Below are 56076 nucleotides of genomic sequence, written 5' to 3'. Positions count from 1 at the left end.
CGTAGTCGTTGGTCAGCTTCCAGGAGACCTCGTAGACGCCGTCGACGGACACGCACTCCGCGGAGCCGGTTGCCGCCGATGCGTGCGCACTCGCCGGCGAAGCGAACATGGTCGATAGCCCGACGGCCACGGTCGCGGCGGCCGTGCCGGTCGCAACCCTCCTGAACAGCGTGTTTCCCACGACGACTCCTGCCTCACGAAACTTGACGTCCGACAACATATGGCCAGGCGCGCGCGAGCGACAGCCGTTGCGGGGCAGGAATTTTGGCGCTGGTCCGATTTTGGTGTGATTCATCCTGGAAAATACTCTTGATCGACGACGATCGCCGTGACAGAAGGCGATCGGGCAGGTGGATTTGCGCGACCACCACCGCCTAGGCTGACCGGGCATGAGACGGGGATTGGCGCTGCTCACAGTGATCATGCTGGCCGGTTGCTCCGCCGGGGAGGCGCCCGCGCCACGGGCGACGGCCGAGGCGCCCCGCGCCGGCGACACCACCCAGACCGTCACCATCGGTGACAAGGAGCGCACGTTTCGGCTGCACGTGCCCGCGTCGTACGACCCGGGCCGCCCGATGCCGGCGGTCGTCGCGCTGCATCACAAGCCCGGCAGCGGCGCCACGATGCGTGAGCTGACCGGTCTGGACGCGAAGGCCGACGAGAAGGGGTTCATCGTCGCGTACCCGGAAGGCGTCGGCGGCCAGTTCAACGCGTTCGGCTGCTGCGGGGCGCAGGACGACGTCGGCTTCGTGAAGGCCGTCGCCGGGCTGCTCGTCGAGCGCTGGAAGGCGGACCCGGACCGGATCTTCCTCGCCGGGGTGTCCAACGGCGCCGACCTGAGCTTCCGCGCCGCGGTCGAGGCGCCAGGGGTGTTCGCCGCGATCGGCGCGGTCAGCGGCGGGTTCGCCGGCGGGCGCACCGAGGCGGAGGACTACCGGCCTCCGGCCCCGGTCTCGGTGGTGACCCTCGTCGGCGCCGACGACCCCCAGTCCACCGTCTTCACCACCGGCGTGGACACCTGGCGCAGCCGGATGGCGTGCACGCGGCAGGCCACCGCACCGGCCACGCCGGACCCGGCGGTACACCTGACGACCACGCGGTGCAAGGACGGCAGCGACGTGGACGCCTACGTCGTCGGCGGCGCGGGACACGTGTGGTTCGGCGCGACCGCCGGCGAGCTCAAGGACCCCGCCCCGAAGATCGCCGCGACCGACGTGCTGTGGGCGTTCTTCGCCGTACACCCGCGGCACGGCTAACGTCCCGGCATGAGAACCATGCTGGACTTCCTTTCCGGGCTGGCGGCGCCGCGGCGGGCGGAACTCGCCGCGGCGCACCTGCCCGGCGGGAAGGCAGCGCCGGCCGGCGACCTGGCCGCGCTCGCGGCGGTCCTGATGGAGCCGGGCACGGTCACCGGGACCGTCGCCGTGCTCAGCCTGCCGGAGCTGCAGGTGGCCGAGGCGCTGTCGCTGCGCGCGGCCGGGACCCGGCGGGCCGACCTGGCGCGGCTGCTGGGCGTGGCCGCCGGCGACGCCGACCTGGACATGATGCTGGGCCGGCTGGCGTGGCACGCCCTGGCCTGGCCCGACGGCGACTGGATCCGCACCGCGCCGATCCACCGGGTGATCGTCGGCGGCTACGGGTTCGGCCCGTCGGCCCGCATCGAGCTCTCGCAGCTGCCGCTGGACCGGTTGCAGCGCGTGGCGTACAACCTGGACGCGCCCGTCGGCCGGGACCGCGCGGCGCTGCTTGACGGGATCTGCGCCGCGCTCGCCGACGCGGCGACGGTCCGGGCGAAGTTCGCCGCCGCGCCCGAGGCCACCAGGGACCTGCTGCTGTCGCTCGCGGAGGGCGACCCGTTCTACTTCGACCCGCGGCAGATGGGGGCGCTGCGGGTCAACCGGCCGACGCCGCTGCGCTGGGCCGTCGACCACGGCCTGCTCATGTGGAACCCGGTGGGCATGACGGCGGCGGCCCTGCCCAGCGAGGTGGGGGTCGTGCTGCGGGACGGCTTCCGGGCCGACTTCGACCCCGCCCCTCCGCTGCAGGTGCCGGTCGAGGTCAGCGCCGAGATGGTCGAGCGCGACGGCGCCGCCGCGGTCCGGTCCGCGCTCGCGCACGTCACCGCGCTGCTGGAGGCGTGCGGCCGGGCGCCGGTGCCGATGCTGAAGGACGGCGGGGTCGGCGCCCGCGAGCTGCGCCGGCTCGGCAAGGCCATCGGCGGCGACGAGCCCGGCATGCGGCTGTGGCTCACGCTCGCCGGGGTCGCCGGGCTGATCGGCGTCACCGGCAACCGGATCGCGCCGTCGGCCCGCTACGACGACTGGCTGGAGCTCGACCCGCCCGCGCAGTACGGCGAGCTGCTCAGGGCCTGGCTGGCGATGGACGCCGTCCCGCTGGACCCGCGGGCGCCCGCGCTGCTGCGGACCGAGCGCGACGAGGCGGTGAGCGTGCTGCGCCGCAGCCTCGTGTCGATGCTCAACGGCCTGCCCGCCGGCTACGCGCTGCCGTCGCTGGAAGGGGTCAACGCGCTGCAGATGTACATGCGGCCGCTGCTGACCGGAGCGGACACCGAGGAGGCCCGGCCGACCACGGTCATGCTGTGGCGGGAGCTGGAGCTGCTGGGGCTCGGCGCCCTGCACGCGCCGACAGGGCTGTGCCGCGCCCTCGCCGCCGAGGCCGGCCTGGACGGCATCCCGCGGCGCGCGGCGCTGGACGCCGAGCTGGCGCGGCTGATCCCGGCCGCGCAGCGCACGGTGCTCCTGCAGAGCGACCTGACCGCGGTCGCGACCGGTGCCCCGGCGCCGGGACTCGCCGCGCTGCTCGACCTCGCCGCCGACCGGGAGTCCCGCGGCGGCGGCCACACGTGGCGCTTCAGCGAGGCGTCGGTGCGGCGGGCGTTCGACACCGGCTCGACCGCCGACGACCTCCTCGGGGCGCTGCGCGAGGCGGCGACCGGCGGGCGGGTCCCGCAGCCGCTGCAGTACCTGGTCACCGACCTCGCCCGGCGGCACGGACGGCTGCGGGTCCGGCCCGTCGCGTGCGTGCTGCGCAGTGAGGACCCGGCGCTGCTCGCCGAGCTGACGCGGGTGAAGAGCCTGGCGGGGCTCGGCCTCACCGAGCTCGCCCCGACCGTCTACGCCAGCGTCCTGCCCGTCGCCGACACCCTCGCCGCGCTGCGGGCCGCGGGATACGCGCCGGCGGGTGAGCGCCCGGACGGCACGATCGCCTTCGAACCGGTCACCAGACACCGGGTTCAGGACAGCTCCTGACCGCAACCGCCGATAACGTCCTGGGCGTGATCCTCACCAGGCGGCAGCTCAACCGCACCTACCTGCAGCGCCAGCTGCTGACCACCCCCGACGCCGAGCCCGACCCGAGGCCGGTCGACGAGGTCGTCGCGCACCTCGTCGCGGTGCAGGCGCAGGAGGTCGACGCGCCCTACGTCGGCCTGTGGACCAGGACCCGCCGGACGCGGCACGACGAGCTCACCGAGGCGCTGACCGACCGGCGGGTCGTGCGCGGCGGGCTGCTGCGGCGCACGCAGCACCTGACCACCGGCGCCGACTACCGCTGGCTGCGCCCGCTGCTGAAGGCCCGGCTGGGGACCGGCGGGCTGTCGCCGTTCGCCGCCGAGTTCGCCGGGCTGGACATCGCCGACATCGGCGCGGCCGGCCGGGACATCCTGCGGGACCAGGTGATGACCCGGCCGAAGCTGGCGAAGGCGCTCGGCGAGCGGTTCCCGGGCCGCAAGGGGATCGCCCTGGCGTGGGTCGTGCAGTTCCAGGAGAACCTGGTGCACCCGCCGCCGTCCGGGGTCTGGCGCCGCCGCGGGCACGTGGCCTGCGCGCTCGCCGAGGACTGGCTGGGCGGCCCGCTGGAGGAGCGGCCCCTCGTGTCGACGCTGCTGCGCCGGTACCTCGCCTCGTGCGGCCCGGCGAGCGTCGCGGACCTGCAGAACTGGTCAGGGCTCAAGCGGGTGCGCGACGAGGTCGAGGCGGAACGCCCCCGGCTGCGGGTCCATCACGACGAGCGCGGGCAGGAGCTCTTCGACCTGCCCGACCTGCCGGTCGCCGGCGGGGACGAGGAGCCGCCGGTGCGCTTCCTGCCCGAGTTCGACAACCTGGTGCTCAGCCACGAGGACCGGACCCGGATCATCAGCGACGAGGACCGCGCGAAGGTGTGCCCCGGCTACTCGATGGTGCACCCGACGTTCCTGGTCGACGGGTTCGTCGCGGGCATCTGGTCGGTGACCCCGGCGGCGCTGGCCGTGTCGCCCTTCCGCCGGCTGCCGGACGCGGCCGCCGCCTCGGTGCTGGCCGAGGCCGGCCGGCTGCGCGCGTTCCTTCAGATCGACGCCCCGGTGCGGCTCGACCAGGTCTGAAGGGCCAGCCGGGCGGCGCCGAGGGCGGGGTCGAGCGCGGTGCCGACCGTGCTGCCGCGCGCGTCCAGCGCCGCGAGGACCCCGCGCCGGACCGGCGTGGCACCGGTGAGGAGGCCGCCGGCCAGCACCACCGCGGCGTCCGGGGCGTCGAGGGCGTCGAGCGTGGCGAGCAGCCGCTCGACGCCGGCCGCGACGATCGAGGCCGCCGCCGGGTCGCCCGCCTCGGCGAACTCGCACACGACCGGCGCGAGGGCGGCGAACGAGCCGAACGGCAGGCGCTGCGCCCAGTGCACGAGGTCGTCGGCGGTCGCGGCGCCGGCGTGCAGCGCCACCCGCACGGCGAGCCCCGACGAGGACCAGTGGTGCGCGGCGTGCCGGACGGCCTGCAGGCCGAGCCAGAGCCCGGAGCCCTCGTCGCCGAGCAGCCACCCGAGCCCGTCGGCGGCGCGCACCACCTCGGTGCCTTCGATCAGCGCCGCGACCGCACCGGTGCCGGCGATGAGCACCGCGCCACGGAGCCCCCCGGCGGCCGAGGCGCGGCCGGGCTCACCGCCCCCGCCCGGGAAGCCCGGGAACTCGCCGCTGCCCGCGGAGAAGGCGGTGACGGCGTCGGCGACGACCTCGATCGGGCAGGTCAGGCCGAGGTCGGCCCACTGGGCGGCGAAGCCGGCGGCGACGCCGGGATCAGCGAGGATGCTGACCCCGGCGACTCCCACCACACCCGCGACGACCCCACCCGGGTCGTGCGGGCCGAGTGCCTGCCGGACCGCCGTCCCGATCGCAACCGCGGCCGCCGACCCGACAGCGGACGGGTTGCCGGGACCCGCGGACCCGCGCCCCAGGACCGTCCCGTCCGGCGAGGTGAGGACCGCTTTGGAGGCCGTCCCGCCGGCATCGACCCCGAGGATGAGCACCATGGTCACGATCGAACCATGGAAAATGGTTGTTGACTAGAAGTTGAAGTGGTCGTAATTTTCATCGCCAAGACGCAACGATGAAAAGGATGACCGGAGTGACGGGTGAAAGCGGCGGGCTGCTGGGACGGCTCCGCATCGAGGGGCCGACCATGCCGGAGGCCCTCGCGAAGATCGCCGAGATGATCCTCAGCGATCCCGAGACGGCGGCGCACGCCAGCATCGTCGACCTCGCGGAGCGGTCCGGCACCTCCACGGCGACCGTGACCCGGTTCAGCCGCACCCTCGGCTTCAAAGGTTACGCCAATCTGCGGGTCGCCATCGCGACCGAGACCGGCCGCGCCGAGCAGGCCCGGTGGGAGACCGACATCAGCGGCGACATCTCCCCCGACGACCCCCTGGACGGCGTCCTCGACGTGGTCACCGCGGCGGACACCCGGGCGATCCAGGCGACCGCAGCGGGCCTGGACGTCGCCGCCGTCGAGCGGGTCGCGGCCGCCATCGCGACCGCCGGCCGGGTCGAGATCTTCGGACTGGGCAGCAGCGGCACCGCCGGGCGGGAGATGGCGTTCCGGCTGGAGCGCATCCGCGTCCCCGTCTGGTACCGGTCGGACACCCACACCGCGCTGACCAACGCGGCGCTGCTCGGCCCCGGCGACGTGGCGATCGGCCTGTCGCACTCCGGCCGGACCCGCGAGGCGATCGAGACCCTCGCCGAGGCCGCCGACCACGGCGCGCTGACGGTGGCGGTGACGTCGTTCGGGCGGTCGCCGCTCGCCGAGGTCGCCGACGTGGTCTTCACGACGTCGGTCCACGAGACCACGTTCCGCGTCGCGGCCCTCTCCGCACTGCACTCGCAACTGCTGGTCCTGGACCTCATCTACGTGGCGGTCGCGCAGCGCACCTACGAACGGACCGCCGAGGCCCTGGAGCTCACGGTGCGCGCTGTGGACGCGCACCGGGTGCCCGACACGAACAGCAACCGCAAGCGACCACGGAGGGAAAAGCCGCTGTGACCAGCATCAGAAGTGGGGATTACGTCGAGGTGGTCCGCGCCGCCATCGACCGCGTCAGCAGCACCCAGGGCGACAAGATCGCGCACGCCGCCGATCTGATGACCGCCACGCTGCAGGCCGGCGGGGTGATCCAGGCCTTCGGCTGCGGGCACTCCGAGGCCCTCGCGATGGAGATCGCCGGCCGGGCCGGGGGGCTCGTGCCGACCAACAAGATCGCGCTGCGCGACATCGTCCTCTACGGCGGCGACCAGTCCGGGGTCCTCGCCGACCCGCAGCTGGAGCGCACGCCCAGCGTCGCGCACCGCCTCTACGACCTCGCCCCCGTCAAGCCCGACGACACGTTCGTCATCGCCTCCAACTCCGGCGTCAACGGCGCCGTGGTGGAGATGGCCCAGCTGGTCAAGCAGCGCGGCCACGCCCTCATCGCGATCACGTCGCTGGAGCACTCCTCCCGGGTCGACTCGCGGCACGAGAGCGGCATGAAGCTCAGCGACTTCGCCGACGTGGTCCTCGACAACGGGGCACCCTACGGCGACGCGTCGCTGCCTTTGCCGGGTGGCGGCGCCGTCGGCGCCGTCTCCTCGATCACCGCGGCCCTGCTGGCCCAGCAGATCGTCACCGAAGTGGTGGCGCGGCTGCTGGCACTCGGCGTCACGCCGCCGGTCTACCTGTCCGACAACGTCCCAGGCGGGCGGGAGCACAACGCAGCACTCGAAGCGCGGTACGCCGGGCGCATCCGGCGTACCGCTTAGGAGAGAAGGCCCAGTCATGAACCCATCACCCTTCGTCCAACCGTACCCGACAAGACGGACCGTCCTGCGCGCGGCAGCCGCGGCGAGCGTCACGCTTCCGCTGCTCAGTGCCTGTGTGACCAGCGGGAAGGACGCCGACGCCAAGGCCGAGACCGGCGCGAAGAGCGCCACCAACCCGCTCGGCGTGAAGGAGGACGCGCCCCTGGAGGTCGTCATCTTCAAGGGCGGCTACGGCGACGACTACGCCAAGAAGGCCGAGGGTCTCTACACCCAGAAGTTCCCGAAGGCGACGATCGACCACAAGGGCATCCAGAAGGTCGGCGAGGCGCTGCAGCCGCGGTTCGTCGCCAACACCCCGCCGGACGTGGTGGACAACACCGGCGCCGGGCGGCTGGACCTCGCCACCCTGGTCGGCGCGAAGCAGCTGGCGGACCTCAAGGACCTGCTGGAGGCGCCGTCGTTCGACGACCCGGCGGTCAAGGTCAAGGACACGCTGCTGCCCGGCGTCATCGAGGACGGCACCTTCGACGGCAGCACGCTGGTGCTCAACTTCACCTACACCGCGTGGGGTCTCTGGTACAGCAAGCCGCTGTTCGCCAGCAAGGGCTGGACGTACCCGAAGACCTGGGACGAGATGATCGCCCTCTGCGCCACGATCAAGGCCGCGGGCATCGCTCCCTGGACGTACCAGGGCAAGTACCCGGAGTACATGAACGACCCGCTGCTGAGCATGGCGGCGAAGACCGGCGGCACGGACCTGCTCAAGGCCGTGGACAACCTGCAGCCGGGCGCGTGGAAGTCCGACGCGTTCAAGGGCGCCGCCGAGGCGTTCGCGGAGCTCGCCGCGAAGGGCTACATCATGGCCGGCTCGGAGGCGCTGTCGCACACCGAGTCGCAGGCCGCCTGGTGCCAGGGCAAGGCCGCGTTCATCCCCTGCGGCTCCTGGCTGGAGGCCGAGCAGAAGGACGTCGCGCCCAAGGGCTTCGACATGGTGATGGGCGCCGTGCCGGCCCGCACCGGCTCCGACAAGTTCGGCGCCGGGGCGATCCAGGCCGCGAGCAGCGAGGCGTTCATCGTGCCGTCCAAGGCGAAGAACGTCGCCGGCGGCCTGGAGTACCTGCGGATCCTGTTCTCGAAGCAGTCGGCGAAGAGCTTCGCCGAGACCGCCGGCACGCTGCCCTCGGTCGTCGGCGCCACCGACGGGCTCACCCTGTCCAGCGGCCTCGAGTCCACCAGCGCCGCGGTCAAGGCGGCCGGCAAGGAAGCCTTCACCTTCCGCTTCCGCACCTGGTACGCGCCGCTCGCCAAGGCCGTCGACGACGCGACCGGCGAGCTGATCAACAAGCGGGCGACGCCGGCCGAGTGGGCCGACCGCATCCAGAAGGCCGCCGACGCGATCGCCAAGGACAGCTCCGTCAAGAAGTACACCCGCTGATGAAACACGGTCGGCTCCGGTTCCTCATCGGTGCGCTGGCGCCAGCGCTGGTGCTGCACGTCGTCTTCGTGCTGTCGCCGTACGGGCAGGCGTTCTACCTCTCGCTCACCGACTGGACCGGCGTGGCCGGCGAGGCGCACTTCGTCGGGGCGGGCAACTACGCCCGCCTCGGCGGCGACTCCCTGTTCCTGGACGCCGTGCGCAACAACGCGGTGATGCTCGTCTGCGTGCCGGTGGTGACCATCGCGCTGGGCCTGTTCCTGGCCAGCATGCTGCACCTCGGCGGGCGCAGCGGCCGGTCGTCCATCCGCGGGGCCGGCGCCTACCAGATCGTGTACTTCTTCCCGCAGCTGCTGTCGCTGGTCGTCATCGCGGTGCTGTGGCAGTTCGTCTACAACCCGACCAACGGCCTGCTCAACGGGGCGCTGCGGGGGCTGGGCCTGTCCGGTCTCGCCCGCAGCTGGCTCGGCGATCCGAAGCTGGCGCTGCCGGCCGTGATGGCGGTGCTGGTCTGGTCGTCGGTGGGCTTCTACATGGTGCTGTTCAGCGCGGCCATCGACAGCATCCCGAAGGAGCTCTTCGAGGCCGCGCTGCTCGACGGCGCGAGCGGCTGGGCGACGTTCCGGAAGGTGACGCTGCCGCTGGTCCGCGACACCGTGCAGGTCGCGTTCGTCTACCTGGGCATCGCGGCGCTGGACGGCTTCGCGGTCGTGCAGGTGATGACGGTCGGGCCCGGCGGCCCGGACGGCGCGACCGAGGTCATCGGGCTCTCGCTGTACCGCACCGCCTTCACCTACGGCAAGTTCGGCTACGCCTCGGCCATGGGCGTCGCGCTGTTCTTCGCCACGCTCACCCTCGCCGTCCTCGCGCTGCGCGCCGGGCGCAAAGAACGGCTGGAGCTGTCATGAGTGGTCCGGAGCGGAGCGGAGGCGACGTCGTGAGGCGTTTCCCGGTGCACCTGGCGATGCTGCTGTGGGGGGTCGTCACCGCGCTGCCGCTGCTGTGGGCGATCGTCAGCTCCTTCAAGAAGGACAACGACATCCTCAACGACCCCTGGTCGCTGCCCACGGATCCGCAGTGGGGCAACTGGGCCCGGGCCTGGAGCCAGGCGAACATCGGCCGGTACTTCTTCAACAGCCTGATCGTGGTGGGCGGGGGCCTGCTGCTGACGATGCTGCTCGGCTCGCTGGTCGCCTACGCCCTGGCACGGTACGAGTTCCGCGGCAACCGCTTCATCTACTACGTGTTCGTCGCGGCCATGTTCTTCCCGGTGTTCCTGGCCCTCGTGCCGCTGTTCTTCGTCGTGCAGCAGCTCGGCCTGCTCGGCACCTACCAGGGGCTGATCCTGGTCTACGCCGCCTACGCGGTGCCCTTCACGGTGTTCTTCCTGCACGCGTTCTTCAAGACGCTCCCCACGGAGGTGGCGGAGGCGGCGTTCCTGGACGGCTGCTCGCACGGCACGGTGTTCTTCCGCGTCATGCTGCCCATGGCCCGTCCCGGTCTCGTCGCCGTCGGCATCTTCAACTTCCTCGGGCTCTGGAACCAGTACCTGCTCCCGCTGGTCCTCAACCCCGACCCAGATCGGTATGTCCTGGCGCAGGGTTTGGCCGCCCTGTCGGTCAGTCAGGGGTATCGCAGCGACTGGAGCGGTCTGTTCGCCGGTCTCACCATCGCAATGCTGCCGGTGCTCATCGCCTACGTCGCGTTCCAACGGCACATCCGAGCCGGTATGACCGCCGGCGCGGTCAAGTAAGGTCCGTCAAACTCCTTTCCCCTCAAGGAGGACTGTGCCCATGTCCATCGGTAAACGTCGATCTTTGGCGGCTGCGGCAGGCGCCGCGCTGCTCGTCGGGGTCGGCGCCGTCGCCGTGACCGCGGCCACCGTCGGCACCGCCAGCGCCGCGGCCAACAACTGCGGCTACCTGTTCGACGACTTCAACTACAGCTCGTCCTCCGACGCACTGCTGAGCCAGCACGGGTGGGTGCCGCGCACCTACGCCGGCGGTCCCGGCGTGCCCGGGGCCACCTGGTCGGCCAACAGCATCACCTTCCCCACCAACGGCGGGCAGAAGGTGCTGCAGCTGCAGGCGTCCACCGACGGCACCGGCGGCGGCACCAACCAGGCCGAGCTGTACTCGGCGCAGAAGCGCTACCTGGAAGGCACCTACGCCAGCCGGGTCCGCTTCACCGACACGCCCGTCAGCGGCAACGACGGCGACCACATCAACGAGACGTTCTTCACCATCAGCCCGCTCAACGGTGACCTCGACCCCACCTACAGCGAGCTGGACATCTCGGAGTACCTGCCGAACGGCGGCTGGGGCGAGCAGGGTCCGATCAACTACCAGACGACCTGGTACACCTACCGCAACGAACCCTGGTTCGCCGACAACGTCCACTCGGAGCAGCGGCGCAGCTTCGACGGGTGGCACGACCTGGTGGTCACCGTCGCGAACGGGCACGTCATCTACTACATCGACGGCGTCCAGATGGGCGACCACTCCGGCAAGTTCTACCCCCGCCAGACGATGACCATCAACTGGAACCTCTGGTTCATCGACACGGCGGCGCACACCGGCGGGCTGTCGACCTACATCCAGCAGGTCGACTGGGTCCTGTTCGCCAAGAACCAGGTGCTCACCCCCTCGCAGGTGACCACCCAGGCGGGCGCGTACCGCTCGGCGGGCAACACGTTCACCGACACCGTCGACTCGGCGGGCCCCTGCGTGACGCCGAGCGGTTCGGCGTCGCCGCAGCCGTCGACGTCGCCGTCGAAGTCGCCGTCGGCCTCGCCGACCCCGTCCACCCCGCCGGCCACCAGTTGCGCGGCCGCCCCGGAGTGGTCGATCGGCGCGACGTACACGACGGGTCAGACGGTCAAGCACGAGAAGAGCAAGTACGGCGACCCCAACGGCCCGGCGTCGGGCCAGGGCAAGCACCTGTGGCGCGCCAAGTGGTGGACCCAGGGTTCGGAGCCGGGTTGGACCGCCAACTGGGAGGACCTCGGCCACTGCTAGTGCGTTAGGTATGCGACAGGGCCGGCACCGAACCACGGTGCCGGCCCCTTCGTGCTGTCCGGCATGGCCCGTTTCCTGTTCGCGTCCATGCCCAGCGCCGGACACACGAACCCGCTCAAGCCCATCGCCCGCGCGCTCGTCGACGCGGGTCACGCCGTGGACTGGTACGCCGGGCTGCGCCTTCGCGACGGGGTGGCGGGCACCGGCGCCGCCTTCGTCCCGATGCACCCCGAGCTCGACCGGCACGGCGACGCGTTCAGCGACGACCACCCCGGCCGCGCGGGCCGCACCGGGCTCGCGGGGATCCGGTGGGATCTCAAGCACCTCTTCCTCGACCCCGTCCCGCGGCAGGTCGCCGAGCTGCACGCGCTGTACGCCGCGCAGCACTACGACGCCCTGATCGCCGACATGGGACTCGTCGGCGCCGCCGCCTTCCACGAGCTCACCGGCGCCCCCTGGATCTCGGTGGGGATCAGCCCGCTGCCGGTCCCGAGCCGCGACACCGCCCCGTTCGGCACCGCGCTGCCACCGTCGGCGTCGTTCGCCGGCCGGCTGCGCAACCGGGCCCTGTACGCCCTGATGGACCACGTGCTGCTCCGCGACGTCCAGCGGCACTGGCAGGGGATCCGCGCCCGCGTGGAGCTGCCGCCGACGTCGGCCTCGCCGCTGTCGGGCATCTCCCCCGTCCTGCACCTGCAGAACGGGGTGGCGCAGTTCGAGTACCCGCGTTCCGACCTGCCGCCGCAGGTGCGTTTCGTCGGCTCGCTCGACGCCGGGCCGGCCGCGGACTTCGTCCCGCCACCCTGGTGGGCCGACGTCACCTCCGGCGAGCGGCCGGTCGTGCACGTCACGCAGGGCACCGTCGCCAACACCGACCTGTCCGACCTGGTCGCCCGTACGATCCGGGTCCTCGCCCCCGCGGACGTCCTCGTCGTCGCGACCACCGGCGGCGCCGACCCCTCGGTCCTCGGCACCCTGCCGGCCAACGCGCGGGCCGCGTCGTTCGTCCCGCACGGGGCGCTGCTGCCGCACACGACGGCGATGGTCACCAACGGCGGCTACGGCGGCGTGCAGACCGCGCTCGCCCACGGCGTGCCCCTCGTGGTCGCGGGTGCCACCGAGGACAAGCCGGAGGTCGCGGCCCGGGTCGCGTTCGCGGGTGCCGGCGTACGGCTGCGCGCCGCGGCCCCGGACGACGAGGACCTGCGCGCCGCCGTCCGGCGGGTGCTGACCGAGCCGTCGTTCGCGCTCGGCGCGGGGCGGCTGCGGGACGCCTACGCCCGCCTCGACACCCGCGCCGAGCTGCTCCGCCTGGTCGAGGCCGTGGTCTCGGCCGGCCGGGTCGGCTAGAGGGCGGCGGCGCGGTCCAGCAGCAGGGCGCGCTCGCGCTCGTTGCGGGTCATCGCCGCGGCCCGCTCGAACTCGGCCCGGGCCTCGTCGCGGCGGCCGAGCTTCGCCAGGAGGTCCCCGCGGACGGTGGGCAGCAGGTGGTACGCCCGCAGCGCCGGCTCCCGCAGCAGCGGGTCCAGCACGGCCAGCCCGGCCGCGGGGCCGTCGGCCATGCCCACCGCGACCGCCCGGTTGAGCTCGACGATCGGCGACGGCGGGTGCTCGGCGTACAGGGCGGCGATGCGGTGCCAGTCGGTGTCCCCGGCGGTCGCGGCGCGGGCGTGGCAGGCGGCGATGGCGGCCTGCAGCGTGTACGTGCCGCCGCCGAGCTCCTCGGCCCGGTCCAGGGAGGCGAGGCCGCGGCGGATGAGGAGCCGGTCCCAGCGTGACCGGTCCTGCTCCAGCAGGACGATCGGCTCGCCGGACGGTCCGGTGCGGGCGGCGGAGCGGGACGCCTGGATCTCCATGAGCGCGACGAGGCCGTGCACCTCCGGCTCGGCGGGCATGAGCCCGGCGAGGACCCGGCCGGCGCGCATCGCCTCCTCGCAGAGCGCGGGCCGCATCCAGTCGTCGCCGGCGGTGGCCGAGTAGCCCTCGTTGAAGATGAGGTAGATGACCTCCAGCACCGAGCCGAGGCGCTCGGTGCGGGCCGCGCCGGTGGGCAGCTCGAACGGCACCTTCGCGTCGGCCAGGGCCTTCTTCGCGCGGCTGATCCGCTGCCCGACGGTGGCGCTGGGCACGAGGAACGCGCGGGCGATCTCGTCGGTGGACAGCCCGCCCAGCATCCGCAGGGTCAGCGCCACCCGGGCCTCGGGGGCGAGCACCGGATGGCAGGCGGTGAAGACGAGCCGCAGCAGGTCGTCCTCGATGGTGTCCTCGAGCACCGCGTCGAACTCGCCGTCGACGGTGTCGGGCAGCAGCAGGTCCGGCATGCGCGCCTCGAAGCGCTCCCGGCGCCTGATCTGGTCGATCGCGCGGCGCTTCGCGGTCGTCATCAGCCAGGCGCCGGGGTTGCGCGGCACGCCCTCGGCCGGCCACTGCTCCAGCGCGGCCAGGAGGGCGTCCTGGGCCAGCTCCTCGGCGAGGCCGACGTCACCGACCAGGCGTGCGACCCCGGCGATGACCCTGGCCGCCTCGATCCGCCAGACGGCCTCGATCGCCTGATGCGTGTCAGCTCGCGTCACGAAGCCAAGGTAGCGCCCGGCGCGGGCCGGGCGCGTACCGGCGGCTCAGCCGTGGTCGGGGACCCGCCGGACCTCGATCTCGACCTCGATGTCCTCGAACAGGGCGCCGAAGCGCCGGCCCCACTCGACGGCCTCGGCGTGGTCGCGGACCTGGAGGATCGCGAAGCCGGCGACGACCTCCTTCGCCTCGGCGAACGGGCCGTCGACGACGGTCTGCGTGCCGTTCTTGACGCGGATGACCGCCGCGCCGGCCGAGCTCGGCGCCAGCCCCTCGGCGGCGAGCAGGACGCCGGCGTTGTTGACCTCGGTCATGAACCCGCCCATGCGGCCCAGGAACTCCGGGGTCGGCGACCAGGCGGCGGGGTCGGCGTCGTTGACCTTGTGCATCAGCATGTAGCGCATCGCGGAACTCTCCTCATTCATCGGACGGCAGTCTCTACCAACGCGTCGAACGGTGCCCGCCGTCTTCGACAAGGTCGCGGAAGATTTTCAGCTCGGCCGCGGCGTCGCCGATCTCGCGCCGCAGGACCGGGTCGAGGTCCTCCCGCGCGAGCAGGTCCTCGGCGAGCCGCAGGGAGCCCGGGGCGTAGCGCGGGAAGGCCTGCCGGACCAGCGTCATCGCGAACAGCTGGTAGCGCCCGGCGACCATGCCGGGCGCGTCGGCGAAGAAGCGGCCGGCGTACGGGTCGGTCAGCTGCTCCTGCCCGGGCTGCCAGAAGCCGGTGGCCGCGGCCAGGGCGAGCCGGGGCCGCTCGTCGCGCACGATCCGCTCCCACGCCTCGGCCTTCGCGGCCGGGTCGGGGACCGCGGCCCGGCACCTGGCGGCGTGCTCTGCGCCCCGGCTGCTGGGGTCGCGCCGCTCCTCGGCGGCGATGTCGCGCTCGCCGGCGGCGCCGAGCGCGACCAGCCGGCCGAGCACCTCCCATCGCAGGTCCTGGGTGACGACGAGGCCGGCGAGCCCGTCCGCCGGCAGCAGCGGATGCGGGACGGGCGCCGCCAGTCCGGTCAGCACCGACACGGGGTCGTCGGCGAGCCAGTCCTGGAGCAGGGCGACCTGCCCCGGCCCGGCGACGGTGGTCATGGCGGTGGCGAGCGCGAACTGCCGCCCGCTGCCGGGTGCCGCCGCCCGCAGCGCGGCGGCGCAGACCACCGCCAGGGGGCCGAAGGGGATGAGCCCGCGCCGCGCCAGGCCGTCCCGGGCGAAGCCGAGGACCTCGATCAGCACGGCGGTCTCCGGCTCGCCGGTGAGGGCTGCTTCCAGCAGCGCCAGGAACGCCACGGGCGGCAGCTCGCCGTCGTGGGTCGCGTCCATCGCCGCCGTCCACAGCAGCGCCCGGGCGAGGGGGTCCGCGATGGCGGGCAGCACCGCCGGCAGCGCGGCGAGGCTCGCGGGGTCGAGGCGCAGCTTCGCGTAGGTGTCGTCGCCGTCGTTCGGCAGCAGCACCGACCCTTCTGGCGGCCCGGCGGACCCGCCGCCGTGCGCCGGATCGCCGATCGTGGTGGACCCGCCGTCCAGGGTGACGGGGGCCCGGTGGACGAGGGCGCCGCGCCGGTCGTACACACCGATGTGGAAGCGGTGCGCCCGCAGCGGCGCACCCGTCTGGTGCACGACGGGCCCGGGCCCGGCGCGCAGGGTGTTGACGCCGGTGCCGCGCAGCCAGCGGGAGGCCCAGCCGGTCAGGTCCACGCCGGCCGACGACCCGAGGACGGCGAGGAAGTCGGCGAGGGTGGCGTTGCCGAAGCGGAACCGCTCGAAGTACGCGCGCAGCCCGGCGAGGAACACGTCGTCGCCGAGCAGCACCGACAGCTGGCGCAGCACGGCCGCGCCCTTGGCGTAGGAGATGCCGTCGAAGTTGAGGAACGCGGCGGTGGTGTCGGCGACACCCGACGGGGCGACCGGGTGGGTGGAGGGCCGCTGGTCGGCGAGCATGCCCCAGCGCTTGCGCCACAGCACGAAGTCGGCCGCGGCGGCCGGGTAGCGGCCCGTCTCGGCGGCGACGCGCCAGCCCATCAGCTCCGCGAACGCCTCGTTGAGCCAGATGTCGTCCCACCACCGCAGGGTCACGAGGTCGCCGAACCACATGTGCGCCATCTCGTGCGCCATGACCACGAACCGGCGCAGCCGCTCGTAGTCGGTGGCCCCCGCGCCGGAACTGGTCCGGAACAGGAACTCCTCGCGGTAGGTCACCAGGCCGGGGTTCTCCACCGCGCCGCCCGCCAGGTCCGGGACGAAGGCCTGGTCGTACTTGCCGAAGGGGTACCGCACGCCGAAGAGCTCGTGGTAGCGGTCGAAGCTCGCGGCCGTCGCGGCGAACAGCTCGGCCGCGTCGGCGTCCAGGTGGGGCGCGAGCGACCGCCGGCAGAGCAGGCCCAGCGCGATGCCGTCGTGTTCGGCCCCGCGCTCGTGCCACGGCCCGGCGAGCACGGTGAAGAGGTACGGCGCGAGCGGCGGCGTCGGCGCGAACTCCCACCGCCCGTCGCGGGCCCGGGCCAGCGGCGCGTTGCCCCTGACGATCCACTGTGGAGGGGCGGTGACGGTGAGGGTGATCGGCGCCTTCAGGTCGGGCTGGTCGAAGCAGGCGAAGATCCGCTGCGCCTCGTCGAGGGGCGCCTGGCCGGAGAGGTACACCTCGCCGTCCTCCGGGTCGACGTGCCGGTGCAGCCCTTCCCCGGAGTGTGAGTAGTCCGCGGTGAACGTCACCTCGAGCCGGTTGGCGGCGAGCAGCCCGGGCAGCGGCAGCCGGTTGCCCTCCAGGGTCGCCGGGTCGAGCGGCCGTCCATTGAGGACGATCCGGTCCGGCCGGGCGTCCTTCAGCTCGACGAAGGTCCCGGCACCGGGCGCCGTGCAGGCGAAGTCCACGACGGTGCTGGAGACGAAGGTGGCGGGGGCGGTGACGTCGAGGGCGACCTCGTATCCCCCGACTCGGATGAGGGCGGCTCGGGCCTGCGCCTCGACGTGGGTCAGGGCGCGGATCGGGCGGGTCATGCGCTCGACGCTACCGTCCCGGCGGCGGCGCAACGGCGCCACCCGCTGGGTCAGCGGGCCGGCTCGCCGACGGGGACCAGGGCGGTCGCGGGAACGGCGGGTGCCACCCGGCCCGCGAGCAGCGCCCCCGCGACGGCCGGCAGCAGGGCGATCAGGAAGGCCGCCAGGTAGGCGACCGGCCCGGCGGTGACCAGGACCGCGAACACCGACCCGCCGACGGCGAGCACCACCGTGGTCAGCAGCGAGTCGGCGACCGACAGCGCCGAGCTGTTGACGCCCTGCTCGTCGGGCGCGGAGAGCTGCAGGACCAGCGCCGACACCGTCGGGGAGGCCAGGCCCATGCCGAAGCCGGCGACGCACCAGCCGGCGACGACCACCGCGACGGGCACCGCCGGGGCGACGAGCGCGACCGCCGACAGCACGCCGAGGGCGATGGCGGTCAGGCCGGTCCGCAGCCGGGCCGCCGGGGTGAAGCGCTGCCCCTGCCGGGCCTGGATCCAGGAGCCGGCGGACCACAGCAGCGCCCCGGCGGTGAGGGTGAGCCCGGCGAGCGACGGGGTGAGGCCGCGCTCGCGGGTGAGCAGCAGTGGGATGAAGACGTCCGCCTGCATGAACGCGGCGCCGGCGAGCCCCCGCACGAGGATGACGCTCGGCAGGCCGCGCCGGGCGGTGAACGTGCCCGCCGGCAGCAGCCGCGGGCCGCACACGGCGACCACCGCCAGGCCCGCGGCGACCAGCGGCAGGCCGCCGAGCCCGCTGCGCTGGCCGCCCCAGTGCAGCAGCACCACACCCGCCGCGACGCCGAGCGCCCACGGCATGCGGGCGTTGGGCGGGGTCCCGGCCGAGCCGCCGATCGGGCGCACGTACGGGCTGATGACGGCGGCGACCGGCAGGGTCGCGATCGCGATGAGCAGGAAGACCCAGCGCCAGCCGAGGTGCTCGACGATGAGCCCGGCGACGGCCGGGCCGACGACGGCGGGCAGCACCCACGCCGCGGACAGCGCCGAGAACACGCGCGGATGCGCCGAGGCGGGGTACGCGCGGCCGACGACGACGTAGAGCGCGACGGTGATGAGCCCGCCGCCGAAACCCTGCAGGAGGCGGCCGGCGACGAGGGTCCAGATGTCCTGGGCGAGTCCGGCGCCGAGCAGGCCGAGGCAGAACAGCACGACGCCGGTGAGGATCGGCCCGGCCGGGCCGCGGCGGTCGCACCAGGTGCCGGCGGCGACGGTCGCCACGATCCCGGTGGCGAAGGGCCCGCCGAACGCGAAGCCGTAGAACGCGAGGCCGTCGAGGGCCTGCGCGACGGTCGGCATGGCGGCCGTCACGGCCACCGCCTCGAAGGCGACGAACGTGACCAGCGTGACCATGCCGACCGTGAGCGCGTTGCGTTTCTGCACCTCGCTACGGTGCTACTTCAACAGCACTTCAAGTCAACCCAGCGGCGCCTCCACCACCCACGTGGTGTCCGCCACGTAGTTGGCCGGGTTGTCCGACGGCCGGGCACCGCCGTTGGAGGCGATCCAGAGCTCGCTGTTGTAGTGCCGCAGATACATGTCCGGGAAGTTGAACGACTGGAACCGGGTCCCCGCCTTGGCGCAGAAGGTCGCGTCGGCGGCGAAGACCGCGGAGCCGTCGCCGGCCGCGAGCTTGATCCGGTAGTCGTTGTGACGCAGGTACTGCCCGGGGAAGTTGCGCGACTCGAAGGAGTAGCACGTGTTGTCGGCCAGGCCGGGCACCACGTTGAACGTGGCGTCCTGCCGGTCCAGCACCGGCGAGGAGGCGCTGACCTGGCTCAGGATCCCCAGCCCGGACCGGTGCCGCGCGTACCGGTCGGTGAAGCCGGGCGTGGTCGCCCGCAGCGAGTGCGGGCCGGCCGGGACGGTGACGTCGCTGCGGAACCAGGGGCTGCCGATCCGCCAGGTGGTGTCGGCGGCCCAGTTCGTCGCGCTGTCGTAGGCGGACGGCCCGCCGTTCGAGGCGATCCAGACCTCGGAGTTGTAGTGCCGCAGGAAGCGCGCCGGGAAGTTGTACGACCGCAGCGAGATCCCTTCCCCGGCGTTGCCGTCGGCGGCGCAGAACGTGGCGTCGGCGGCGAAGAGCGGGGAGCCGTCGCCCGGCGCCAGGCGGACCCGGTACGCCTGGTGCCGCAGGTACTGGCCCGGGAAGTTCCGCGACTCCAGCGAGTAGCAGGCCGCGCTCGCCAGGCCGGGCCGCAGCACGAAGGACGCGTCGAGCTTGTCCGTGACCGGGCTTGCCGTGCCGACGACCGAGGTGACCGCGAGGTTGTTCTGGTGGCGCAGGGAGCGGTCGGTGTAGCCGGGCGTGGTGGCCCGCAGCGAGACGCCCTGCCCGACGGGGAGCAGCGGGGTGGCGCCGCCGGTCGTCGACAGCCGGATGACGGTGACGGAGTTCGCCGGGAAGGTGTGCGTGAAGCTCGCCCCGGCGGCGCGGGACGTCACGGTCGGCGCGATCGCCGACGGGTTGGTGATGGAGTTGCGGGCGGCGGGGTCGCCGGTGAGGGTCGTGACGGTCGCGGTGCCGCCGACGCTCGCGGCTCCCGTGATGCCGACGGCGGTGTCCACGGCGGCGCCGGAGCGGTTGACGACGGTGACGTACAGGGTGCCGTCGGTGCTCCGCGTCGCGACGTGGGAGATGCCCGTGCCGCCGCTGAGCGCGGTGGGCACGACGTGGTCGCCGATGTTGGTGCCGAACATCTTCTGCACGTGGTAGGACGGCGAGCCGTAGGAGCTGACGGCGTTGAAGCCGATCAGGTTCGACGACCACTGCCAGTTGTCCACGGAGGTGAGCGCCGGGGCGTAGGCGGCGCCCATGACCAGGTCCGCGTTGCGCACCAGGCCGGTCATGAAGGCGGCCTCGGCCAGGGCGCCGGACAGGGTGCCGGTCGGGTTGGTCGAGCTGCCGTTGGTCACGCCGTACTCGCCGACGAGGACCTTCGGGCCGTTGCGGTCGGCGCCGTCGTAGCGGGTGGCGAGGGCGGCGAACGCGTCGGGGTCGTTGTTGTAGTAGTGGTCGTCGATGACGTCCATCGGCCGGCTGGTGACCGCCCGGGTCGCGATGATCTGCAGCTGCGGGTAGCGGGCCTTGATGGCGTCGTACAGCATCGGGTAGCGGTAGGCGTTGTAGCTGTCGGTCCGGTCGAACCAGTCCTCGTTGCCGATCTCGACGTAGCGCAGCGGGAACGGCGCCGGGTGCCCGTCGGCGGCGCGCCGGGCGCCCCACGTGGTGCCGGTGCCGCCGGTGATGTACTCGATCTCGTCCAGCGCCTCCTGGACGTACTGCTGCATCTCGCTCTGCGGGGTGACGCTGCCGTTGAGCGTGTACCCGGCGAAGACCCCGAGCATCGGCTCCGCGCCGGCCTGCTCGGCCATCTGCAGGTAGTTGAGCAGGCCGAACTGGTCGGTGGACCAGTAGCCCCAGGCGTCGTTCTGGTGCCCGGCGCGCTGCTCGACCGGGCCGATGGTGTTCTTCCAGGCGAAGCGGTTGGCGATGACGGCGCCCTCGAGGTAGTTGCCGCCCGGCACCCGGAAGAAGCCCGGCCTGGTGTCGGCCATCAGCTGCTCCAGGTCGCGGCGCAGGTTGCCGGTCTGCTGGAACGTGGGGCCGATCGCCTGCACGACGTTGAGCCAGACGGACTGCCCGGCGCCGACGCCGTTGGCGGCGATGACGAAGCGGTTGGCGGTCGACACCGGCGCGCCCGGACCGGTGGTGAGCGTGGTGGTGAACCGCTGCCAGCCGGTGCCGAGGCCGGACACGGTCGACGTAGCGTGAACGGCGCCGCCGGTGCTCTCGACGGTCACCGTGAGCGGGCCGGTGAAGCCGGCGGTGGCCCGCGCCCAGAACTCGACCTTGTAGGTGGTCGACGGGCGCACGCCGATGCCGTAGAAGCCGGCGTTCGCCGCGCCGACCCGCTGCCCGGGGGCGTTGCCGGTGACGCTGAGCCGCAGCGCGCGCTGGTTGGCGGCGTTGAGCGGGCCGGCGGTGTCGGCGGCGATGGAGCCGCTGCCGCCCCCGGCGGTGACCAGCGACCAGGAGGAGGGCGGGTTGGCGTTGCCCTCCTTCATGGTGCTGTTGCGGACCACGTTGGCGAGCAGGCCGCCCTCCATCGAGTGGTTGATGTCCTCGATGATGTGGCCGAACTGGTAGGGCCCGACGGCGGTGGTGGTGTGCCCGGCGTCGACGGTGAGCGTCGCGGTGGCGGCGAAGGCGGGGGTGACGACCGCCACTACAGCCGTCAATGTTAGCGCTAACAGCGCTGGCAGACGGAACTTGACCATGTTTGGAACTCCTAGATTGCTGGCGGGCAATGCGGTCAGCATTCGTGGCGCCACCCCAGCCAGTCAAGACCCTGGATGTTACCGCTCACGTCCCGGGACACATTTCATCACCCGTTGACATGACCTCGGCGACGGGGTCAACATGTGTTGGCCAACAGTTGTTGGCAAACCTCGAGGAGGATGCCATGAAGACCGTCGTCGTTGGCGCCGGGCCGACCGGACTGCTGCTCGCCGGGGACCTCGCCGCCGCGGGTGTCGAGGTGACCGTCCTGGAGCGGCGCGCCGGCGAGTCGAACCTGACCAGGGCGTTCGGCGTGCACGCCCGGACGTTGGAGATGCTGGACGCCCGCGGCCTCGCCGACGAGCTCCTCACCACCGGGACCGTCGTGTCGAAGCTGCGGCTGTTCAACCGCGTCAGGGTGGACCTCGGGGTGCTGCGGACCCGCTTCCCCTACCTGCTCATCACCCCGCAGTACCACGTGGAGCGGCTGCTGGAGCGGCGCGCGCTCGACCGGGGCGCACGCATCGTGCGCGGCGTGACGGTCACCGGCCTGCGCGACGGCGCCGCCCTGGCGGGCGAGGAGGCCTACGAGGCCGACGTCGTCGTGGGCACCGACGGCGCGCACAGCGCGGTGCGCGAGGCGATCGGCATGCCGTTCCCCGGCAGGGCGGTGCTGCGCTCGATCATGCTCGCCGACGTGCGGCTCACCGACGCGCCCGAGGACGTCCTCGCGGTCAACGCCGTGGGCGACGCGTTCGCCTTCGTCGCGCCGTTCGGCGACGGCTGGTTCCGGATCTTCGCCTGGGACCGGCTCGCCCAGCAGCCCGACACCGCGCCGCTCACGCTCGACGAGGTCCGCGCCGTGACCCTGCGGGCGCTCGGCACCGACTTCGGCATGCGCGACGCGCGGTTCCTGTCGCGCTTCCACAGCGACGAGCGGCAGGTGCCGGCGTACCGCAAGGGCAACGTCTTCCTCGCCGGCGACGCCGCGCACGTGCACTCCCCGGCCGGCGGGCAGGGCATGAACACCGGCCTGCAGGACGCCGCCAACCTGAGCTGGAAGCTCGCCGCCGTCGCACAGGGCTGGGCCCCGGCCGGCCTGCTCGACTCGTACGACCGCGAGCGCCACCCGGTCGGCCAGCTGGTGCTGCGCAGCAGCGGCGGCCTGATCCGCCTCGCGATGCTGCACTCGCGGGCCGCGCGGACCGGGCGCAACCTGCTCGGCGGGGCGCTGCTGCGGGTGCCGGCCGTCATGCGCAGGGCCGCCGGCACGGTGTCCGGCATCGGCATCGACTACCCGGACGCGCCCCGGCAGCCGGACGTGCTCCTCGCCCAGGGTTCGCGGATGTACGAGCTGCTGCGGGCGGGCCGGCACGTGCTGACCGGACCGTCGGTCCCGGACGGGTACACGGATCGTCTCGTGCACGCGGTGGCTGACCGTTTTGTCCTCGTCCGGCCCGACGGTTACACCGCCTGGACGGGCACAGAGGGGGATCTTCCGGTCGCGCTGCGACGCCACCTGGGCCCGCCACGGTGATCCACGACACCACAGGTCCGCATAGCTCTTGACATGGGAGCGGTGATCCATGTGTCATGCCCGTCACAGAGCGGCTCTCGTTGGGTTGCCGCCGACGCCCGCCCGTCATCACGGTGCGGGCGGCGGCGCACACGGGGACGACGGACGCGCCTGCGAGACGTGCCGGGCCCCGCGCCGCCACGGGGGGCCCGGCACCTCGCCGGTCCTGCCGCCTGTCCTGCCGACACGCCTTAGTTGTGGCCCAGCCTCGGCCGGTCGCCTTCGCGTTCGACGACCACGAACTGGCCCATCATCCCCTCGTCCTCGTGCCGCAGGACGTGGCAGTGGAACATGTACGCGGTCGTCGGGTCGGCGTAGTCGGCGAACCTGGCGATGACCGAGTACTTCCTGCGCGGCTCCAGGAACAGGGTGTCCTTCCAGCCGCCGAGCTCCGGCGGGGGCGCGCCGCCGTCGACCGTCACCACCTGGAACTGCACGTCGTGGATGTGGAAGCTGTGCGGGGTGTCGTGACCGTTGGCGACGTTCCAGACCTCGACGGTGTTCTTGACGACGACGGCGTCGACGCGGTCCATGTCCATCCCGTCGTCGTTGATCCCCCGCCCCTGGAAGGTGAACGTCCGCTGCCTGGCGGCCAGCTTCGGGTCGAGTCTCGGGACGTCGGCGAGCGTGCCGGGCAGCGTCGCGGCCTTCAGGTCGGCGGCCGCCCGCAGCTGCAGCACGTCGAAGGTGTCCCGGCCGCCGTGGAACCGGCCGACGCCGGACGGCAGGCTGCGCAGCTCGACCGTCTCCCCCGGGCGCATCTCGACGACGACCTCGGCCCGCTCCCCCACCGACAGGCGCACGTGACCGGTCCGGTACGGCGCGGCGAGAAGCCCTCCGTCCGAGCCGATCATCGTCAGGGGACGGCCGTCGGACATCGCGAAGTCGTACACCCGCGCCGTCGAGGCGTTGAGCAACCGGAGCCGGACCAGGGTGCTGCGCACGTCCAGGAACGGGCCCGGGGTGCCGTTGACGAGGATCTCGTCGCCGAGGATGCCGACGTCGCTGGCGAACCGGTCGCTCATGCTCAGCTGACCGCCGTCGAACTGCTTGTCCTGCACCACGACCGGGACGTCGTCGACGCCGTACTCGTGCGGCAGCCCCGCCGGCTCCTGGCCGTCGTCGACGAGGAACAGGCCGGCGAGGCCGCGGTAGACCTGCCGCTCGGTGAGGTCGCTCGGGTGCGGGTGGTACCACAGCGTCGCCGCCGGCTGGTCGACCGTCCACGCCGCCTGGTAGTCGCCGCCGGGCTGGATCGGGTGGTGCGGGCCGCCGTCGACCTTCGCCGGCAGGTGCATGCCGTGCCAGTGCACGGTCGTGCGCTCGTTGAGCCGGTTGTGGATGTTGACGGCGACCCGCTCGCCGCGCTTCGCCCGCAGGGTCGGGCCGAGGTAGGCGCCGTTGTAGCCCCACGTGCGGGTGGTGCCGTGGCCGAGGTCGCTGTCGCCGGGCTGCGCGGTGAGGTCGAAGACCCGGGTCCCGCCGGCGTCGACGGCCGACTCCGCGAGGGGCGGGACCTTGAGCGGCCGGTCGAAGGCCACCTTGCCGACGGTGTCCACGGCCGATCGGGTCAGGACCCAGGTCACCGCCGCCACACCGCCCCCGCAGAGCACGAGCAGCAGGCCGAGCCCGCCGAGAAGCCACTTGCGCACCGTCGTCCCCTTCACCGTCATGCGTAGCTTTGCTACATGTAGCTTGGCTGCTGACGGCGGTCGCCACATCGGGGAAAACCTCAGGGACAACCCCCAATCGCGCGATCGACCCCTCGGCGATACTGAGCGGGTGGTTATCGACGCCTACGTGACCTCCCTCGGCGCCGCGCTGCGCGGTCCCCGGGCCGCGAAACGCGACCTGCTGACCGAGGTGCGCGACAGCCTGCACGACGCCGCCGCGCACTACGAGGAGACCGGCCACGACGCCGCCGACGCGGCGCGGATGGCCGTCGACGAGTTCGGCACGGTGCGCGAGCTCGCCGACGACTACCAGCGGGAGCTGGCGCTGCTGCAGGGCCGCCGGACCGCGCTCTTCGTCGCCGGTGCCATCGCCGCGCAGCAGGTGATGTCGGAGATCGCCTGGCGGTCCGCGGCGACCGGCTGGACCTGGCAGCCCAGCCGGGGCTATGCATTTCTGGCCCAGACCGTCGACTACGCCGGCTACAGCGTCGTCGTCCTCGGCGTGCTCGCCGCGGTCGCCTGCGGGGTCGGCAGCCGCTACGTCAGCGTGGGCAGCGGCTTCGTCCGCGCGACGGGGATCGCGGCGATCGGCGTGTGCGCGTTCTTCATGCTCGGCGGGGCGGCCCTGTCGCTGCTCAGCCCCGCCTGGCACACCACGACGACCGGCGACTTCTCCGCACTGGACCTCGCCTCGGCCGCCGTCACCACCGCCACACCGGTGTGGATGGTCTACTCCGGCCTGCGCTGCCTGCGCGCCTCCGCGACGACCGCCTGACGAGCAGGGCGCGCCCGGCGACGCCCTGCTCCCACGGGCGGCGCCGCACGGTCCGCTCAGACCTGGGCGGGCACCCGGTCCAGGAAGCCCAGGACCTGCTCGACGCGGCCGTCGGCGGCCAGCGTGACCACGTCGAAGCCGGCGACCGGCGCCTCCTGACCCGGCAGGCCCATCTCCCAGCCGAAGCGCGCCTGGTCGTGGTGGCCGTCGACCGCCCCGAGCGGGGTGATCACGAAGCCGGGGAAGCTCGCCTGCACGCCGCCGATCATCGCGTCGACCTCCGCCTGGCCGCGCACGGCGGCCATCGGGTCGACGAACCGCACGTCCTCGGTGAACAGCGCGTCGATCGCCGCCCGCCGGGCGGCCGGGTCCGTCTCGTTCCACACCTCGATGTACCGCCGCACGACGCTCTCGTATTCGCTCATGCCGCTCAGCCTGCCGCCGCGGGCGCCGCGGGTCGATTCCCTGCGAGGTAATGGCAGCGCTTCCCGCCCGCTTCTACGATTCGCGCATGACGCAACCGGTCGGGGTACTTTTGCGCGAGTGGCGGGAGCGGCGCCGGCTCAGCCAGCTGGAGCTGTCGATCCAGGCGGAGATCTCGACCCGGCACCTGAGCTTCGTGGAGACGGGCCGCTCCAAGCCGACCAGCGCGATGATCCTGCGCCTCACCGAGCAGCTGGACGTGCCGCTGCGGGAGCGCAACGCGCTGCTGCTCGCCGGCGGTTTCGCGCCCGCGTATCCGGAAGGCGGCCTGGACGCGCCGCAGCTGCGGGCGGTGCGGGCGTCGCTGCGGCAGGTCCTCGCCGGGCACGAGCCCTTCCCCGCCGTGGTGGTGGACCGGCGGTGGGACATGCTCGACGCCAACGCGCCGGTCGCGCGGCTGACCGCGGGCGTGGCGCCGGCCCTGCTGGAGCCGCCGGTCAACGTGCTGCGCCTGTCCCTGCACCCGGAGGGGCTCGCGCCGCGCATCGTCAACCTCGGCGAGTGGCGGGCGCACCTGCTGGGGCGCCTCGACCGGCAGGCCCGCACCACCGGCGACCCCGCGCTGGCCGACCTGCTCGCGGAGCTTTCGGCGTATCCGGGCGGGTCCGCCCCGGCGCCCGCCGCGCACGACGTCGTGGTGCCGCTGCGGATCCGCCAGGACGGCGTCGAGCTGCGCTTCTTCAGCATCACGGCGGTGTTCGGCTCGCCGATGGACGTGACCGTCGCGGAGCTCGCCATCGAGTCGTTCTTCCCGGCCGACGCCGCGACCGCCGAGGCCGTGCGGGCCGCGTGACGGTGGCACGTTTCTGGGATTCAGGGAAGTGCGGCCGGCCGTAACGTCATATGCATCGCAAGGCCACACCGAAGAACTTCCCACACCAGAAGGAGCACCAAATGAGCGAGTACGACGGCGGGTACGACGGCGGCACCGACTACGGTCACGTCGAGACCGGCGAGAACCACGAGGCGCTGGACCAGCTGCACCAGGTCAACGCCAGCGAGTCGGACTACAACAACCAGTTCAACGTCTACGAGCAGGACCACGCCGCGGCCGAGTCCACCAGCTTCGACCAGGGCCACCACGTCGAGTACACCAACCCGAACGGCGCCCACTACGAGGAGTCGGACTTCACGTCCTACGACCACAGCGCGGCCGAGTCCGACCACGTCTTCGCGGCCGAGGGCAGCGAGTCGGCGCACAGCTCGGAGTACTCGGAGCTCGAGGCGCTGCAGGCCCGCCTGGACAGCGCGTTCGCCTCGGCGACCGAGCTGCACACCGACGGCGGCCCGGCCATCGCGGCCGGCTGAGACCCCAGCTCCTGACGGTGTGGTCGACAGCGCCGGCCCGCGGATCAGCCCCGCGGGCCGGCCACCCCACACAGCTCGCACAGCATCGACGCACTCGGTTGTTCGACTTCGTTCGGGTGTCCGGGACTGTCCGGACATTCCCGGCCGCCCGAACGAAGTCGGCCATCCGGGTGCGTTTCCTTGTGTAGGAAACGCGACCGGTCCTTGATCGCGTGGCCGATCGGCCACACAATGCCGCACATGGCGCGAATGGGCATCGGTGACCTGCTGGCGGTCTGGCTGGACCGGCGCCGCCGGCGCAGGCAGCAGCGGCGGCACCAGCAGCAACAACAGCAACAGCAGCAGGGCCGGCAGCGCCGGCGCGACAGCGGCGACGGCGGCGACTGCGACCCGTGCGACAGCTGCGACTGCAACCCGTTCATGCTCGGCTCGCTGCTGAGCCTGATGGCGGTCGCCGCACCACGGAAGGCGCCCCGCCGGGCCACGACCGGACCCGGCCGGGCCGGCGTGGCGGCGATCAAGGGCTACCAGCGCTACCTGTCGCCGCACCTGCCGACCCAGTGCCGGCAGATCCCCACCTGCAGCAACTACGGCCTGCAGGCGGTGCAGCGGTACGGGCTCGTCGAGGGGTCCCGGCTGACCGCGGCCCGCATCCGCCGGTGCAACCCGTCGACGCCGCGCGGCACCAAGGACCCCGTGCCGTAAGCGGGTTGCCCGAGGGCGGGCCGGCGGCGACGATGGCCGGTATGCGAGTCGAGGAGGCGTTCTCCGAAGCCCTGGGCGCCGAGGAGTGGCGCCGCCACGACCTCGTCACGCACCTGCACCTCCACGGCGGGCGGGAGGCGCTCGGCATCGCGGGACGGCTCGGCCGCGACCCGCGACCGGCGCACCGCGAGCTGGCCGCCGACGTCCTCGGACAGCTCGGCGCCCGGCCCGGCACGCCCGCCGCGGCCGGTGAGCCCGCAGGCCCGCCCGGCCGCGGCGCCGCCGACGGGCCGTTCCGCGACGAGGCGACGGCGCTGCTGCTCGCGATGATCGAGCACGAGGAGGATCCGGCGGTGCTGCGGTCCCTCGCGGTCACTCTCGGGCACATGGCCGGCGAGGACAGCGTCGCGCCGCTGGTCCGGCTGCGCGCCCACCCCGATCCCGACGTCCGCGGCGGGGTCGTCGCCGGGCTGCTGGGGCGCGAGTCCCGGGCAGCGCTCGACGCGCTCATCGAGCTGTCCGCGGACCCGGAGGTGGACGTGCGCGACTGGGCGACGTTCGGCCTGGCCCGGCAGAGCGACGCCGACTTCCCGGAGCTGCGCGACGCGCTCGCCGCCCGCCTCGGCGACGACGACCCCGACACCCTCGCCGAAGCGGTGCACGGGCTGGCGGTGCGCGGCGACGAGCGGGCGATGTCGCAGCTGCTGCGGCACCTGAGCGACCCGGACGAGCACGCGGACCAGCTCATCATCTTCGAGGCGTTGTGCGCGCTCGCCGCCGGGACCGGCGATCCGAGGCTGCTGCCGTTCCTGGAGGCGGAGCTCGGGCGGTACCCCGGCGAGGAACCGGAACCGGCGCTGCTGCGGGCGCTCGCTACATACGGCCGCTGACCCCCCGGTGGAAGGAGCGGACCAGGTCCTCGACCCGGGCCCGCAGGGCGAGGAACTCCGGCGTGCGCTTCACCGTCAGGTCACGGTCGGCGGGCAGGTCGACGGCGACGTCCGCGGCGACCCGGCCGGGGTCGCTGGCCAGGACCGCGACCCGGCCGCCGAGGAACACCGCCTCCTCCACGTCGTGGGTGACCATGAGCACCGTCGTGCCCGTGTCGCGCCACACCTCGCGCAGGAAGACCTGCATGTCCTCCTTCGTCTGCACGTCCAGCGCGCCGAACGGCTCGTCCAGCAGCAGGACCGCCGGCTCGCAGGCGAGCGCGCGGGCGATCGCGACCCGCTGCCGCTGCCCGCCGGACAGCTGCTTCGGCAGCGCCCGGCGGTAGGGCGCAAGGCCCGTCTCGGCGAGGTACCAGTCGACCCGCGCCTTCCGCTCGGCCCGGGACAGCTTGAGCAGCTCCAGGCCGAAGGCGATGTTGCGCTCCACCGTGCGCCACGGGTAGACGGCGCCGGACTGGCAGACCAGGCCGCGCTCCGGCCCCGGTCCGACGACCGGCACGCCGTCCAGCGTGACGGCACCGCCGGACGGCGCCACCAGGCCGGCGACGATCGACAGCAGCGTCGACTTGCCGGAGCCGCTGGCGCCGACCACGCACACGAACTCGCCGCGGTCCACCGTCATCGTGACGTCGTCGAGGGCGACCTTCGCGCCGAAGGTCCGGCCCACGCCGTCCAGCGCCAGCATCACGTCCACCTGCCGATCCGGTTGCGGGCCAGGCGGAGCAGCACGTCGGTGAGCACGCCCGCGACCGCGATGACGACGAGGATCGCGAAGATCTTGTCGGTCTGGGTGAAGCGCTGGGCGAGCAGGATGCGCTTGCCCAGGCCGGTGTCGCTGTTCACCAGCTCGGCGACGACGACCAGGTTCCACGCGGCGGCGAAGTTGACCCGCACCGCGTCGATCATCCCCGGCAGCGAGTGCGGCAGGATCACCTTCCACAGCACCTCCCGCCGCCTGGCGCCCAGCGTGGCCGCGACGTCCACGAAGTCGCGCGGCACCAGCCGTACGACGTCCGCCGTCATCAGCATGTTGAAGAACACCGTGCCGATGAAGATGAGCGCTATCTTCGGCGACTCGTCGATGCCGAGCCAGATGAGCAGCAGCGGGGTGAACGCGGCGGCCGGCAGGTAGCGCAGCAGCCCGCTCAGCGGCTCCAGCAGGGCGCTCGCCGCGGCGAAGCTGCCCATGGCCACGCCGAGCGGCACCGAGACGAGCACCGCGAGGCCGAAGCCGTAGACGACCCGCTGGACGGTGGCCCAGGTGTCGGTCCACAGCTGCCCGCTCGCCGCCATGTCGGCGCCCGCCTGCCAGACCTTCACCAGGCCGGGCAGGTAGCGGGCCGGCACCGCGCCGGTGACGCCGAGGGCGAGCCAGACCACGACCGGCAGCAGCACCGACACCGTGACCAGCACGAGTCTCGTCCGGCCGGACAGCGGCGCGCGGATCGCGAACACCGCCCTGGGCGGCCGGACGGGCTTGCGCCGGGGCAACGGCCCCCAGGACCGCACAGTCCTGGGGGCGGTCATCGTCACTGCACGGCCTTCACGAACTTCGGCTCGAAGAGCCCGTCGAGCGGTGGCTTCGTCTCCACGAGCTTGGTGCTCACCAGGAACTCGGCGATCCTGCCGGCCTGGAAGTCGAGGTGCGCGGCGTCCGTGCCGGGCGTGAACGCCTCGATGTTCTGCTCCTTGGTGAAGATGGTGGTGCCGGCGTCGTAGGTCTTGTAGTCCTCGTCGGAGACGCCGCCCTTCTTCGCCATGATGCTCACCGCCTCCGCCGGGTTGGCCTTGATCCAGGCGGTGGTGTCGAACCAGGTCTGCACGACCTTCTGCACCTCGCCGGGGTGGTCCGCGACGAACTGCGACTGGAACGACAGCGCGTCGGGGATCGCGCCCGGGAAGTCCTTCGACGTGGTGATCGCCGTGCTGCCGGCGCGGGCGAGGGCCGTGGTGGTGAACGGGGCGAAGACGCCGACCGCGTCGACCTGCCCGGCCACGAAGGCGGCCGCGGCGGCGTCGGTGAGCAGCGGCGTGAACGTGACGTCCTTCTCGGTGAGGCCCGCCTTCTCCAGCGCGAGCAGCAGCAGGTAGTGATCGACGGTGCCCTGTTCGGCGGCGACCTTCTTGCCTTTGAGGTCCGCCACGGAGCGGATACCCGGCGCGGCGATGATCTGGTCGTTGCCGGTCGAGTTGTCGTTGAGCAGCACGATGGTCTGCTTGGAGCCGCCGGACACCGACGACAGCGTGTCGTTGAGGGTCTGGCTGTTGCAGGTCAGGTTGCCGGTGGCGAGTGCGTTGAGGCTGTCGGTGTAGCTGTCGAAGTACTTCAGCTCGACCGTGACGCCGTTCTTCGCGAACAGGCCCTTCTCCTGGGCGACCTGCCACGGGAACCAGCCGGGCCAGGCGCTGAATCCCAGCGTGATGCTCTGCCCCGCGGATTCGGACGGGTCGTCGCCGCACGCCGCGAGGAGCGTGGCCCCCGCGACCGCGGTCAGGAACGAACGGCGCTTCATGAGGTCCTCCTGGGAAGGTGGCCGGCGCGCACCAGGCAGCCGAGGGTGTCGCAGATGACGCGGGTCGCGATGAGCGAGGTGATCTCGGCGTTGTCGTAGGGCGGCGAGCACTCCACGATCTCGATGCCGGCGAGTGGGCGCTCGGCGATCAGCTGGATGAACTTGAGCACCTCGCGGGGCAGGAACCCACCGGGCTCGGGCCAGCCGGTGCCGGGCACGAACGCGGCGTCGAGACAGTCGACGTCGAAGGACAGCCAGACGGCGTCGGCGCCGTCCCACGCGACCTCCAGGGCCCGCTCCGCGGCGGCCTCGATGCCCATCTCCACGCAGTCGGTGACGGTCATGATGGTGGTGCCCCGCTCCCGGCCGACCTTGACGCCCGGGCGGGGCGCCTGCCAGCCGCCGATGCCGATCTGCACCAGGTTCTTCGGCGGCACGTTCGGCAGGTCGGTGGCGTGGAACCACGGGGTGGTGTGCATCCGCTCGTCGAGGTCGGTCTCCTGGGTGTCGACGTGCCGGTCGAAGTGGATGATGCCGAGGTTGCCGGTCATGTGCTGGGCGACGCCGCGGACCGTGGGGTAGCCGATGGAGTGGTCGCCGCCGAGCACGACCGGGAACGCGCCCGAGGCGTAGACGTGGGCGACCGCCTTGGAGATCTGGTCGAACGTCTTCTCGATGTTCGCCGGGATCGTGAAGATGTCGCCGAGGTCCGCGATGGTGATGGACTCGCGCAGGTCGACGCCGAGCTCGAAGCTGTACGGCCCGTACAGCGCGGAGATCTTCCGGATGCCCTGCGGGCCGAAGCGGGTCCCGGACCGGTAGGTGGTGCCGCCGTCGAACGGGGCGCCGAGCACGGCGACGTCGTACTCGCCGCAGCGGCGGACGTCCTCGAGATAGGGCGCTTTCAGGAACGTGTTGATGCCGGCGAAGTGCGGCAGCTCGCCGCGGGAGAACGTCGGGATGCGCTTGTCGACGATGGAGTCCGCGCCCGGCAGGCCGTATTCGAGGCCGCGCGCGATCTCCTCCTCCCACTTGGTGGTGGGCAGCTCCGCCTCGCGTTCGACCGCGTAGCGCGCCTCGGGACCGTAGTTGTCGTGTGCCGCGTGGTGGTGCGGATGATGGTGGTGGTTGAAGCCCATGGACAGACCCCCTCGGGGTGCGTCCGGCGCACAGCCGGACGTCGACGGCTGTCTCCCGGGCTTTTGTCCCGCCGTGGAGCGTCCCGCTGCCGCGGGCCGCCTGCACCTCTCGGACCAGCCGCCGGTCGCCCGGCGCGGAACCCTAGGCGCGCCTCACCATCGGTGAGTCGATGGCAGTAGACGCCGACGCGGTTACTGCCGCTTTGCTCCTGCATTGCGGCGGTGTAACCAGCGGATCGGTGACCCGTCTGGTCTCGCCCAGGTCGCCGCCGAGCACGGTCGCGACGGTGCCGCCCTTCGCCAGGGCCATCACCGCGGCCGTCGGGGTCGCCGCCGGTGGATGCTCGCGGGTGCTCACCACGGTCGCGAGCACCCGGTGCCGGACCGCGCCCGTGCTGACGTCGCTGCGGTACAGGACGCGGCCGTCCCGGCGCAGCACGGTGGACAGGGTGACGTCACCGGGGCGCTCGCCGTGCCGGCCGAGGACGAGCTCCTCCCGCCAGATCAGCTCGGCCGCGCCGTCGAGGTCCACTGTGGACAGCGTGGTGTGCCGGCAGCGGGCGGCGGCGATGAGCGGCTCGGGCAGCCACAGCAGCCGGCCGCCGTCGCCGACGCTGACCGTGACCGACAGCCGGCTCTCCTCGCCGGCCCGATTGGGCAGCGCGATGCTCGCCGCGACCGTGCGCACGACCAGCTCCGCGCCGGGGCCGACCTCGATCTCCATGGTGAGGTCGTCGCCGCCGAGCGGGGCCGCCGCGCCGCCGACGAAGTGGACCTCGTTCGGTCCCGTACGGCGTGGCAGCAGCGGCGCCTCGCCCTTCAGCACCCGCAGCGCGGTCCGGCCGCCGCCGCCGGCCTCCGCGACGACGCGGGCCGTGGCCTTCACCGGGCCCTCACACGAGACCCCGGATCCATTCCTGCACGGGCTTGGCCGACGGGTCCTCGACCAGCGACAGGAACACCGTCGGCAGCGCACCCCGGCGGGCCGTCGCGTCGCGGTCCATCACGTCCAGGTCGGCGCCGACCAGCGGGGCGAGGTCGGTCTTGTTGATGACGAGCAGGTCGGCGGCGGTGACGCCGGGGCCGCCCTTGCGGGGCACCTTGTCGCCGCCGGCCACGTCGATGACGAAGATCTGCTTGTCGATGAGGCCCTTGCTGAAGGTCGCGGTCAGGTTGTCCCCGCCGCTCTCCAGGAGCACCACGTCGAGCGGGCCGAGGCTGTCCTCCAGCTCCTCGATCGCGTCGAGGTTGGCGGAGATGTCGTCGCGGATCGCGGTGTGCGGGCAGCAGCCGGTCTCCACGGCGCGGATCCGCTCGGCGGGCAGGACCCCGTTGCGCAGCAGGAAGTCGGCGTCCTCGGTGGTGTAGATGTCGTTGGTGACGACCGCGATGCGCAGGTCCGTCGCCAGCGCGCGGCACAGCGCCGCGACGAGGGCGGTCTTGCCGGAGCCGACCGGCCCGCCGATGCCGACGCGGACGGCGCGCTTCGCCTGCGGCAGCGGCGCGTGCGGGTCGACGTCCGGGTGCGGGTGCGTGTGCGGCGTCTCGTCGGGCCCGTGGGTGTGGGTTTCAGGATGCAAAGAGTCGTACCTCCCATGCGGCGTGGTCCTCGGCGGAGACGTCCAGCAGCGGCGACGATGCCGCGGGCAGGTCGGCCGCTGGGCCACGGGATCGTTCGGTGGCTTGTCGGGCGACGTCTTCCGTCTGGTCGCCGAGCTCGGCCAGCAGGCGGTGGACCTGGTAGGGATCCAGGCCCAGCAGCCGGACCGCGGCGCTCGCCGGGCCGGAGACGGCGTGGTAGGCGCTGATCGCCGCGCTCTCCCCCGGCGTGCAGCCGGCCGCCTCCGCGACCACCCCCAGCGCGATCGGCTGGTGGAGGCCTTTCCGGTACGTGTTGGCACGCCGCACGTGCGGGCCCGGCCACACCACCGCGGCGGCGCGGCACAGCGACCGGCCCTGCCTTCGCGACGCCAGGCGCAGCGCGGGCGACGGGGTCCTCGCGTCGAGCTCGTCCTCCAGCTCGTCCATCGTGTCCGGCCTGGCGCACGCCGCGGCCGTGAACGCGGCACCGACCAGGCCGGCCGTGTGCAGCCGGCCGAGCAGGAACTCGCGCAGGTCGTCGAGGTCCCGCACGCGCTGCCGTACGACGGCCGCCTCCAGCCCGCCCGAGTGCGCGTGACCCCCGGACGGGAAGCGGCCGTCGGCCAGGATGAGCAGTTGCGTCTTCATCGCCAGAACGTCTTCGTCGCTAGAACAGGAAGTACCGCTGGGCCATCGGCAGCTCGGTGACCGGGTCGGGCTCGACGACCTCGCCGTCGATGCGGACGGTGAACGTGTCGGGCTCCACCTCGATCCGCGGCAGCGCGTCGTTGCCCGGCAGGTCGGCCTTGCCCCGGCCGCGCGTGTCGGCGACGGCGGCCAGCCGGCGCTGGAGCCCGAGCCGGTCCGCGAGCCCGTCGTCGAGCGCCGCCTGCGCGACGAACGCGAGGCTGGTCGCGGGGGCGGCCTTGCCGTAGGCGCCGAACATCGGCCGGGACAGGACCGGCTGCGGCGTCGGGATGGAGGCGTTCGCGTCGCCCATCGCGCCCCAGGCGATCACGCCGCCCTTGATGACGGCGTGCGGCCGGACCCCGAAGAACGCCGGGTCCCACAGCACCAGGTCGGCGAGCTTGCCGACGGCGACGGAGCCGACCTCGTGATCGATGCCGCTGGCGACCGCCGGGCAGATGGTGTACTTCGCGACGTAGCGCTTGGCCCGCTCGTTGTCGGCGGGGCCGTCGCCGGGCAGCGGGCCGCGGCGCCGCTTCATCACGTGCGCGGTCTGCCAGGTGCGCAGCACGACCTCGCCGACCCGGCCCATCGCCTGCGAGTCCGAGCCGATGATCGAGATGGCGCCGAGGTCGTGCAGCAGGTCCTCGGCGGCCATCGTCGACGGCCGGATCCGGCTCTCCGCGAACGCCAGGTCCTCCGGCACGCTCGGGTTGAGGTGGTGGCAGACGATCAGCATGTCGAGATGTTCGCTGAGGGTGTTCCGCGTGTACGGCCGGGTCGGGTTCGTCGAGGACGGCAGCACGTTGGGGTGCGACGCGACGGTGATGATGTCGGGCGCGTGGCCGCCGCCGGCACCTTCGGTGTGATAGGCGTGGATGGACCGCCCGGCGATCGCGCTGAGGGTCTCCTCGACGAACCCGGCCTCGTTGAGCGTGTCCGTGTGGATGTTCACCTGTACCCCCGAGGCGTCCGCGACCCGGAGGCAGGCGTCGATCGCCGCGGGCGTGGTGCCCCAGTCCTCGTGCAGCTTGAAGCCGCCGGCGCCGCCGCGCAGCTGCTCCCACATCGCGGCCTCGGACACGGTGTTGCCCTTGCCGAGCAGCAGCACGTTGACCGGCCACGGGTCGAGCGCCTCGAGCATCCGGGCCAGGTGCCAGGAGCCGGGGGTGACCGTGGTCGCCTTGCTGCCCTCGGCCGGCCCGGTGCCGCCGCCGACGATCGTGGTGATGCCGCTGGCCAGGGCCTCCTCCAGGATCAGCGGGGCGATCAGGTGCACGTGGCAGTCGATCGCGCCGGCCGTGAGGATCCGGCCGTTGCCCGCGATGATCTCCGTGGACGGGCCGATGACCAGGGCGGGGTCGACGCCGTCCATGATGTCGGGGTTGCCGGCCCGGCCGATGCCGACGATGCGGCCGTCGCGGATGCCGATGTCGGCCTTGACGACGCCCCAGTGGTCGAGGATGACCGCGCCGGTGATCACGGTGTCGGGGGTGCCCTCGGCACGGGTCGCCCGGGACTGGCCCATCGACTCGCGGATCACCTTGCCGCCGCCGAAGACCGCCTCGTCGCCGCCGGCGCAGTGGTCGCGCTCGACCTGGATGAGCAGGTCGGTGTCGGCGAGGCGGATCCGGTCGCCGGTGGTCGGCCCGTAGAGGTTGGCGTAGCGCCTGCGGTCGATCTCCGTCATTTCCTCAACCCCGGGACGATTCGGTTGCCTGCCAGCGGGACCAGCACGACCTCACGCGAGACACCCGGCTCGAAGCGGACCGAGGTGCCCGCCGGAACGCCGAGGCGGTGTCCCGCGGCGGCCTCACGGTCGAAGTCCAGCGCGTCGTTGGCCTGGGCGAAGTGGTAGTGCGAGCCGACCTGCACCGGCCGGTCGCCGGTGTTGACGACGGTCAGCGTCAGCTCCGGCCGCCCCTCGTTGATGACCACCGGGCCGTCGCCCGGGAGGATCTCGCCGGGGATCATGGGATCGGGTGGTGGACGGTCACCAGCTTGGTGCCGTCCGGGAAGGTGGCCTCCACCTGGACCTCGACGATCATCTCGGGCACGCCCTCCTGCACGTCGTCGCGGCCGAGCACGTGCCGGCCGGCCTCCATCAGGTCGACCACGGTCCGGCCGTCACGGGCGCCTTCCAGTAGGAACGCGGTGATGATGGCGACGGACTCGGGGTAGTTCAGCTTCAGGCCGCGGTCCTTGCGGCGTTGGGCCACGTCGGCGGCGACGTGGATCAGCAGGCGCTCCTGCTCGTGGCGGGTCAGGAACAACGACGGCCTCCTCTTCTTGCACGAGAGGCTGACAGACCGATGTTTCTCGCGCATTACACGAAATGCGATTCGCATTCCTTTTACCATTCCGAATGCTGCTTCATGGGCTTTTCGGAGCGCGTGTTAGGCTCCTGACCTGGACTGCCCCGCGGGTCTACCTAGAGAGTTGCGCATGAGCAATCACCGGTCAGTCGTCATCAACGGCGACCTCGGCAGCGGCAAGAGCACCGTTTCCGTGGAGCTCGCCGGCCGGCTCGGACTGCGTCGCATCAGCGTCGGCGACATGTACCGGCAGATGGCCGAGGAACGCGGCATGACCGCGCTGCAGCTCAACCTCCACGCCGAGCTCGACGACGCGATCGACAGCGCCGTCGACGAGCTGCAGAGCAACATCGCCAAGTCCGGCGAGCAGCTCATCGTCGACAGCCGCCTCGCGTGGTTCTTCTTCCACGACGCGTTCAAGGTGCACCTCATCACCGAGCCCAACGAGGCCGCCCGCCGCGTCCTGGCCCGCCCGCACAGCGAGGTCGAGCGCTACGCGACGCTCGAGGAGGCCAAGGAGCGCCTGCACGGGCGCAGCGAGAGCGAGCGGGTGCGCTTCCTGACGCGGTATGGCGCCGACAAGCTCCGCCTGCGCAACTACGACCTGGTGTGCGACAGCACCCGGGCCCGGCCCGACGACATCGTCGCGATGATCGTGGACGCGTTCGAGGGCCGCCTCGGCGGCGACATCCTCCGCGAGCGCCCGCCGCTGCTGCTGCTCGACCCGATGCGGATCTACCCGACGCGGTCGTTCGACGCGCTGGAGGACACCGCCGTCAAGGAGATCGGCGAGGCCGGGGCGCAGGCCCTGGAGCCGTTGACGATCGGGCACTCCGGCCCGGACTACTACGTCATCGACGGGCACCGCCGGCTCAGCGCCGCCGTGCAGAACGAGTTCCGTCTCGTGCCGGCGAGCCTCCTGGCCGAGGGTGAGGAGCCGGTGACCAACCGGTTGAGCGCCAACGACTACTTCCGCGCGCACGTGACCGACGAGGTGGTCGACGCGTGGCAGCGGGCTCACAAGATCGAGCTTCCGGTACCCGCCCTGAGTTGAGTAGCTCGACTCAGGACGCTCCGCCCGGCGGTGCAGACACTCATGGCATGACATCACCAGTGCCCACGAAGACCACCACGGCGTTCTTCCTGCAGTCCGCGGTCTCGTTCGGGGTCGCGGTGGTCGGCCTCGGCATCGGCATCGCCTACCTGCCGGTCAACCAGTGGATGCGCGCGTTTCTCGCCATCGGGCTGCTCTACACCGTCACGTCGGCGTTCACCCTCGCCAAGTGCGTCCGGGACCACCAGGAGTCCACGGGCGTCGTCCAGCGGGTCGACCAGGCGCGCCTCGACAAGCTGCTCACGGATCACGACCCGTTCCGCGCGTAGCTCACCCTTCCGCAATACCGGACATTTCCGCTTTTCCGCCATCCGGCCTAAGTCACACCCGTCATGACTAGGCCGGATGGCTTCCTGGCTGTATGGTTCAGAACAACGTGGCGACCTTGAAGACCGCCATCGCCGCAGCGCGCACGATCGAGTGATCTAGACCACTCTCGGCGCCCGCCGATATGCCCGATCCGGGGCTATCGTGCCGCTTTCCGGTCGTGCTATTTCTTAGGCACGACTTAAGATTCCTAAAGGTAGCCACAACGGCACTTCGCAGGGTTTCACTCCCCCGGCGGGCCGTGGCATGCTTCGACCCGGAAAACAGTTACGCAAGGTTGTGAGTGACATACCGAGCGCCGATCTTGACGGCATTGCCGAGAATGAATCACGCCCGGTTCCGTCGCAGGACATATGCAGTCGAAAGTAAGGAGCGGAATCACCAACCGAGCATTCACGCCGAAAAGCTCCGACAGGCCTGAGGCCGCGTCGACTGACGGATGTCGACTGATCCGGGAGGATTCCCCGCACATGAGCAGCACTTCCACCACCACGACCCGCACCGCGTTACGCCGCACCAGCGTCGGCATCGTCGCCGCGGCCCTGTTCGCCGGCGGCGGACTGAGCGCCTGCAAGAACCTGCCGGCGACCGGCTCGGCGGGCCGCCCGACCGTGGGCCCGACGACCGCCCAGCCGTCCGCCTCGACCAGCGTCACGCCGGTCTCCTCCAGCTCGCCGTCGGCCTCGGCCTCCGCGTCACCGTCCAAGGGCGCGCCGACGAGCACGAAGCCGCCCGCGCCGGGCAACGGCGGGGGCGTCCCGGCGACCTACACGGTCGCCGGCTACCCGGCCGCGCACAACACCGGCTACCCGCAGGGCCTGCCCGGCGACACGCGCAAGAAGGTGACGCTGACGCCGTACACCGGCCCGATGACGATCACGGTCGCCGGCACGGTCATCGACGGCAAGGACATCAACGGCCACGTCGAGATCAAGGCCAAGAACGTGACGATCCGCAACAGCCGGATCCGCGTGGCCAACGTCCAGGCCGTGACCTCCACCGACGACAACGCGAACCTGCGCATCGAGGACACCGAGATCGACGGCCAGCTCAAGGACGCCTCGACCGGCGGCATCGCCCTCATCGGCCGCACCGGCTTCACCCTGCTGCGGGTCAACGCCCACGGCTCCGGCGACATCCTGCGCATCGACGGCCGCGGCACGGTCCAGGACTCGTGGCTGCACGACCCGGGCGGCACCGGCTCCGCCCAGCACAACGACGTCATCCAGTCGACGAACGCCATCTACGTCCGCATCCTGCACAACCGCCTGGAGAACCAGCACACCCAGACGTCGTGCATCCTGCTCAAGGCCGACATCGGCTCCATCAACGACGTCGTGGTCGACAGCAACCTGATGAACGGCGGCGGCTACTCGTTCTACTGGTACGACGCCAACTACAAGATCACCAACGGCAAGGTCACGAACAACAAGTTCATGCGCCAGTCCGGCGGCGGTTTCTGGCCCAAGGGCGGCTACTACGGCACCCAGGCGTTCAAGGCGTCCCAGCTCCCGCAGTGGAGCAACAACACCTGGAACGACAACGGCCAGCAGATCAACATGTAACTGCACGGGACCATCAGGCAGGGGCGCGGCGCCGATCCAGGCACCGCGCCCCTACCTTTTCCCGCGGCCACCAACCCCCACCATTGATGGGCGATGCCCACCATCCGGCACGGCCCCGACAATCGACCACATTCCGGCGCCGTCCCGGCATTCCCACAACCTCGGATGAATGCTCGGACCCTGACATCCGAAACCCTTCCGAGATCATGAGCCGCCCTTTTCACACCCCAACTCACCAGCGCATTCGCCCGCCCTCGACGCCAACCGTTTCAGGATCATGGCGCGGGCGACGACGACCCCCGAAACACCAGGCCCACTGATTCGGGGGTGGCCAGCGCGGCGAGGCCCTGGAAGGCGGTCGGCCTAGACGACGACCGGCTCCGCGGCCGCGACGGCCTCGCCGGCGACAGGTGGCTGTCGGTCGCCGGGCGCTCTGGGCCGTTGACCTGGACAGCGACGGGCTTCGCGGCGGGCAGCGGCCCCGGCGGCGACGAGTTCGACCGCGACCACCGACCCAGCGGCGACGAGGGGCACCACTCGACCGCTCAGTAGCGGGGACCTGGAGACTCTGCGGCCTCAGATGCCGGGGCTCGTCGGTGCATCAGCCTCTGGCGCAGGACCTCATCGGTTCTGAAGCCTCAAGCACGGACCCTCGCCGGCACGGCGGCCGCACACGCGGCGGCCACGGGGGCCTTATCGGGTCCGCAGCCCGAGTGCCGGGGAACCGCTCGCTTCGGGAGTGCGTCGGCTGGCGTCATCGGTTCTGAAGCCTCAAGCACGGACCCTCGCCGACGCGGCGGCGCGCACTCGGCGGCCACGGGGGCCTTATCGGGTCCGCAGCCCCAACGCCGGGAACCGCTCGCTTCGGGAGGGGTCAGCTGGCGTTCTGGCGGCGGCCACGGGGGCCTTATCGGGTCCGCAGCCCGAGTGCTGGGGAACCGCTCGTTTCGGGAGTGGGTCAGCTGGCGTTCTGGAGGCCGTTGACCTGGACGACGACCGACTCCGCGGCCGCGACGGCCTCGGCGGCGACGAGGACCTCGATCGCGGCCATCGGCTCGGCGGCCGCGAGGGTCTCCATCGCCGTGCGGCGGCAGCGGCGGCGGGGCGTCTGGGGTGCTGCGGCGGCGACGACCGGCATGCTGCCCGCGGCGCGGACGACCCGGGCGACGAGGCCGACCTTCGCGGCGAGGCCCCCGCCGACGATGGACCGCCCGGACAGGCGACCGTTGAACATGCCCCTGGTCGAGCGGCCGGACTTCGCGTCACCGCTCGCGGCGGTGCCGTCACCCGCCGGCTGAGCGCCGGGCGTGGACAGCGTGCCGGGCAGGCCCGCGGGTGTCGCCGTCGTGGTCTCGGCCGTGGAAGCGGTCGAGTGCGCCGCCAGCCCTGCCGGGATCTCAGCGCCCGCGAACCCGGCGGGCTGCGCGTCCACCGGTCGACCCGGCTCGGCGGGCATCGGCTGCGCGTGCACCGCACGACGGACGTGCCCAGCGGCGAGCTTCGCGGCACTCTCGGCGGCTGCGGTGAGCTGCGCGTGCGCGTCGAACGCGGGCTGCGCGTCCACCAGGCGACCCGGCTCGGCGGCGACCGCGGGCGTCGGCTGCTCGCTCACCAGGCGACGGACAGGTCCGGCGGCGAGCGCGACAGCGCCCTCGGCGGCCGTGGTGAGCTGCGCGTCGAGTGTGGACTGCGCGTCCGCCACGAGCATGGCGGGCTGAGTGGCGGTGGGGCGGACGAACTGCGCGGTGACCGGCGCCGGACCAGCGGCGACGGCCAGGTGCGCGGCGGCGACCGGCCGCGCGGGCAGGACCGGCTCGGTGGCGACGGCGGAGGCGGCGGGCACCAGGGCGACGGCCTGCCTGACGGTGCGCTTGCGGAGGCGGCCGGCCAGGCCGAGGAGCGGGGCGCCCGCGAGGAAGAGCAGGGCGGCGGCGGCGACCAGGATGAGCGGGAGCCAGGACGAGTCGGCGATCGCCTCGCCGCCGAAGTGGCCGAGCAGGGCGCCGTAGGTGGCCCAGAGGGTGGCGGCGACGACGTCGTAGCTGGCGAAGCGGCGGGTCGAGACGCCGTTGCGGCCCGCGTAGATCGCGGTGATCATGCGGCCGGCGGGGACGAAGCGGCACAGGAGGACGGCGAGGAAGATGTGCTTGCGCATGGCTTCGTTGAGGCGGAGGGTGATCGCCCTGGGCTTGCGGCGGGTGAGGCGGTCCGGGGTGCCGGCGTCGCGGCGGGCCAGGCGGCGGCCGACCAGGAAGGCGAGCAGGTCGCCGGAGACCGCGCCGATGGCGCCCGCGGCGACGAGGAGCAGCAGCTCGACGTGGCCGGTGGTGGAGAGGATGCCGCCGCCGATCATCAGGGCCTGGGCCGGGACGACCGGGACGAACGCGTCGACGGTGAGGAGCACCAGGATCGTGGCGTAGAGGACACCGGGTGCAGCCACCAGGTCCATGACCGCGTCTACCATCGCCCGCTCACCATGGTCCGCCCCCTACCCCGTCGTCAGTCGGCCATTCCCCGTTGACCATGGCAACACGAATGCACCCCACTCCATGCCCAACTGGTGATGATTGTGTCGGGCGTCTCCTTAGAAAGGGCTGAGAGACACGTACCCGCAGGTAGGACTAGCCGATGGTCTCGTCCAGGTAACACCAGCGCCAGTACTCGCCGGGCTCGATCGAGCGCATGACGGGGTGGTGCGTGGTGAGGAAGTGCTGCGTGGCGTGCCTGCGTGGGGAGGAGTCGCAGCACGCGACGTGCCCGCAGGTGAGGCACTGCCGGAGGTGTACCCAGTCCGTGAAGCCCATTTCGATGCATTCCGGACATCCTTCGACGTCCGGTACGTCCAGCTTCTCCGCGGACTCGATGTGCTCGCAGCTCACAGATCTCCTCGCTCCAGCAGTGACTCTTCCAGGTCCATGTCCCGCTGCGCCTGGCGTAGCGTCTCCTCGGGGATCTTGCCGCTGTCGCGGGCCTTGCGGAAGACGTCCCGTTCGGCGTTCAGCATCTCGCGTCGCAGCCGGGCGTACGCGGCGGACGGCGTTTCCCGGTCGGACCGGCCGAGGCGTTCCCAGGCGAGGTTGGAGCGGCTGAGCGCGACCTGCCGCAGCCGCTCGACCACGCCGTCGGGCGCGTCGTCGGCGACCTCCTCCAGGCGGGCCTTGCCGGCGCGGCTCGCCTCGTGCTGCACGGAGGCCTCGGCGAGCGCGTCCTCCTTCTCGTCGTCGCCCGGCACCTTGAGCCAGCGCGCGACCGTGGGCAGCGTCGCTCCCTGCAGTACCAACGTGGCGACGATGACGCCGAAGGCCAGGATGACGAAGAGTCCGCGCGGGTAGTCCCCGGCCTCGACGGATGCCGGCAGGGAGAGCGCGGCGGCGAGGGTGACGGCACCGCGCATGCCGGCCCAGGAGATGACGGCGGGCGCGGCGAACGCCGGGGCGGGGTCGCGGCGGCGCACGCGTGGGATGAGCCGGGCGAGGTACACGGTGGGGAAGAGCCACACGATCCGGGCGACGACCACCACCCCGACGACGGCGGCGAGGCAGCCGACCGTGAACCAGAACGACCGCTCGACCTCCTCGATGAGCGCCCGCAGCTGCAGCCCGACGAGGAGGAAGACCGACCCTTCGAGCAGGAACTTCACCATCCGCCAGAAAGCGTCCATCTGCAGCCGGGAGGCGGCCGACATGAGCGTCGGCATCTTGTGGCCCAGGGCGAGCCCGGTGACGACGACCGCGACGACGCCGGAGGCGTGGATGCTCTCCGCCGGCAGGAACACCAGCCAGGGGGTGAGCAGTGACAGCGCGTTGTCGATGAGCGGGTTCTCGATCTTCTTGTGCAGGTAGCCGAGAACGATGCCGCCGACGACGCCGATGCCGACCCCGCCGAGGACGGCGATCGAGGCCGTCCGGGTGATCGACCAGGCGTCGACGGCCTGGCCGATGGCGGCGGCGACCGCGACCCGGAGGGTGACCAGCGCGGTGGCGTCGTTGATGAGGCTCTCGCCCTCCAGCACGGTGACGATGCGCCGCGGCAGGCCGATGCGCCTGGCGACCGCGGTAGCGGCGACGGCGTCCGGCGGCGCGACGACGGCGCCGAGCGCGAAGCACATCGCGAGCGGGACCTGCGGCAGGAGCGCGTGGAGCGTGAAGCCGACGGCCGCCGCGGTGAAGAGGACCAGCCCGACCGCGAGCAGCAGGATGGGGCGGAGGTTGAACCGGAACGCCGGGACCGAGGTTTCCAGCGCCGCCACGTACAGGATCGGCGGAAGAATCCCGAGCAGCACCATCTCCGGATCGAGCTCGATCTCGAGCACCCCCGGGACGAACGAGATGCCGATGCCGACCAGGACCAGCAGGATGGGTGACAGCACACCGATGCGCCGCGCCACGACAGAGGTGGCGACGACGACCGCGATCAGTCCGACGATGTTCTCGAGCCCGTGCACGCGCGAAAGCCTATCCATCGGCAGGACCCGGCAGGAGTGTGGTGACGGCGGCCACTACGGCTGAGACACTGCACCCGCACGTGCACCAAGTCGTCAGGTAGGGAAGGATCGTCCCCATGTGTGCCGCGCGACAACTACCCGCACCCTCCGGGAGGGTGTGAGCATGGCCGACGTCGGCACGACGGCTGACCTGCGCAACCGTCGCCTCGGCCTGCACACCGGTGAGCGCATCCGGGTGCTGCTGGTCGAGGACGACCCCGGCGACGCGTTCCTGGTCCAGGAGCTGCTCGCGGAGGCCGACGCGCCGTTCGACGTGCGGGTGGCGCAGACGATGCGCGAGGCCCGACCGCTGCTGCGCGAGGTGCACTGCGTCCTGCTCGACCTCGGCCTGCCCGACGCGAGCGGGCTGGACGGGCTGCGGCTGGTGCTCCAGGACGCGGGCCGGGTCGCGGTGTGCGTGCTCACCGGCCTGGAGGACGAGCACCTGGGCACCGCGGCCGTCGCCGAGGGCGCACAGGACTATCTCGTCAAGGGCGCCGTCGACGGTACTGGTCTGTCCCGCGCCGTCCGGTACGCCGTCGAGCGGAAGCGGGCCGACGAGCAGGCCAGGCTGCTGCGTGAGTCGGAGCTGCGGCAGGCGGAGTCGGCCCGGCTGGAGCGCGGCCTGCTGCCCAAGCCGATCATGGCCGGGGTCGAGGCCGACCTGCACTCGATCTACCGCCCGGGCCGCGACCGGGGGCTGCTCGGCGGCGACTTCTTCGACGCGATCGGCACCGACGGCACCCACCTGCACCTGCTCATCGGTGACGTGTGCGGGCACGGCGTCGACGAGGCCCCGCTCGGGGTGGCGCTGCGCGTCGCCTGGCGGGCTCTCGTGCTGGCCGGGGTGCCCGAGGACCACATTCTCGACTCCCTGGAGCAGGTACTGGTCAGCGAGCGGCGCTCCGACGAGCTGTTCGCGACCGTCGCGGTCGCCACCGTCAACCTGGTCGAGGGCACCGCGCGGATCCGGCTCGCCGGGCACCCGCCGCCGATCGTCATCGCCGGGGGCCGGGTCGAGCCGTGCGACGTCCAGCCAGGCCTCGTGCTCGGCGTGCTGCAGGGTGTTCCCCGTCCGGCCACCGAGGTGCGCCTCGGCGAGCCCGGCTGGCAGCTGCTGCTGTACACCGACGGCCTGATCGAAGGGGCTGCCACCCCGGACGCGTCCGGCGGGGAGCGCCTCGGCATCGAGGGGATCGTCGAGGTCCTGCGCAACCGTGGCGGCGCGCAGCCCCGCGACCTGCCCGCCTGGCTGGCGGCGCAGGCCGAGGGCCACAACGGCGGCCCGCTGTCCGACGACATCGCCGTACTGCTGCTGGACCCGAGGAGTACGGGATGAACCCCACCAAATGGTCGCTCTGGCGCCGGATCATCGCGCTGTGCGCGGTCGTCGCGGGCGCGCTCGGGATCCTGGCGGTGAGCGCGACCGTCACCGCGGCCGCCAACCGGGCCGACACGGCGAAGGTCATGGACCGGCTCACGCCGGCGCTGATCAACACCGAGCAGCTGACGTCGCAGCTGCTGCGCCAGCAGACGAGCGCGAGGACGTTCCTGCTGACCGGCAAGGAGAGCGACCTCGACACGTACGGGGCCGCCCAGAAGGCCGAGACGGAGATCCTCGCCGACACCGAGCGGCTGCTGGCCGACGAGCCCGCCCTGCTCAGCTCCGTCCACGACATCGCGGCGGCGACCTCGCGGTACCGCCGCGAGATCACCGAACCGTTGATCGCGCAGACCCGCTCGTCCGGCCCGAGCGCCGAACGCGCGACGCCGACGGACACCTCCCGGGCGGTCTACACCGCCGCCTCCGACCAGATCAACACGCTGCGCACCGACCTGGAGACCCGGCGCAACGGGGTCGCCGCGCAGGTCCGCTCCTCCGGCAACATCCTGATCCTGCTGCTCGTCTTCGCCGGGATCGTGATCATCGTGGCCGGCGCGTCGCTGGCGCTGCTGCTGCGGCGGCTGGTGACCCGGCCCGTCACCGAGCTCGCGGCCGAGGTGCGCATGGTCGCCGCGGGCGACTACGACCACGAGATCACCGGTGGCGGCCCGCCCGAGCTCGCGGCCCTGGCGGCCGACGTCGACACGATGCGCCGCCGGATCAACACCGAGCTGCAGGACGTCGTGGAGGCCCGCCGGCTGGTCGAGGAGGCCAACCGGATGCTGGAGCAGCAGGCCGCCGAGCTCACCAGGTCCAACCGCGACCTCGAGCAGTTCGCCTATGTCGCCTCGCACGACCTGCAGGAGCCGCTGCGGAAGGTCGCCTCCTTCTGCCAGCTGCTGCAGCGCCGGTACGCCAGGCAGCTCGACGAACGCGCGGACCAGTACATCGCCTTCGCCGTGGACGGCGCCCAGCGCATGCAGCGGCTGATCAACGACCTGCTGGCCTTCTCCCGCATCGGCCGGCTGACCAGCGGCTTCAACGACATCGACCTGAACCACGTGGTCGTCGACTCCGCCGAGCAGTTCGAGTCGCAGCGCGCCACGACCGACGCCGAGATCATCTTCACCGACCTGCCGGTCGTCCGAGGTGAGGAGCCGCTGCTCGGCGCGCTCTTCAGCAACCTCATCGGCAACGCCCTGAAGTTCCGCCACCCGGACCGCACGCCGCGCATCGTCATCGACAGCCGGCTCGACGGCGACGAGTACGAGTTCAGCGTCGAGGACAACGGCATCGGCATCGAGCCGGAGTTCGCCGACAAGGTCTTCGTCATCTTCCAGCGGCTGCACGCCAAGGACGCCTACCCGGGCACCGGCATCGGCCTCGCGATCGCGAAGAAGATCGTCGAGTACCACGGCGGCCGGATCTGGATCGACCCGTCGCAGGCCGAAGGTACGCTGTTCCGGTTCACGCTGCCCGTCCCCGTTGTTGATGCCCCTGTGCTTGAGGCTGAGGAGTCCGTTCGATGACCGCACCCAGGGAATCGTCCCTGCCGATCGAGGTGCTCCTGGTTGAGGACGACCCGGGCGACGTGCTGATGACGCAGGAGGCGTTCGAGGAGCACAAGGTCCGCAACAAGCTCAACGTCGTCCAGGACGGCGAGGAGGCACTGTCCTACCTGCGCCGTGAGGGCGCGCACGCGGACGCCCCGCGGCCCGACCTGATCCTGCTGGACCTGAACCTGCCCCGGGTCGACGGGCGGCAGGTCCTGCAGGCCATCAAGGAGGACCCGGACCTGCGCCGCATCCCGGTCGTGGTCCTGACCACCTCGCAGGCCGACGAGGACATCCTGCGCAGCTACTCGCTGCACGCCAACGCGTACGTGACGAAGCCGGTCGACTTCGACAGCTTCATCGCGGTCGTCCGGCAGATCGACGAGTTCTTCGTGAGCGTGGTGAAGCTTCCCCCTCGGGGGTGACCGCGCTTTGCGTGGCTACCCCCTCGGGGGGATCGCGGTTTACGCGACTACCCCCTCGGGGGTGACCGCGGTTTACGCAGCTTTTGCCACCTTTGCGAGAAGGAGGGCCTCGGCGATGCAGACCCGTTCGAACTCGCCGAGGTGGAGGCTCTCGTTGGGCCCGTGCGCTCTGGTGCTCGGGTCCTCCACGCCGGTGACCAGGATGGACGCCTTCGGGAAGAGCTCCTGGAACGTGGCGATGAACGGGATCGACCCGCCGACGCCCATGTCGACCGGGGTCACGCCGTCCCACGCCTCGGTGAACGCCTGCCGGGCCGCCTCGTAGAACGGGCCGGTCGCGTCGATCACGCACGGCTCGCCGAGCTGCTCGACGGTCACCGTGACCTGCGCGCCCCACGGTGCGTGCCGCTCCAGATGGGCCGTCATCGTGTCGTACACCCGCTGCGCGTCGTCACCGGGTGCGATCCGCACGCTGAACTTGGCCTTCGCGGCCGGGACCAGCGCGTTCGGGGCGCCTTCCGTCGGCGGCGCGTCGATGCCGAGGATCGAGATCGAGGGCTTCGTCCACAGCCGCTCGACGAGCCGCCCGCTGCCGATGAACTCGACCCCGCCGAGCATGCCGGCCTCCTCCCGGAACCGGTCCTCGGGGTAGTCCAGCGGCGCGCTGCTCGTGGAGACCAGCCCCTCAACCGCGACGTCACCGGCGTCGTCGTGCAGCGTCGAGATCAGCCGCGACAGGGTGATCAACGCGTCGGGCACGGCCCCGCCGAACATGCCGCTGTGCACGGCCTGCTGCAGTACCTTCACCTCGACGAACCCGTTGACGATCCCCCGCAGGCCCGTCGTCAGCGCCGGCTGGCCGACGTCCCAGTTGCCGGAGTCGGCGATCACGATGACGTCGGAGGCGAGCTCGTCGCGGTGCTCGCGGAGCAGATCCTCCAGCGACTCGGAGCCGAACTCCTCCTCGCCCTCGATGAACAGCACCACCCCGACCGGCAGGTCCTCGCCGAACGCCCGCAGCGCCGCGATGTGCGCCATCACGCCGGCCTTGTCGTCGGCGGTGCCGCGCCCGTACAGGCGGCCGTCGCGCTCCTCCGGCTCGAACGGGTCGCTCAGCCACTGGGAGCGGTCACCGATCGGCTGGACGTCGTGGTGCGCGTAGAGCAGGACCGTCGGCGCTCCGGGCGGCGCCGGCCGGCGGCCCAGCACCGCGGGCTGCCCACCCTTGCGGACCAGCCGCACGTCCGGGATCCCGGCCCCGCGCAGCAGCTCCGCCACGGCTTCGGCGGACCGCTCGACGTGGCTGTGGTCGAACCCTGTGAACGCGATGCCGGGGATGCGCACGAGCCGCTCCAGATCGGCGCGGACACCTGGCATCTCCCGCCGGATCGCGGCGCGGAGCTCTTCGTCGGTGAGCACAGTCATGCCTTGGAACTTACTGCGCCGAGCCGCCCCGCGCCCCGCCGGATCCGTTTCCCAGTGTCTGTCCTGGTCCGGCCAGCCTCTGGTTTGGACCGGGTCTCCTGGCGGTCCGGTCTCCTGACGGTCCGGTCTCCGGTTGGTCCTGGCTCCGCTGGTCCTGGCTCCGCTGGTCCTGGCTCCGCTGGTCCTGGCTCCGGTTGGACCTGCGTCTGTTGGCCTGGCCTATGGTGCCGGGCTGTCGTCCGTCGTGCCTGAGCCGTTGCCGCCGGAGCCGTTGCCGCCTGGGCCGTTGCCGCGCATCCAGCCGCGCATCTTGCCCGCGCCGGCGCCGACCCAGTCGCCGACCTCCGACGCGCCGTCGCCGAGCTTGCGCAGCAGCGACACCAGCGGGTCCTGCGAACGGGAGAACGCCTCCCGGTACGACGCGGCCGCCGCCTTGATCTCGTCACTCACCGACGCGTCCCCGTCGTCGGCGCGGCGCGGATACTCGCCGCCGAGAATCCGCCCGTACTGCCCGCTGTCGATCCACGCCCGCACCTCGGCGGCCCGCGCCACCGGCATCGGGTGCGACCGCGCGGTCACCATCCGGATCTTGATCAGGCTGTCCCGCAGGTCGCCGGCCCGCTCGAACTCCGCCGCCTGCTCCAGGAACGCCGTCGTGTCGACCTCCGACAGGTCACCGCCGCCGGCCAGCTTCATCGACAGCCGCAGCGACGCCGCCGGGTCCTGGCACGCCAGCAGCCCGGCCCGGTCCGCGGACAGCTCCGCCTTGCGCCACCACTCCATGAGCGCGGCCACGATCGCCCGCAGCACCATCGACCCGACCGGCAGCCACGCGAGGCGCACCGCCCAGTCCGTCAGGATGAGCACCATCGTCCGGTACACCGCGTGGCCGCTGACCAGGTGCCCCAGCTCGTGCCCGAGCAGGCACCGCAGCTCCTCGTCGTCGAGCAGCTCCAGGCAGCCCCGGTTGATCACGATGAACGGCTTCGACATGCCGATGCACATGCCGTTGATCGACCGGTCGCTGTGCACGAACAGCTCCGGCAGCTCCGCGACGTCGAGCGAAGCGGCGGCCTCCGCCATCAGCCGGTGCACCCGCGGGAACTGCCGGTGGTCGACCCGGATCGCGTTGCCGAGGAACTCCAGCCGCCACGCGCGCTCGTTCCACATCGCGTGCAGCGACTTCAGCGCATCGTCGAACCCGCGCAACTCCCGTAGCGCCACGAGGGCGCCCCTGTCCGCCGGGTGCTCCCAGGCCCGGGAACTGATCCCGGTCAGCACCACCCGCCGGCGTTGCACGTCGTTCGTGGTCATACGTCCCGCCTCCCCGTCGCCTCCGGATCGTGTCCGGCCGCCTCCCGGATCGTCCCGCACCCGCGCAAGCTCCGTCTACCCGCCCGCGAGGATGAAGTACTCATTCTGCGGATCATGCTCCTGGCCCGGCGCACCGTCGACGTGCACGTCAACGCCTTGCAGCACCCTGCCGTCCCCGAAGAACCGGTCCTCGTCACCCATCCACCGCTCCCACTGTGGCCGCAGCGCCTCACCGTCACGGATCAGCCCCCGCTCCAGCCGCAACGCCTCCGGCGCCCGCACGCACACGGCGAACGTCAGGTCCTCCACCGCCGCGCTCCCGACGCCTTCGACGATCAGCACCTCGGGCCGCCGCAGCGGCTCCCACTCCTCGCGCAGCCGCTCCGCGGCCCAGTCGTACCGCCGATACCTGGCGTCCTCGCCCGCCCTGAACGGCGCGAACACCCATTCCTCCAGCCGCGGCCGCCACGCCTCCAGGTCCGCCCACCCGTCGAGGAAGTCGTCGGTGTGCAGCTCGGCGACGTCGGCCCCGGCGTGCCGCAACGCCCGCGCCAACCGCCCTGCGAACGTGGTCTTCCCCGACCCGGCCCGCCCGTCGACCGCCACCAGCCGCACGTCACCCAGCTGCGCCTCCCGGCCCAGGATCTCCTTGGCCAGCCCGTCATACGTCCCGACGCGCTCTCCCCCGGCCCTCATCGCACCTCCCCGTCCACCATGCCGCCTGGCCCCGCCGCGCCGCTTGCCTTTCCCTGGACGCTGGTCGGTTGTTCCGTCGCGTCGCCGGGCGGACCCAACGCGGCGTCTCGTGGAGCCTTTCCCTGGGCGCTGGTCGGTTGCTCCGTCGCGTCGCCGGGCGGACCCAACGCGGCGTCTCGCGGAGCCTTTCCCTGGGCGCTGGTCGGTTGCTCCGTCGCGTCGCCGGGCGGACCCGATGCGGCGTCTCGCGGAGCCGGCGCGTGGTTCGAATCGCTCGGCGAGCCCGCAGCTGCTGCCGCCAGGGCCGGCACGACGGTCGGCAGGCCCGAGGGCGCGCCGCCCTCGATGAGCCGCCAGAGCGCGTCCGTGTCGAGGTGCTCCTCCACCAGGTCGCCCAGGACGTCGACGGTCCGCTCCCGCAGCGCCGCGAACGACGTGCCCGGCGCGACCTCGAACCCGTGCCGGCCGGCGAGGCGGGCCGCCTCCGACAGGAACGCCCGGCGGAACCCGTCGGTCTCGAACGCCCCGTGCCAGTGCGTGCCGAACACGTTGCCGGACACGGCGCCCTCCCCCGTGCCGTCCGCCAGGCGGATCATCGGCATCAGGCCGTCGGCCGTGCGGCTCACCAGGCCGTGGTGGATCTCGTAGCCTCGCACCGGGTGCGACCCGAGCCCGGTGCCGCTCACCCGGCCGAGGGTCTTCTGCGCGGCGAACGTGATCTCCACCGGCAGCAGCCCCAGGCCCTGCACCACTCCGCGGCGGCTCTCCACGTCGTCGGAGATCCGCTCGGACAGCATCTGGAACCCTCCGCAGATCCCGAGGACCGGCCTGCCGGACGCCGCGTGGGCCAGCACCGCGTCCGCCAGGCCACGCTCCCGCAACCACCGCAGGTCGTCCACAGTGGACTTGCTGCCGGGCAGCACGACGAGGTCGACGTCGGCGAGATCGGCGGGCTCGACCGTGAGCCGCACCTGGACGCCGGGCTCCGCGGCGAGGGCCTCGGCGTCGGTGGCGTTGGACACCCTGGGCAGGCGGATCACAGCGACGCGCAGCCACTGCCCGCCGCGCGGCGGCGCGGGCCGGCCGAGCACCCGCCCGTCATAGGCGAGCGAGTCCTCCCCGTCGAGCCACAGCTCGCCGGACCACGGCACCACCCCGAACGTCGGCCGCCCCGTCAGCTCCGCGAGCGAGTCGAGCCCCGGCTGGAGCAGCCCCGAGTCCCCGCGGAACTTGTTGATCACAAAGCCCGACACGAGGGCCTGGTCGTCGGCGTCGAGGAGGGCGAGTGTGCCGTACAGCGCGGCGAACACCCCTCCCCTGTCGATGTCACCGACGACGATCACGGGCAGGTCCGCCGCACGGGCGAGTCCCATGTTGGCCAGGTCGCCGGCCCGCAGGTTGATCTCGGCGGGGCTCCCGGCCCCCTCGCAGATCACCACGTCGTGCTTCGCGCGCAGCTCACGCAGCGTCTCCAGGACCGTCCCGCGGAGCCGGTCCTTGATCTCGTGGTAGTTGCGGGCACCGATGTGCCCGGTCGCCTGCCCGAGGACGACGACCTGGCTGGTGCGGTCGGAGCCCGGCTTGAGCAGCACCGGGTTGAACCTGACGCTCGGCTCCAGCCCGCACGCATACGCCTGCAGCGCCTGCGCCCGGCCGATCTCGCCGCCGTCGACCGCGATCGCCGAGTTGTTGGACATGTTCTGCGCCTTGAACGGCGCCACGTCGACGCCACGCCTGTGCAGCCAGCGGCAGATCCCAGCGGTGAGCATGCTCTTGCCCGCGTCGGACGTGGTCCCGGCGACCAGCAACCCGCTCACGTCGTCCCCCGATCCCGCTCCGCACCACTGCGCGGCGCTGCACCACTGCGCCGCCCGAGCTCGCCATGCCGCCCGCCCCAGCCATGCCGCTCGGCACCGCCATGCCACTTGCCCCCGCCAGGCCGCTCGACCCCGCTGCGCCGGTCGGCACTGCTACGTCGCTCGGCGGTGCCGACCCTGGCCGCATACGCCAGTCCGAGGGCGGCCACGCCGACGACAACGGACAGGGTCGCGGCTCGGCGCACGTCGCGTGGTGCGGGCGGACCACCGTCGCCGAGGTGCGGCCTGTCCTCGATCCGGGAGCCATACACATTGCGGCCGCCCAACCGGATGCCGAGCGCGCCGGCGGCGGCGGCCTCGCACTGCCCCGAATTCGGGCTCGGGTGCCGCCCCCCGTCACGCAGCCACACCCGCAGTGCCTCGCCGGCCCGGCCGCCGACGACAGGGGCCGCCGCGACCGTCAGCGCCGCCGTCACCCGCGACGGCACCAGGTTGGCCAGGTCGTCGAGGCGTGCCGAGGCCGTGCCGAATTTCGCATATCGCGCGGAGCGGTGCCCGACCATCGCGTCGAGCGTGTTGACCGCGCGATACCCGACGATGCCGGGCAGACCCGCGACCGCTCCCCAGAACAGGGGGCCGACAACGGCATCGGACGTGTTCTCGGCGACGGACTCCACCGTCGCCCGGGCCAGCTCGGGCGGGCCGAGGGCCGACGGGTCCCGCCCGCAGAGATTGGGCAGCTGTGCCCGCGCGGACTCCAGGTCGCCGCCGTCGAGCCGGTCGGCCATCACCCGCCCCTCGCGGGCGAGGCTGGTGCCGCCCAGCGCGGCCCAGGTCGCACCCGCGACCAGCACCGTGCGGGCGATCGGCCTGCGCCTGGTCAGCCAGGCCGCGACCGCGGCCAGCGCGACGGGGACCCCGACCGCCACGGCGGTGAACCGCGCTCCCGCGGCCCGGTCGTCGGCATATGTGCGCCGCTCGACCGCGCCGGCGAACCTCCCGAACCCCGCGACAGGGTGCCACCTGCGCGGATCGCCGAACACGGCGTCCAGCACACCGCCCAGCACCATCCCGATCGCATCGGCTTGGAGTCTTCGATTCGCCATGCGCGGGACACTACCGACCCCCACCGACAGTTTTTCGCGGCGACCCTCCGGCGCACTAGCAAGCAAATGGTGCGAAAACAAGAGCTTGTCTCACATCCGTCACCGTCCTACCTTGCAAGCGTGCAGCCCATGCTCCTCCCCGTTCTCGCACCGCTTCGCGACGTCCGTCGCGACGATGTGCACGCGCCCGTGCTCGACGAGTTCATGGGCGGCCTCGGGGTGGGTTACAGCTTCGGACCGCCGTACGGGCAACGCCTCGTCACCTGGGCGGACCTGCAACGCATGGAGATGCCCCGCCGGATGCTGCGCCGCCAGGCCGGGCACAACCTCGACAGCCGTCTCGGCGCCGCACAGGTCCACGGCCAGCCGCCAGCGTTGATGCTGCAGTTCGACGGGGTCGCCTCGACGCTGCTGCTCGCCGAGCCGTTCTGGGCGGGCCTGGAGCGGGCCGTCCCCGGTGAGCTGGTGGTCGGCGTCCCCGCCCGCGACGTGGTGATCGTGACCGGTTCCCACTCCCCGCCCGGCCTCGCGAAGGTCCGGCGCGCGATCGACAGGATCTTCTTCGCGGGCGACCCGCACCTGCTGTCACGCAAGCTGCTGGTCCGCCGCCGCGGGGCCTGGTCGGTGTTCACCCCGAACCTCGCCCACGCCGGCTTCTGAGTCGGTACGGCGCACGCCCGCGCGTACCACGCCATCCTGCGTGCCACGAGGTTGTCCACAAGCGGCCGGTTATCCACAGATCCGGCCTCGGCCGCGAGCGGGGACGACGTGACCTGACCGATGCTGCCTCCCGAGTCCTTAACACGGGAGGAGACGGACATGAACGAGACCACGGTGACCCTCGTCGGCAACGTGCTCAACGAGCCTGACTGCCGTCGGCTGGAAGAGAGCCAGGCGCTGGTCACGAACTTCAAGGTCGCCGCCACATCACGGCGCTACGACCGCCACGAGGAGCGCTGGGTCGACGGCGACACGCTCCGGCTGCGCGTGACCTGCTGGCGCCAGCTGGCGGAAAACGTGATCCGCAGCGTCCACGTCGGCGATCCGGTCATCGTCACGGGCAGGCTGACGAGCCGCAACTGGGAGACCGACGACCACGTCAAGCGGGTGGCCTACGAGCTGGAGGCCACCACCGTCGGGCACGACCTGACGCGTGGCCGGGCGAAGTTCGCGCGGGTCAAGGCCAGCACGATGACCAGCTCCATCGACGACGAGCTGTCCGACGCCAGGATCGCGGGCCAGCTGACCACGCCCGCGACGGAGCTCAACGGCCTGCCCCGCCAGCGCGACTACGACGCCGACCTCGGCGGCTTCGTCACGACGGTGGAGGAGCCGGCCGTCGCCGAGCAGGACCCGTTCGCGCAGGCCGCGGCCCAGCAGGACCCGATCGCCGAGGCGAAGGCGACCGTCGCCGAGCGCGACCCGTTCGCCGAGGACATCCTCACCGAGCTCGATCAGGCGGTCAACGCCGCGTTCGACGGTGCGGCGTTCGCCGCGATGGGCGACCTGACCGCGCCCGACAACGCGGCGGAGCTCACCACGGGCGTCGGCGCGGCCGGCGGGGAGGGCGAAGAGGGCGCCGCCTCCGACGAGGAGACCTCGGACGAGAGCGACGAGCCGACGGGCGGCCGGCGCAGGCGCAACCGGGGCCGGGTCGCGGTGCCCGCCTGACAGGCCAGGTGGGGGGTGGGGACAAGGGGCACCGAAGCCAGAACCCCCCACCCTTCCCCCCCCCCCACAACAAACCGCCCCGCCAAAAGCAAACAACCCCCCCCAAAGAAGGGGGGGT

The 56076-nt window shown here is 72.4% G+C and carries 52 protein-coding genes and 1 riboswitch (1 of these 53 only partly in view); of the genes, 25 read left to right on the top strand and 27 right to left on the bottom strand.

The features are described 5' to 3' along the window. On the bottom strand, positions 1 to 181 hold the beginning of the coding sequence (locus ACZ6TV_RS48390) for an LPXTG cell wall anchor domain-containing protein (RefSeq protein ID WP_465307219.1). 473 nt of this gene lie to the left of the window's left edge; the window shows 181 of its 654 coding nt (coding positions 1-181); the start codon lies at positions 179 to 181; the stop codon falls past the left edge of the window. 208 nt (positions 182 to 389) lie between these two features. Here ACZ6TV_RS48390 and ACZ6TV_RS48385 point away from each other — a divergent pair, with 208 nt between their 5' ends. The 3 genes from ACZ6TV_RS48385 to ACZ6TV_RS48375 are packed head-to-tail and all read left to right on the top strand — an operon-like array spanning position 390 to position 4381. Next, positions 390 to 1256, top strand: a complete 867-nt coding sequence (locus ACZ6TV_RS48385; RefSeq protein WP_465307217.1) for a CE1 family esterase — start codon at positions 390 to 392, stop codon at positions 1254 to 1256. Between the two features lie 9 nt (positions 1257 to 1265). After that, entirely contained in the window at positions 1266 to 3269 is a 2004-nt protein-coding gene (locus ACZ6TV_RS48380; RefSeq protein WP_465307215.1) for a helicase-associated domain-containing protein, read from the top strand. A gap of 26 nt (positions 3270 to 3295) precedes the next feature. Next, positions 3296 to 4381 (top strand): winged helix DNA-binding domain-containing protein, encoded by a 1086-nt coding sequence (locus ACZ6TV_RS48375; protein WP_465307213.1) that lies wholly within the window; start codon positions 3296 to 3298, stop codon positions 4379 to 4381. On the opposite strand, the gene ACZ6TV_RS48370 is transcribed toward ACZ6TV_RS48375, so the two are convergent. Further along, positions 4345 to 5298: an N-acetylglucosamine kinase gene (locus tag ACZ6TV_RS48370; RefSeq protein WP_465307281.1), complete on the bottom strand. Its 954-nt coding sequence runs from the start codon at positions 5296 to 5298 to the stop codon at positions 4345 to 4347. The genes ACZ6TV_RS48375 and ACZ6TV_RS48370 overlap by 37 nt on opposite strands. Before the next feature lie 86 nt (positions 5299 to 5384). Here ACZ6TV_RS48370 and ACZ6TV_RS48365 point away from each other — a divergent pair, with 86 nt between their 5' ends. The 7 genes from ACZ6TV_RS48365 to ACZ6TV_RS48335 all read left to right on the top strand — a co-directional run bounded on the left by ACZ6TV_RS48365 (position 5385) and on the right by ACZ6TV_RS48335 (position 12865). Further along, positions 5385 to 6311: a MurR/RpiR family transcriptional regulator gene (locus ACZ6TV_RS48365; protein ID WP_465307211.1), complete on the top strand. Its 927-nt coding sequence runs from the start codon at positions 5385 to 5387 to the stop codon at positions 6309 to 6311. Next, positions 6308 to 7063 carry a sugar isomerase domain-containing protein gene (locus tag ACZ6TV_RS48360; protein ID WP_465307209.1) on the top strand — a complete coding sequence of 252 codons (756 nt, stop codon included), beginning with the start codon at positions 6308 to 6310 and terminating at the stop codon, positions 7061 to 7063. Before ACZ6TV_RS48365 ends, ACZ6TV_RS48360 begins: the two co-directional genes overlap by 4 nt. A 16-nt stretch (positions 7064 to 7079) precedes the next feature. Beyond that, the gene (gene ngcE, locus ACZ6TV_RS48355; RefSeq protein ID WP_465307207.1) at positions 7080 to 8498 is read left to right on the top strand and encodes an N-acetylglucosamine/diacetylchitobiose ABC transporter substrate-binding protein; all 1419 of its coding nucleotides are present in this window, start codon (positions 7080 to 7082) and stop codon (positions 8496 to 8498) included. Further along, entirely contained in the window at positions 8498 to 9406 is a 909-nt protein-coding gene (locus tag ACZ6TV_RS48350; protein ID WP_465307205.1) for a carbohydrate ABC transporter permease, read from the top strand. The genes ngcE and ACZ6TV_RS48350 overlap by 1 nt, the downstream gene beginning before the upstream one ends. Continuing rightward, positions 9403 to 10251 (top strand): carbohydrate ABC transporter permease, encoded by an 849-nt coding sequence (locus ACZ6TV_RS48345; protein ID WP_465307203.1) that lies wholly within the window; start codon positions 9403 to 9405, stop codon positions 10249 to 10251. The genes ACZ6TV_RS48350 and ACZ6TV_RS48345 overlap by 4 nt, the downstream gene beginning before the upstream one ends. A gap of 64 nt (positions 10252 to 10315) precedes the next feature. Beyond that, positions 10316 to 11515 carry a glycosyl hydrolase gene (locus tag ACZ6TV_RS48340; protein WP_465307201.1) on the top strand — a complete coding sequence of 400 codons (1200 nt, stop codon included), beginning with the start codon at positions 10316 to 10318 and terminating at the stop codon, positions 11513 to 11515. 63 nt (positions 11516 to 11578) lie between these two features. Continuing rightward, positions 11579 to 12865, top strand: coding sequence for a glycosyltransferase (locus tag ACZ6TV_RS48335; RefSeq protein WP_465307199.1), 1287 nt, complete (start codon positions 11579 to 11581; stop codon positions 12863 to 12865). Here ACZ6TV_RS48335 and ACZ6TV_RS48330 read toward each other — a convergent pair. From ACZ6TV_RS48330 to ACZ6TV_RS48310, 5 genes are all read right to left on the bottom strand, one after another. After that, positions 12862 to 14088, bottom strand: a complete 1227-nt coding sequence (locus ACZ6TV_RS48330) for an RNA polymerase sigma factor (RefSeq protein ID WP_465307197.1) — start codon at positions 14086 to 14088, stop codon at positions 12862 to 12864. The two genes, ACZ6TV_RS48335 and ACZ6TV_RS48330, sit on opposite strands and share 4 nt — an antisense overlap. A 45-nt stretch (positions 14089 to 14133) precedes the next feature. Beyond that, a complete protein-coding gene (locus ACZ6TV_RS48325; protein WP_465307195.1) occupies positions 14134 to 14511 on the bottom strand; it encodes a YciI family protein in 378 nt (125 codons plus the stop codon). A gap of 13 nt (positions 14512 to 14524) precedes the next feature. Further along, a complete protein-coding gene (gene pepN / locus ACZ6TV_RS48320; protein ID WP_465307279.1) occupies positions 14525 to 17062 on the bottom strand; it encodes an aminopeptidase N in 2538 nt (845 codons plus the stop codon). 62 nt (positions 17063 to 17124) lie between these two features. Beyond that, positions 17125 to 18474 (bottom strand): MFS transporter, encoded by a 1350-nt coding sequence (locus tag ACZ6TV_RS48315; RefSeq protein WP_465307193.1) that lies wholly within the window; start codon positions 18472 to 18474, stop codon positions 17125 to 17127. Between the two features lie 33 nt (positions 18475 to 18507). After that, positions 18508 to 21372 carry an AbfB domain-containing protein gene (locus ACZ6TV_RS48310; RefSeq protein WP_465307191.1) on the bottom strand — a complete coding sequence of 955 codons (2865 nt, stop codon included), beginning with the start codon at positions 21370 to 21372 and terminating at the stop codon, positions 18508 to 18510. Between the two features lie 185 nt (positions 21373 to 21557). Between ACZ6TV_RS48310 and ACZ6TV_RS48305 the strand changes: the two genes are divergently transcribed. Continuing rightward, positions 21558 to 22910 carry an FAD-dependent monooxygenase gene (locus tag ACZ6TV_RS48305; protein WP_465307189.1) on the top strand — a complete coding sequence of 451 codons (1353 nt, stop codon included), beginning with the start codon at positions 21558 to 21560 and terminating at the stop codon, positions 22908 to 22910. 230 nt (positions 22911 to 23140) lie between these two features. Here the strand turns inward: ACZ6TV_RS48305 and ACZ6TV_RS48300 are convergent, their stop codons facing one another. Then, positions 23141 to 24601, bottom strand: a complete 1461-nt coding sequence (locus tag ACZ6TV_RS48300; protein ID WP_465307187.1) for a multicopper oxidase family protein — start codon at positions 24599 to 24601, stop codon at positions 23141 to 23143. Positions 24602 to 24731: 130 nt separating this feature from the next. Between ACZ6TV_RS48300 and ACZ6TV_RS48295 the strand changes: the two genes are divergently transcribed. Continuing rightward, on the top strand, positions 24732 to 25397 hold the full coding sequence (locus ACZ6TV_RS48295) for a permease prefix domain 1-containing protein (protein WP_465307185.1): 666 nt from the start codon (positions 24732 to 24734) through the stop codon (positions 25395 to 25397). A gap of 56 nt (positions 25398 to 25453) precedes the next feature. Here the strand turns inward: ACZ6TV_RS48295 and ACZ6TV_RS48290 are convergent, their stop codons facing one another. Beyond that, positions 25454 to 25822, bottom strand: coding sequence for a nuclear transport factor 2 family protein (locus ACZ6TV_RS48290; protein ID WP_465307183.1), 369 nt, complete (start codon positions 25820 to 25822; stop codon positions 25454 to 25456). A gap of 86 nt (positions 25823 to 25908) precedes the next feature. Here ACZ6TV_RS48290 and ACZ6TV_RS48285 point away from each other — a divergent pair, with 86 nt between their 5' ends. The 4 genes from ACZ6TV_RS48285 to ACZ6TV_RS48270 all read left to right on the top strand — a co-directional run bounded on the left by ACZ6TV_RS48285 (position 25909) and on the right by ACZ6TV_RS48270 (position 28783). Further along, entirely contained in the window at positions 25909 to 26673 is a 765-nt protein-coding gene (locus ACZ6TV_RS48285) for a helix-turn-helix domain-containing protein (protein WP_465307181.1), read from the top strand. Between the two features lie 101 nt (positions 26674 to 26774). Then, positions 26775 to 27188, top strand: a complete 414-nt coding sequence (locus ACZ6TV_RS48280; RefSeq protein WP_465307179.1) for a hypothetical protein — start codon at positions 26775 to 26777, stop codon at positions 27186 to 27188. 240 nt (positions 27189 to 27428) lie between these two features. Further along, a complete protein-coding gene (gene yidD, locus ACZ6TV_RS48275; protein ID WP_465307177.1) occupies positions 27429 to 27893 on the top strand; it encodes a membrane protein insertion efficiency factor YidD in 465 nt (154 codons plus the stop codon). 41 nt (positions 27894 to 27934) lie between these two features. Next, a complete protein-coding gene (locus tag ACZ6TV_RS48270; protein WP_465307175.1) occupies positions 27935 to 28783 on the top strand; it encodes a HEAT repeat domain-containing protein in 849 nt (282 codons plus the stop codon). Here ACZ6TV_RS48270 and ACZ6TV_RS48265 read toward each other — a convergent pair. From ACZ6TV_RS48265 to ACZ6TV_RS48220, 10 genes are all read right to left on the bottom strand, one after another. Further along, entirely contained in the window at positions 28767 to 29528 is a 762-nt protein-coding gene (locus tag ACZ6TV_RS48265) for an ABC transporter ATP-binding protein (RefSeq protein ID WP_465307173.1), read from the bottom strand. The genes ACZ6TV_RS48270 and ACZ6TV_RS48265 overlap by 17 nt on opposite strands. Then, positions 29528 to 30370 carry an ABC transporter permease gene (locus ACZ6TV_RS48260; RefSeq protein ID WP_465307171.1) on the bottom strand — a complete coding sequence of 281 codons (843 nt, stop codon included), beginning with the start codon at positions 30368 to 30370 and terminating at the stop codon, positions 29528 to 29530. Before ACZ6TV_RS48260 ends, ACZ6TV_RS48265 begins: the two co-directional genes overlap by 1 nt. A gap of 2 nt (positions 30371 to 30372) precedes the next feature. Then, on the bottom strand, positions 30373 to 31356 hold the full coding sequence (locus ACZ6TV_RS48255) for an ABC transporter substrate-binding protein (protein WP_465307169.1): 984 nt from the start codon (positions 31354 to 31356) through the stop codon (positions 30373 to 30375). Continuing rightward, complete coding sequence (locus ACZ6TV_RS48250) at positions 31353 to 32495, bottom strand: agmatinase family protein (RefSeq protein ID WP_465307168.1); 1143 nt, start codon at positions 32493 to 32495, stop codon at positions 31353 to 31355. The genes ACZ6TV_RS48255 and ACZ6TV_RS48250 overlap by 4 nt, the downstream gene beginning before the upstream one ends. A gap of 50 nt (positions 32496 to 32545) precedes the next feature. Continuing rightward, positions 32546 to 32652: riboswitch (guanidine-I (ykkC/yxkD leader) on the bottom strand. Then, positions 32638 to 33381: an urease accessory protein UreD gene (locus ACZ6TV_RS48245; RefSeq protein ID WP_465307166.1), complete on the bottom strand. Its 744-nt coding sequence runs from the start codon at positions 33379 to 33381 to the stop codon at positions 32638 to 32640. Its footprint overlaps the riboswitch before it by 15 nt. 7 nt (positions 33382 to 33388) lie before the next feature. Next, on the bottom strand, positions 33389 to 34075 hold the full coding sequence (gene ureG / locus ACZ6TV_RS48240; protein WP_465307164.1) for an urease accessory protein UreG: 687 nt from the start codon (positions 34073 to 34075) through the stop codon (positions 33389 to 33391). Continuing rightward, positions 34065 to 34724: an urease accessory protein UreF gene (locus tag ACZ6TV_RS48235; RefSeq protein ID WP_465307162.1), complete on the bottom strand. Its 660-nt coding sequence runs from the start codon at positions 34722 to 34724 to the stop codon at positions 34065 to 34067. The genes ureG and ACZ6TV_RS48235 overlap by 11 nt, the downstream gene beginning before the upstream one ends. A 19-nt stretch (positions 34725 to 34743) precedes the next feature. Beyond that, positions 34744 to 36453, bottom strand: a complete 1710-nt coding sequence (locus tag ACZ6TV_RS48230) for an urease subunit alpha (protein ID WP_465307160.1) — start codon at positions 36451 to 36453, stop codon at positions 34744 to 34746. Continuing rightward, on the bottom strand, positions 36450 to 36737 hold the full coding sequence (locus ACZ6TV_RS48225) for an urease subunit beta (protein ID WP_465307158.1): 288 nt from the start codon (positions 36735 to 36737) through the stop codon (positions 36450 to 36452). Before ACZ6TV_RS48225 ends, ACZ6TV_RS48230 begins: the two co-directional genes overlap by 4 nt. Beyond that, entirely contained in the window at positions 36734 to 37036 is a 303-nt protein-coding gene (locus tag ACZ6TV_RS48220) for an urease subunit gamma (RefSeq protein WP_465307156.1), read from the bottom strand. Before ACZ6TV_RS48220 ends, ACZ6TV_RS48225 begins: the two co-directional genes overlap by 4 nt. 172 nt (positions 37037 to 37208) lie before the next feature. On the opposite strand from ACZ6TV_RS48220, the gene ACZ6TV_RS48215 reads away from it, so the two are divergent. The 4 genes from ACZ6TV_RS48215 to ACZ6TV_RS48200 all read left to right on the top strand — a co-directional run bounded on the left by ACZ6TV_RS48215 (position 37209) and on the right by ACZ6TV_RS48200 (position 40636). Beyond that, a complete protein-coding gene (locus tag ACZ6TV_RS48215) occupies positions 37209 to 38132 on the top strand; it encodes an AAA family ATPase (RefSeq protein WP_465307154.1) in 924 nt (307 codons plus the stop codon). A 47-nt stretch (positions 38133 to 38179) separates the two neighbouring features. Continuing rightward, positions 38180 to 38461, top strand: a complete 282-nt coding sequence (locus ACZ6TV_RS48210) for a YiaA/YiaB family inner membrane protein (protein ID WP_465307152.1) — start codon at positions 38180 to 38182, stop codon at positions 38459 to 38461. 528 nt (positions 38462 to 38989) lie between these two features. Further along, positions 38990 to 40084 (top strand): hypothetical protein, encoded by a 1095-nt coding sequence (locus tag ACZ6TV_RS48205; RefSeq protein WP_465307150.1) that lies wholly within the window; start codon positions 38990 to 38992, stop codon positions 40082 to 40084. Positions 40085 to 40411: 327 nt separating this feature from the next. Then, on the top strand, positions 40412 to 40636 hold the full coding sequence (locus ACZ6TV_RS48200; protein WP_465307148.1) for a hypothetical protein: 225 nt from the start codon (positions 40412 to 40414) through the stop codon (positions 40634 to 40636). A 406-nt stretch (positions 40637 to 41042) separates the two neighbouring features. On the opposite strand, the gene ACZ6TV_RS48195 is transcribed toward ACZ6TV_RS48200, so the two are convergent. From ACZ6TV_RS48195 to ACZ6TV_RS48185, 3 genes are all read right to left on the bottom strand, one after another. Further along, positions 41043 to 42548, bottom strand: a complete 1506-nt coding sequence (locus tag ACZ6TV_RS48195) for a DedA family protein (protein ID WP_465307146.1) — start codon at positions 42546 to 42548, stop codon at positions 41043 to 41045. Between the two features lie 157 nt (positions 42549 to 42705). Further along, positions 42706 to 42963, bottom strand: a complete 258-nt coding sequence (locus tag ACZ6TV_RS48190) for a UBP-type zinc finger domain-containing protein (protein ID WP_465307144.1) — start codon at positions 42961 to 42963, stop codon at positions 42706 to 42708. After that, positions 42960 to 44528 carry a Na+/H+ antiporter gene (locus ACZ6TV_RS48185; protein WP_465307142.1) on the bottom strand — a complete coding sequence of 523 codons (1569 nt, stop codon included), beginning with the start codon at positions 44526 to 44528 and terminating at the stop codon, positions 42960 to 42962. Before ACZ6TV_RS48185 ends, ACZ6TV_RS48190 begins: the two co-directional genes overlap by 4 nt. Positions 44529 to 44691: 163 nt before the next feature. On the opposite strand from ACZ6TV_RS48185, the gene ACZ6TV_RS48180 reads away from it, so the two are divergent. The 3 genes from ACZ6TV_RS48180 to ACZ6TV_RS48170 are packed head-to-tail and all read left to right on the top strand — an operon-like array spanning position 44692 to position 47929. After that, positions 44692 to 45906 carry a PP2C family protein-serine/threonine phosphatase gene (locus ACZ6TV_RS48180; RefSeq protein ID WP_465307140.1) on the top strand — a complete coding sequence of 405 codons (1215 nt, stop codon included), beginning with the start codon at positions 44692 to 44694 and terminating at the stop codon, positions 45904 to 45906. Then, complete coding sequence (locus ACZ6TV_RS48175) at positions 45903 to 47480, top strand: sensor histidine kinase (RefSeq protein ID WP_465307138.1); 1578 nt, start codon at positions 45903 to 45905, stop codon at positions 47478 to 47480. The genes ACZ6TV_RS48180 and ACZ6TV_RS48175 overlap by 4 nt, the downstream gene beginning before the upstream one ends. Further along, complete coding sequence (locus tag ACZ6TV_RS48170; RefSeq protein ID WP_354787303.1) at positions 47477 to 47929, top strand: response regulator; 453 nt, start codon at positions 47477 to 47479, stop codon at positions 47927 to 47929. Before ACZ6TV_RS48175 ends, ACZ6TV_RS48170 begins: the two co-directional genes overlap by 4 nt. A 72-nt stretch (positions 47930 to 48001) precedes the next feature. Here the strand turns inward: ACZ6TV_RS48170 and ACZ6TV_RS48165 are convergent, their stop codons facing one another. The 5 genes from ACZ6TV_RS48165 to ACZ6TV_RS48145 form a co-directional block, all read right to left on the bottom strand. Then, positions 48002 to 49354 carry a M20/M25/M40 family metallo-hydrolase gene (locus ACZ6TV_RS48165; protein WP_465307136.1) on the bottom strand — a complete coding sequence of 451 codons (1353 nt, stop codon included), beginning with the start codon at positions 49352 to 49354 and terminating at the stop codon, positions 48002 to 48004. A 219-nt stretch (positions 49355 to 49573) separates the two neighbouring features. Beyond that, positions 49574 to 50668 carry a M48 family metallopeptidase gene (locus tag ACZ6TV_RS48160; protein ID WP_465307134.1) on the bottom strand — a complete coding sequence of 365 codons (1095 nt, stop codon included), beginning with the start codon at positions 50666 to 50668 and terminating at the stop codon, positions 49574 to 49576. 75 nt (positions 50669 to 50743) lie between these two features. After that, a complete protein-coding gene (locus ACZ6TV_RS48155) occupies positions 50744 to 51364 on the bottom strand; it encodes a uridine kinase family protein (RefSeq protein ID WP_465307132.1) in 621 nt (206 codons plus the stop codon). Continuing rightward, complete coding sequence (locus ACZ6TV_RS48150; RefSeq protein ID WP_465307277.1) at positions 51361 to 53133, bottom strand: cobyric acid synthase; 1773 nt, start codon at positions 53131 to 53133, stop codon at positions 51361 to 51363. The genes ACZ6TV_RS48155 and ACZ6TV_RS48150 overlap by 4 nt, the downstream gene beginning before the upstream one ends. Before the next feature lie 44 nt (positions 53134 to 53177). Beyond that, the gene (locus ACZ6TV_RS48145; protein ID WP_465307130.1) at positions 53178 to 54287 is read right to left on the bottom strand and encodes a cobalamin biosynthesis protein; all 1110 of its coding nucleotides are present in this window, start codon (positions 54285 to 54287) and stop codon (positions 53178 to 53180) included. Between the two features lie 120 nt (positions 54288 to 54407). Here ACZ6TV_RS48145 and ACZ6TV_RS48140 point away from each other — a divergent pair, with 120 nt between their 5' ends. Together ACZ6TV_RS48140 and ACZ6TV_RS48135 are read left to right on the top strand one after the other, a co-directional pair. Further along, complete coding sequence (locus tag ACZ6TV_RS48140) at positions 54408 to 54947, top strand: DUF1444 domain-containing protein (RefSeq protein ID WP_465307128.1); 540 nt, start codon at positions 54408 to 54410, stop codon at positions 54945 to 54947. Positions 54948 to 55106: 159 nt separating this feature from the next. Further along, complete coding sequence (locus tag ACZ6TV_RS48135) at positions 55107 to 55958, top strand: single-stranded DNA-binding protein (RefSeq protein WP_465307126.1); 852 nt, start codon at positions 55107 to 55109, stop codon at positions 55956 to 55958. Positions 55959 to 56076 lie beyond the last annotated feature (118 nt).

Source organism: Dactylosporangium sp. NPDC051087 (genome assembly GCF_055586325.1).
Note: the sequence above shows the minus strand (reverse complement) of the source record. Positions and strands in the feature narration are given on the sequence as shown.

Excerpts from the sequence above, each read along its gene's own strand:
- ACZ6TV_RS48155 (WP_465307132.1), bottom strand. The coding sequence starts at position 51,364 with ATGAGGGCCGGGGGAGAGCGCGTCGGGACGTATGACGGGCTGGCCAAG.
- ACZ6TV_RS48195 (WP_465307146.1), bottom strand. The coding sequence starts at position 42,548 with ATGGTAGACGCGGTCATGGACCTGGTGGCTGCACCCGGTGTCCTCTAC.
- ACZ6TV_RS48285 (WP_465307181.1), top strand. The coding sequence starts at position 25,909 with ATGACGCAACCGGTCGGGGTACTTTTGCGCGAGTGGCGGGAGCGGCGC.
- ACZ6TV_RS48215 (WP_465307154.1), top strand. The coding sequence starts at position 37,209 with ATGAGCAATCACCGGTCAGTCGTCATCAACGGCGACCTCGGCAGCGGC.
- ACZ6TV_RS48385 (WP_465307217.1), top strand. The coding sequence starts at position 390 with ATGAGACGGGGATTGGCGCTGCTCACAGTGATCATGCTGGCCGGTTGC.
- ACZ6TV_RS48175 (WP_465307138.1), top strand. The coding sequence starts at position 45,903 with ATGAACCCCACCAAATGGTCGCTCTGGCGCCGGATCATCGCGCTGTGC.
- ACZ6TV_RS48180 (WP_465307140.1), top strand. The coding sequence starts at position 44,692 with ATGGCCGACGTCGGCACGACGGCTGACCTGCGCAACCGTCGCCTCGGC.
- ACZ6TV_RS48345 (WP_465307203.1), top strand. The coding sequence starts at position 9,403 with ATGAGTGGTCCGGAGCGGAGCGGAGGCGACGTCGTGAGGCGTTTCCCG.
- ACZ6TV_RS48290 (WP_465307183.1), bottom strand. The coding sequence starts at position 25,822 with ATGAGCGAATACGAGAGCGTCGTGCGGCGGTACATCGAGGTGTGGAAC.
- ACZ6TV_RS48270 (WP_465307175.1), top strand. The coding sequence starts at position 27,935 with ATGCGAGTCGAGGAGGCGTTCTCCGAAGCCCTGGGCGCCGAGGAGTGG.
- ACZ6TV_RS48205 (WP_465307150.1), top strand. The coding sequence starts at position 38,990 with ATGAGCAGCACTTCCACCACCACGACCCGCACCGCGTTACGCCGCACC.
- ngcE (WP_465307207.1), top strand. The coding sequence starts at position 7,080 with ATGAACCCATCACCCTTCGTCCAACCGTACCCGACAAGACGGACCGTC.
- ACZ6TV_RS48310 (WP_465307191.1), bottom strand. The coding sequence starts at position 21,372 with ATGGTCAAGTTCCGTCTGCCAGCGCTGTTAGCGCTAACATTGACGGCT.
- ACZ6TV_RS48365 (WP_465307211.1), top strand. The coding sequence starts at position 5,385 with ATGACCGGAGTGACGGGTGAAAGCGGCGGGCTGCTGGGACGGCTCCGC.
- ACZ6TV_RS48305 (WP_465307189.1), top strand. The coding sequence starts at position 21,558 with ATGAAGACCGTCGTCGTTGGCGCCGGGCCGACCGGACTGCTGCTCGCC.
- ACZ6TV_RS48145 (WP_465307130.1), bottom strand. The coding sequence starts at position 54,287 with ATGGCGAATCGAAGACTCCAAGCCGATGCGATCGGGATGGTGCTGGGC.
- ACZ6TV_RS48260 (WP_465307171.1), bottom strand. The coding sequence starts at position 30,370 with ATGACCGCCCCCAGGACTGTGCGGTCCTGGGGGCCGTTGCCCCGGCGC.
- ACZ6TV_RS48250 (WP_465307168.1), bottom strand. The coding sequence starts at position 32,495 with ATGGGCTTCAACCACCACCATCATCCGCACCACCACGCGGCACACGAC.
- ACZ6TV_RS48280 (WP_465307179.1), top strand. The coding sequence starts at position 26,775 with ATGAGCGAGTACGACGGCGGGTACGACGGCGGCACCGACTACGGTCAC.
- ACZ6TV_RS48225 (WP_465307158.1), bottom strand. The coding sequence starts at position 36,737 with ATGATCCCCGGCGAGATCCTCCCGGGCGACGGCCCGGTGGTCATCAAC.
- ACZ6TV_RS48150 (WP_465307277.1), bottom strand. The coding sequence starts at position 53,133 with ATGCTCACCGCTGGGATCTGCCGCTGGCTGCACAGGCGTGGCGTCGAC.
- ACZ6TV_RS48230 (WP_465307160.1), bottom strand. The coding sequence starts at position 36,453 with ATGACGGAGATCGACCGCAGGCGCTACGCCAACCTCTACGGGCCGACC.
- ACZ6TV_RS48350 (WP_465307205.1), top strand. The coding sequence starts at position 8,498 with ATGAAACACGGTCGGCTCCGGTTCCTCATCGGTGCGCTGGCGCCAGCG.
- ACZ6TV_RS48265 (WP_465307173.1), bottom strand. The coding sequence starts at position 29,528 with ATGCTGGCGCTGGACGGCGTGGGCCGGACCTTCGGCGCGAAGGTCGCC.
- ACZ6TV_RS48370 (WP_465307281.1), bottom strand. The coding sequence starts at position 5,298 with ATGGTGCTCATCCTCGGGGTCGATGCCGGCGGGACGGCCTCCAAAGCG.
- ACZ6TV_RS48255 (WP_465307169.1), bottom strand. The coding sequence starts at position 31,356 with ATGAAGCGCCGTTCGTTCCTGACCGCGGTCGCGGGGGCCACGCTCCTC.
- ACZ6TV_RS48210 (WP_465307152.1), top strand. The coding sequence starts at position 38,180 with ATGACATCACCAGTGCCCACGAAGACCACCACGGCGTTCTTCCTGCAG.
- ACZ6TV_RS48160 (WP_465307134.1), bottom strand. The coding sequence starts at position 50,668 with ATGACCACGAACGACGTGCAACGCCGGCGGGTGGTGCTGACCGGGATC.
- ACZ6TV_RS48235 (WP_465307162.1), bottom strand. The coding sequence starts at position 34,724 with ATGAAGACGCAACTGCTCATCCTGGCCGACGGCCGCTTCCCGTCCGGG.
- yidD (WP_465307177.1), top strand. The coding sequence starts at position 27,429 with ATGGCGCGAATGGGCATCGGTGACCTGCTGGCGGTCTGGCTGGACCGG.
- ACZ6TV_RS48335 (WP_465307199.1), top strand. The coding sequence starts at position 11,579 with ATGGCCCGTTTCCTGTTCGCGTCCATGCCCAGCGCCGGACACACGAAC.
- ACZ6TV_RS48325 (WP_465307195.1), bottom strand. The coding sequence starts at position 14,511 with ATGAATGAGGAGAGTTCCGCGATGCGCTACATGCTGATGCACAAGGTC.
- ACZ6TV_RS48380 (WP_465307215.1), top strand. The coding sequence starts at position 1,266 with ATGAGAACCATGCTGGACTTCCTTTCCGGGCTGGCGGCGCCGCGGCGG.
- ACZ6TV_RS48135 (WP_465307126.1), top strand. The coding sequence starts at position 55,107 with ATGAACGAGACCACGGTGACCCTCGTCGGCAACGTGCTCAACGAGCCT.
- ACZ6TV_RS48170 (WP_354787303.1), top strand. The coding sequence starts at position 47,477 with ATGACCGCACCCAGGGAATCGTCCCTGCCGATCGAGGTGCTCCTGGTT.
- ACZ6TV_RS48165 (WP_465307136.1), bottom strand. The coding sequence starts at position 49,354 with ATGACTGTGCTCACCGACGAAGAGCTCCGCGCCGCGATCCGGCGGGAG.